At 40.9% G+C, this 57671-nt stretch carries 47 protein-coding genes (2 of these 47 cut by a window edge); 30 read left to right on the top strand and 17 right to left on the bottom strand.

Annotated elements, in window-relative coordinates; all coding sequences use genetic code 11:
- Positions 1 to 439, top strand: the 3' portion of a protein-coding gene (locus ACNKW3_RS11935) for a Spy/CpxP family protein refolding chaperone (RefSeq protein WP_427399523.1). The gene continues 311 nt to the left of window position 1, outside the view; the window shows 439 of its 750 coding nt (coding positions 312–750); its start codon lies beyond the left edge, outside the window; it ends in the stop codon at positions 437 to 439.
- 84 nt (positions 440 to 523) lie between these two features.
- On the opposite strand, the gene ACNKW3_RS11940 is transcribed toward ACNKW3_RS11935, so the two are convergent.
- Entirely contained in the window at positions 524 to 1045 is a 522-nt protein-coding gene (locus tag ACNKW3_RS11940; RefSeq protein ID WP_427399524.1) for a DUF6436 domain-containing protein, read from the bottom strand.
- Positions 1046 to 1070: 25 nt separating this feature from the next.
- Positions 1071 to 2561, bottom strand: coding sequence for a methyl-accepting chemotaxis protein (locus ACNKW3_RS11945; protein ID WP_427399525.1), 1491 nt, complete (start codon positions 2559 to 2561; stop codon positions 1071 to 1073).
- Positions 2562 to 2918: 357 nt separating this feature from the next.
- Here ACNKW3_RS11945 and argC point away from each other — a divergent pair, with 357 nt between their 5' ends.
- From argC to argA, 6 genes are read left to right on the top strand one after another with little or no spacing between them, the layout of a single operon-like run.
- Positions 2919 to 3929 (top strand): N-acetyl-gamma-glutamyl-phosphate reductase, encoded by a 1011-nt coding sequence (argC, locus tag ACNKW3_RS11950; RefSeq protein ID WP_427399526.1) that lies wholly within the window; start codon positions 2919 to 2921, stop codon positions 3927 to 3929.
- Positions 3929 to 4723, top strand: a complete 795-nt coding sequence (argB, locus tag ACNKW3_RS11955; RefSeq protein WP_427399527.1) for an acetylglutamate kinase — start codon at positions 3929 to 3931, stop codon at positions 4721 to 4723. Before argC ends, argB begins: the two co-directional genes overlap by 1 nt.
- A 19-nt stretch (positions 4724 to 4742) precedes the next feature.
- Positions 4743 to 5672 (top strand): ornithine carbamoyltransferase, encoded by a 930-nt coding sequence (locus ACNKW3_RS11960; protein ID WP_427399528.1) that lies wholly within the window; start codon positions 4743 to 4745, stop codon positions 5670 to 5672.
- Between the two features lie 12 nt (positions 5673 to 5684).
- On the top strand, positions 5685 to 6899 hold the full coding sequence (locus ACNKW3_RS11965; RefSeq protein ID WP_427399529.1) for an argininosuccinate synthase: 1215 nt from the start codon (positions 5685 to 5687) through the stop codon (positions 6897 to 6899).
- 14 nt (positions 6900 to 6913) lie between these two features.
- Positions 6914 to 8305, top strand: a complete 1392-nt coding sequence (gene argH / locus ACNKW3_RS11970) for an argininosuccinate lyase (RefSeq protein WP_427399530.1) — start codon at positions 6914 to 6916, stop codon at positions 8303 to 8305.
- 11 nt (positions 8306 to 8316) lie between these two features.
- Positions 8317 to 9630, top strand: a complete 1314-nt coding sequence (argA, locus tag ACNKW3_RS11975) for an amino-acid N-acetyltransferase (RefSeq protein WP_427399531.1) — start codon at positions 8317 to 8319, stop codon at positions 9628 to 9630.
- A gap of 24 nt (positions 9631 to 9654) precedes the next feature.
- Here argA and ACNKW3_RS11980 read toward each other — a convergent pair whose 3' ends face one another.
- Both ACNKW3_RS11980 and ACNKW3_RS11985 read right to left on the bottom strand, forming a co-directional pair.
- Positions 9655 to 11349 (bottom strand): NAD-dependent malic enzyme, encoded by a 1695-nt coding sequence (locus tag ACNKW3_RS11980; RefSeq protein ID WP_427399532.1) that lies wholly within the window; start codon positions 11347 to 11349, stop codon positions 9655 to 9657.
- 62 nt (positions 11350 to 11411) lie between these two features.
- The gene (locus ACNKW3_RS11985) at positions 11412 to 14198 is read right to left on the bottom strand and encodes a penicillin-binding protein 1A (RefSeq protein WP_427399639.1); all 2787 of its coding nucleotides are present in this window, start codon (positions 14196 to 14198) and stop codon (positions 11412 to 11414) included.
- A gap of 168 nt (positions 14199 to 14366) precedes the next feature.
- On the opposite strand from ACNKW3_RS11985, the gene pilM reads away from it, so the two are divergent.
- From pilM to ACNKW3_RS12025, 8 genes are all read left to right on the top strand, one after another.
- Complete coding sequence (pilM, locus tag ACNKW3_RS11990) at positions 14367 to 15431, top strand: type IV pilus assembly protein PilM (protein WP_427399533.1); 1065 nt, start codon at positions 14367 to 14369, stop codon at positions 15429 to 15431.
- Complete coding sequence (locus tag ACNKW3_RS11995; RefSeq protein ID WP_427399534.1) at positions 15419 to 16003, top strand: PilN domain-containing protein; 585 nt, start codon at positions 15419 to 15421, stop codon at positions 16001 to 16003. The genes pilM and ACNKW3_RS11995 overlap by 13 nt, the downstream gene beginning before the upstream one ends.
- 1 nt (position 16004) lies before the next feature.
- The gene (locus tag ACNKW3_RS12000) at positions 16005 to 16613 is read left to right on the top strand and encodes a type 4a pilus biogenesis protein PilO (RefSeq protein WP_427399535.1); all 609 of its coding nucleotides are present in this window, start codon (positions 16005 to 16007) and stop codon (positions 16611 to 16613) included.
- The gene (locus tag ACNKW3_RS12005; RefSeq protein WP_427399536.1) at positions 16606 to 17145 is read left to right on the top strand and encodes a pilus assembly protein PilP; all 540 of its coding nucleotides are present in this window, start codon (positions 16606 to 16608) and stop codon (positions 17143 to 17145) included. The genes ACNKW3_RS12000 and ACNKW3_RS12005 overlap by 8 nt, the downstream gene beginning before the upstream one ends.
- Positions 17138 to 18886 carry a type IV pilus secretin PilQ gene (locus tag ACNKW3_RS12010; protein ID WP_427399537.1) on the top strand — a complete coding sequence of 583 codons (1749 nt, stop codon included), beginning with the start codon at positions 17138 to 17140 and terminating at the stop codon, positions 18884 to 18886. The genes ACNKW3_RS12005 and ACNKW3_RS12010 overlap by 8 nt, the downstream gene beginning before the upstream one ends.
- 251 nt (positions 18887 to 19137) lie before the next feature.
- Positions 19138 to 19653: a shikimate kinase AroK gene (gene aroK, locus ACNKW3_RS12015; protein WP_427399538.1), complete on the top strand. Its 516-nt coding sequence runs from the start codon at positions 19138 to 19140 to the stop codon at positions 19651 to 19653.
- A gap of 24 nt (positions 19654 to 19677) precedes the next feature.
- On the top strand, positions 19678 to 20751 hold the full coding sequence (aroB, locus tag ACNKW3_RS12020; protein ID WP_427399539.1) for a 3-dehydroquinate synthase: 1074 nt from the start codon (positions 19678 to 19680) through the stop codon (positions 20749 to 20751).
- A 30-nt stretch (positions 20752 to 20781) separates the two neighbouring features.
- A complete protein-coding gene (locus tag ACNKW3_RS12025; RefSeq protein ID WP_427399540.1) occupies positions 20782 to 22311 on the top strand; it encodes an SPOR domain-containing protein in 1530 nt (509 codons plus the stop codon).
- A 21-nt stretch (positions 22312 to 22332) separates the two neighbouring features.
- Here ACNKW3_RS12025 and ACNKW3_RS12030 read toward each other — a convergent pair whose 3' ends face one another.
- Positions 22333 to 23160, bottom strand: coding sequence for a DNA adenine methylase (locus ACNKW3_RS12030; RefSeq protein WP_427399541.1), 828 nt, complete (start codon positions 23158 to 23160; stop codon positions 22333 to 22335).
- A gap of 325 nt (positions 23161 to 23485) precedes the next feature.
- On the opposite strand from ACNKW3_RS12030, the gene ACNKW3_RS12035 reads away from it, so the two are divergent.
- Entirely contained in the window at positions 23486 to 25888 is a 2403-nt protein-coding gene (locus tag ACNKW3_RS12035; RefSeq protein WP_427399542.1) for a putative bifunctional diguanylate cyclase/phosphodiesterase, read from the top strand.
- Between the two features lie 47 nt (positions 25889 to 25935).
- On the opposite strand, the gene ACNKW3_RS12040 is transcribed toward ACNKW3_RS12035, so the two are convergent.
- The 3 genes from ACNKW3_RS12040 to ACNKW3_RS12050 all read right to left on the bottom strand — a co-directional run bounded on the left by ACNKW3_RS12040 (position 25936) and on the right by ACNKW3_RS12050 (position 27153).
- A complete protein-coding gene (locus tag ACNKW3_RS12040; RefSeq protein WP_427399543.1) occupies positions 25936 to 26121 on the bottom strand; it encodes a DUF2970 domain-containing protein in 186 nt (61 codons plus the stop codon).
- A gap of 5 nt (positions 26122 to 26126) precedes the next feature.
- Complete coding sequence (locus tag ACNKW3_RS12045) at positions 26127 to 26426, bottom strand: hypothetical protein (RefSeq protein ID WP_427399544.1); 300 nt, start codon at positions 26424 to 26426, stop codon at positions 26127 to 26129.
- A 97-nt stretch (positions 26427 to 26523) separates the two neighbouring features.
- Positions 26524 to 27153, bottom strand: a complete 630-nt coding sequence (locus tag ACNKW3_RS12050; protein WP_427399545.1) for a TorF family putative porin — start codon at positions 27151 to 27153, stop codon at positions 26524 to 26526.
- A gap of 329 nt (positions 27154 to 27482) precedes the next feature.
- Between ACNKW3_RS12050 and rpe the strand changes: the two genes are divergently transcribed.
- The 8 genes from rpe to ACNKW3_RS12090 all read left to right on the top strand — a co-directional run bounded on the left by rpe (position 27483) and on the right by ACNKW3_RS12090 (position 35886).
- Positions 27483 to 28139 (top strand): ribulose-phosphate 3-epimerase, encoded by a 657-nt coding sequence (rpe, locus tag ACNKW3_RS12055; protein WP_427399546.1) that lies wholly within the window; start codon positions 27483 to 27485, stop codon positions 28137 to 28139.
- Between the two features lie 11 nt (positions 28140 to 28150).
- A complete protein-coding gene (trpS, locus tag ACNKW3_RS12060) occupies positions 28151 to 29164 on the top strand; it encodes a tryptophan--tRNA ligase (protein WP_427399547.1) in 1014 nt (337 codons plus the stop codon).
- A gap of 2 nt (positions 29165 to 29166) precedes the next feature.
- Positions 29167 to 29745 (top strand): anthranilate synthase component II, encoded by a 579-nt coding sequence (locus tag ACNKW3_RS12065; RefSeq protein ID WP_427399548.1) that lies wholly within the window; start codon positions 29167 to 29169, stop codon positions 29743 to 29745.
- A gap of 9 nt (positions 29746 to 29754) precedes the next feature.
- A complete protein-coding gene (locus ACNKW3_RS12070) occupies positions 29755 to 30954 on the top strand; it encodes an HDOD domain-containing protein (protein WP_427399549.1) in 1200 nt (399 codons plus the stop codon).
- Between the two features lie 375 nt (positions 30955 to 31329).
- Positions 31330 to 32541 carry an aspartate aminotransferase family protein gene (locus ACNKW3_RS12075; protein ID WP_427399550.1) on the top strand — a complete coding sequence of 404 codons (1212 nt, stop codon included), beginning with the start codon at positions 31330 to 31332 and terminating at the stop codon, positions 32539 to 32541.
- Between the two features lie 2 nt (positions 32542 to 32543).
- Complete coding sequence (astA, locus tag ACNKW3_RS12080; RefSeq protein ID WP_427399551.1) at positions 32544 to 33587, top strand: arginine N-succinyltransferase; 1044 nt, start codon at positions 32544 to 32546, stop codon at positions 33585 to 33587.
- 11 nt (positions 33588 to 33598) lie between these two features.
- Entirely contained in the window at positions 33599 to 35068 is a 1470-nt protein-coding gene (astD, locus tag ACNKW3_RS12085; protein ID WP_427399552.1) for a succinylglutamate-semialdehyde dehydrogenase, read from the top strand.
- 11 nt (positions 35069 to 35079) lie between these two features.
- On the top strand, positions 35080 to 35886 hold the full coding sequence (locus ACNKW3_RS12090) for a DUF1338 domain-containing protein (RefSeq protein ID WP_427399553.1): 807 nt from the start codon (positions 35080 to 35082) through the stop codon (positions 35884 to 35886).
- A 35-nt stretch (positions 35887 to 35921) separates the two neighbouring features.
- Here the strand turns inward: ACNKW3_RS12090 and parC are convergent, their stop codons facing one another.
- Positions 35922 to 38216: a DNA topoisomerase IV subunit A gene (parC, locus tag ACNKW3_RS12095; RefSeq protein ID WP_427399554.1), complete on the bottom strand. Its 2295-nt coding sequence runs from the start codon at positions 38214 to 38216 to the stop codon at positions 35922 to 35924.
- Positions 38217 to 38341: 125 nt separating this feature from the next.
- Between parC and ACNKW3_RS12100 the strand changes: the two genes are divergently transcribed.
- Positions 38342 to 41497 (top strand): ATP-binding protein, encoded by a 3156-nt coding sequence (locus ACNKW3_RS12100; protein ID WP_427399555.1) that lies wholly within the window; start codon positions 38342 to 38344, stop codon positions 41495 to 41497.
- Positions 41498 to 41501: 4 nt separating this feature from the next.
- Here ACNKW3_RS12100 and ACNKW3_RS12105 read toward each other — a convergent pair whose 3' ends face one another.
- The 3 genes from ACNKW3_RS12105 to ACNKW3_RS12115 all read right to left on the bottom strand — a co-directional run bounded on the left by ACNKW3_RS12105 (position 41502) and on the right by ACNKW3_RS12115 (position 46625).
- On the bottom strand, positions 41502 to 42194 hold the full coding sequence (locus ACNKW3_RS12105) for a DUF2982 domain-containing protein (protein WP_427399556.1): 693 nt from the start codon (positions 42192 to 42194) through the stop codon (positions 41502 to 41504).
- 121 nt (positions 42195 to 42315) lie between these two features.
- On the bottom strand, positions 42316 to 45474 hold the full coding sequence (locus ACNKW3_RS12110; protein WP_427399557.1) for an efflux RND transporter permease subunit: 3159 nt from the start codon (positions 45472 to 45474) through the stop codon (positions 42316 to 42318).
- Positions 45474 to 46625 (bottom strand): efflux RND transporter periplasmic adaptor subunit, encoded by a 1152-nt coding sequence (locus ACNKW3_RS12115; protein WP_427399558.1) that lies wholly within the window; start codon positions 46623 to 46625, stop codon positions 45474 to 45476. The genes ACNKW3_RS12110 and ACNKW3_RS12115 overlap by 1 nt, the downstream gene beginning before the upstream one ends.
- Positions 46626 to 46729: 104 nt before the next feature.
- Between ACNKW3_RS12115 and ACNKW3_RS12120 the strand changes: the two genes are divergently transcribed.
- The 3 genes from ACNKW3_RS12120 (at position 46730) to hemL (ending at position 49760) form a co-directional block, all read left to right on the top strand.
- A complete protein-coding gene (locus tag ACNKW3_RS12120; RefSeq protein WP_427399559.1) occupies positions 46730 to 47365 on the top strand; it encodes a TetR/AcrR family transcriptional regulator in 636 nt (211 codons plus the stop codon).
- 89 nt (positions 47366 to 47454) lie between these two features.
- Positions 47455 to 48468 (top strand): aspartate carbamoyltransferase, encoded by a 1014-nt coding sequence (locus tag ACNKW3_RS12125; protein ID WP_427399560.1) that lies wholly within the window; start codon positions 47455 to 47457, stop codon positions 48466 to 48468.
- A gap of 5 nt (positions 48469 to 48473) precedes the next feature.
- Complete coding sequence (hemL, locus tag ACNKW3_RS12130; RefSeq protein ID WP_427399561.1) at positions 48474 to 49760, top strand: glutamate-1-semialdehyde 2,1-aminomutase; 1287 nt, start codon at positions 48474 to 48476, stop codon at positions 49758 to 49760.
- Between the two features lie 7 nt (positions 49761 to 49767).
- On the opposite strand, the gene ACNKW3_RS12135 is transcribed toward hemL, so the two are convergent.
- The 5 genes from ACNKW3_RS12135 to mrcB form a co-directional block, all read right to left on the bottom strand.
- Entirely contained in the window at positions 49768 to 50694 is a 927-nt protein-coding gene (locus ACNKW3_RS12135) for a Dyp-type peroxidase (RefSeq protein ID WP_427399562.1), read from the bottom strand.
- A gap of 17 nt (positions 50695 to 50711) precedes the next feature.
- Positions 50712 to 52319 (bottom strand): gamma-glutamyltransferase, encoded by a 1608-nt coding sequence (gene ggt / locus ACNKW3_RS12140; protein WP_427399563.1) that lies wholly within the window; start codon positions 52317 to 52319, stop codon positions 50712 to 50714.
- 329 nt (positions 52320 to 52648) lie between these two features.
- A complete protein-coding gene (locus ACNKW3_RS12145; protein ID WP_427399564.1) occupies positions 52649 to 53899 on the bottom strand; it encodes an ammonium transporter in 1251 nt (416 codons plus the stop codon).
- 39 nt (positions 53900 to 53938) lie between these two features.
- Positions 53939 to 54277, bottom strand: coding sequence for a P-II family nitrogen regulator (gene glnK, locus ACNKW3_RS12150; RefSeq protein WP_101182143.1), 339 nt, complete (start codon positions 54275 to 54277; stop codon positions 53939 to 53941).
- A 225-nt stretch (positions 54278 to 54502) separates the two neighbouring features.
- Positions 54503 to 56818, bottom strand: coding sequence for a penicillin-binding protein 1B (gene mrcB, locus ACNKW3_RS12155; RefSeq protein WP_427399565.1), 2316 nt, complete (start codon positions 56816 to 56818; stop codon positions 54503 to 54505).
- A 145-nt stretch (positions 56819 to 56963) separates the two neighbouring features.
- On the opposite strand from mrcB, the gene ACNKW3_RS12160 reads away from it, so the two are divergent.
- Together ACNKW3_RS12160 and ACNKW3_RS12165 are read left to right on the top strand one after the other, a co-directional pair.
- On the top strand, positions 56964 to 57200 hold the full coding sequence (locus tag ACNKW3_RS12160; RefSeq protein ID WP_427399566.1) for a DUF6489 family protein: 237 nt from the start codon (positions 56964 to 56966) through the stop codon (positions 57198 to 57200).
- A 30-nt stretch (positions 57201 to 57230) separates the two neighbouring features.
- Positions 57231 to 57671 carry the 5' end (the start) of a PHA/PHB synthase family protein gene (locus ACNKW3_RS12165; protein ID WP_427399567.1) on the top strand. It continues 1341 nt past the right edge of the window, so only the first 441 of its 1782 coding nucleotides appear in the window; the start codon lies at positions 57231 to 57233; its stop codon lies beyond the right edge, outside the window.

Genomic DNA, 57671 nt, shown 5'->3' on the forward strand with positions numbered 1-57671 from the left:
AAAAGCAAAACACCTTGCTTATCAGGTGTTAACCGAAGATCAACGTGCTGAACTCAAACAGATGTACCAATCAGGTCCGAAAAACAAAGATCGCGGTGAATATTTCAAACAGTTCGGAAAGAACATGAACCTAAGCGAAGAGCAACAATCCCAGATAAAACAACTTTGGGACACTCAACATTCTCAGCTGGCAGCGTTAAAGCCTCAAATGATGTTACACAAACAAGCTGAGAGAGAATTGATAGCTGCTGAGGAGTTTGATGAACAGGCGTACTTGGCTTTACATCAGGAGAATATTGATACCCAAGTGCAAATGCAGCTTATTCGCCAAAAAACGCGCTTTGATATGATGCAGATTCTTACCCCTGAGCAAAAAAAATCAATGAAGCAAGAGTTTAAACAGAAGTTCAAGGAACGCTTTTCACACCGTAAAAGTTAGGGGGATTGTTGTGTGGTAATTATTATGTGGTAACTGTTGCATGTCCCAAAAGAAAATTGACTGTCCTATTTGTGGCAGTCATTTTTAAATTTCGCAATAACAGCCTGAGGCTTCGTTGACCAAAATTGACTGCGAATTCTTCAGCCCTAAGGTAGCTTTAATTGCATCATCAACCAAACCTGATGCTGAAAAGCAACCAGCACCTTGAGAATAGGGCCCAACATATTTTATTTGACGATCTTCATCCATATAAATAACTGCCGGCGTAGATGGAATGAAAGACGCTAGCTCTGGCAGTTCTTCTATAGTGACTGAATGACTGGTTAACCCTTCTTTCTCAGAAAACTTATTCAAGGATTTTATATGTGATTCGGCAAGTACTTCACAAAAGCAACTTTTACCTGATCCTACATGAATTAATAGTCCATTATCTGCATGAGGAAGATGTTCAAAAAGCTTTGACAATTTTTCTTCATAATCCAAATCCATCATTGCCTGTGACATTTTCAGATGAGGATCAAATTCATGGATGCCTTGCTTACCAACGAATAGTACGAATGCTGAACCAAGTAGAAACCACACAATGACCATTACTACTTTAAGCATTTGGCACCCAATTACCTTGCAAAGTTTAACTAATCTTGAATTTAGACAGTCGCTGGCTAAGCTCTTCAGACAGCTGTTTTAGTTGCAAGACGTCTTCCTTCAAAGCTTCTACTTGTACTTTTTCATCTGAAAATAATGCATGTAAATTTTCTGCCGTTTGGCTAATCGACTCTGAAGTTGACGCCTGTTCATAAGCAGATGAAGCCACTTGAGTCACATTGGAATTTACCTGTGATATACCTTCCAATACATCAACCATGTTTGAAGTCGCATGCTCGGAAGATTCAGCTGCTACATTGACCATTTCTACGCAGTTGTTCATATTATCCACTGAATTATTCGCTGAAGTGGTTAGCAATTCTGTTATTTTTTCAATTTCCTCGGCACTTTCTTTTGACTTAATAGCCAAGTTTCTTACCTCATCAGCAACCACTGCAAATCCGCGACCATGTTCACCGGCGCGAGCCGATTCAATTGCCGCATTTAAGGCTAACAAATTGGTTTGCTCGGCTACACTTTTAATGCTTTGCATAACTTCGGCGATGTTTTGACATTTATTGCTAAGATCACCGATAGCGTCTGAAGTAAATTGTAAGGTCGATTTTAATTCTGAGATATTACTTCGGCTTGCGTCAATTACAGTGCGTGTATCAGACGTTTTTAGCTTGGCAGATTCTGCGAATTCATTGGCATTTTGAGACAAGTCAGCAACCGCTTGGATACTTGTTGTCATGTTACGCATGGCTTCTGAAATTGCACTGACTTGATTGTTTTGAGCATCCACAGTGTCATCTAACATCTGTGAAGAATTAGCTACTTTAGAGGAAAATGTTAACAGCTCTTCACCAACAAAGTTTACTCTTTCAACAAGCTCTCTTACCGAATCTATCATCATCAGAAAGTCTGAGTCATGATCTTCATCAGATTTGCTTCTTTCCGTTAAATGTATTTCACCATTTTTGCCGACAATTTGACTGACATTGTGCTGGATTTGTTGGCTAACTTTACCATCTTCAAATGACTTCTTCGCCATAAAACAAAGTACCACACATTCAAGAATTGCAAACAAGGCATGGATGACTAAAATCAAAAATGCTGGTGAACTATCTTCAAAGACAATCAAACCACCACCAGCATTTTGAACGATAAAGCCTGCGATATGATGGACCGCAATAACTGCGGTACTGGTAACAATTACTTTCCAATCTCTAAAGAAAGACGTAAACGCCAGTAGCACGAATACTTGGAAATGCATTTCCGTCATACCCATGGTTTGTTGAATATGCAGAGCGGCCATCAACTGAGTGGCAGCAGAAGTCATATGCCGAGAAAAAGATTCATCAGGGTAGCTAAGACCTATAATGATGGCAGGTATTATAACCAATAAGCCCGCGCCTAGTCCTAACCATAGCGTATCTGTAAAGTACCCAATTGATATAGAGAGAATCAATTGAAAGCAGAGTACAAACCTGAATAACTTTTGAATCCCTGCATTATTTTTATCTAGTCCCGCCATTCGCTTAAAACCTTTTGCAAAAAAATAACCTAATAATTGAAAGGTTATCGGCATGCTAGACAAAAGTTTTAAAACAACATCTATATTACCTACAGGAATAGCTTAAATAATTTTATTTATGCATATTTATTTATTTTTCTTGAATATTTATTAGCTTTCAACTAAAATTTTTTCAAGGTTATAGCAAAGTTGCTAAATCAGAGAATTTTCTCCCTGGAAACGCTATGAGACTTGTTCTTAAATAATCCGTCTAATATAGCGATCGGCGTATGGTATACTGTCAAAGTAGGCGCACTATTTTGGCTCAATACCATACGCCTTTTTTAGTTTTGTTTCTAAGAGTGTAAAGAAAGCATTATGAAAGTAAGTGTATTAGGGGCCAGTGGATATACTGGCGCTCAGTTGGTTAATTACCTTGATAAACACCCTAAATTTGATCTAGAAACTTGTTATGTATCTGAAAACAGTCAAGATTCTGGCAAAAAAATTCAAGATTTATACCCAAGCTTGAGTTTGAAAAAATCCTATACCTTAACCCCTGCAGGTGATAGTAGTATTGCCCAAATCGCAACCCAAAATGATGCAGTGTTTTTAGCACTTCCTCACGAAGTGAGTCACCTTTGGGCAAATGAATTTATAGCTGGCGGATGCAAAGTTTTTGATTTATCCGGAGCCTACAGAATTTCAAACCTAGACATTTTTGAAAAAGCATATGGATTTGGGCATCAATATCCACAATTAATTACAAAAGCAGCATATGGGTTAGCGGAGTTTAACTGCGAAGCAATAGCTACAGCTGATCTCATCGCAGTCCCCGGTTGTTATCCAACTGCATCTTTATGCGCAATTAAACCTATCGCCGATGCGGGTTTACTTCGTCAAGGGAATATGCCGGTAATCAATGCGACCAGTGGTGTAAGTGGCGCAGGAAGAAAGGCTTCGTTAACCTCCAGTTTTTGTGAAGTAAGTTTAAATGCATATGGCGTGTTGAGTCATAGGCATACCCCTGAAATTTCTGAACATGCTGGCCATGAGGTTATATTTACCCCGCATCTAGGTAATTTTAAGCGCGGTATATTAGCCACAATCACGATGTTTTTATCGTCAGATGCAACTCAACAAAAGATTGATGATGCATTCAATCAAGCTTACGCCATGGAGGGTCTAGTCAAACTCGTCTCTGGGTGGCCGAAAGTGGGTGATGTGCAATACACTCCGTTTTGTCACTTGCACTATAAATTTGACGCAGAAACTGGCTGCCTAATAGTATGTAGCGCTATTGATAATCTACTCAAAGGTGCTGCGACTCAAGCTATCCAATGTGCTAATATTAGATTCGGCTTAAGCAATACCGAAGGATTGGTGTAATGACCAATAACTCGAACACCTATGTAATTAAAATAGGGGGTAAATTTTTTGACTTTTTTACCACCAACACATCTGTCTGTGACGGCTTTTTTGATTTTATTCAACTGCTGTTAAATGAAGGAAAAAAGGTAGTGGTAGTGCATGGTGGCGGCGACCAAGTACAGCAACTTCTATCCGCTTTGGGTAAAAAAAGTGAAAAGCACAATGGCCTGCGTATTACGCCAGCCGAAGATATAGGCCTAGTTACAGGTATTTTAGCCGGTGATTTAAACAAACTTTTAGCCGCCAAATTGCAGGCAGCTTCAATTGATGCGCTAGGTTTAAGTCTGGCTGATGCAGAAATTGCGATATGCGAACCTATTGACAACAAGCTAGGGCGTGTCGGACAACCCGCAAAAGGCGATAGTCGACTCCTATCTTTGCTTATAAATCAAAATTTTGTTCCCGTAATAGCCTCTATTGGGCGATATTCTTCAGGGGACTTATGTAATGTCAATGCAGACCACGCCGCGATTCATATTGCCAACATGCTTGGCGCTCAATTGATATTTTTATCAGACGTTCGCGGAGTTTTAGATGCAGATGGTAACCTGATCTCATCATTGGACGAAAACGAAATCAATCGTCTAAGTGAACAACAAGTGATTACAGATGGCATGTTGGTTAAAGTCAATGCCGCATTATCTGCCGCTAATACACTGAATAACAAGGTCACTATTGCCAGTTGGCATGATCTTGGTTCAGATACTAAAAATCAATCTATTGGTACCAGCATTTTACCTACCAAACACTAAAAAAATCTTAGGAACTCCTATGCATTCAGATCTTCTACATTTTCGTGACTGGACTTCAGAGCAAGCTAGTAAATTATTAGCCTTTGCCTTGGATTTGAAAAATAATCCAGATAAATACGGCAAGCCATTAAGCGGAAAATCCATAGTAGCGATTTTTGAAAAACCCAGTTTACGTACTCGCGTCACCTTTGATATCGGCATCAATAAGCTGGGTGGGCATATGGTATATGTGGATAGCCAAGGCGAGCCCTTGAAAAAACGTGAAGCGCCAATTGATGTAGGTGCCAATATTGCTCAGTGGGCAGACGGCATAGTCTCTCGAGTATTTGAGCATCAAACACTAGAAGAAATGGCCGCCGGGGCTGATATTCCCGTGGTTAATGCCCTATGTGATCGTTACCATCCCTGCCAAGCATTGGCTGACTACATTACAATTACAGAAGCGGATGGTGATTTAAGAGGCAAAACCCTGACCTATGTTGGCGACGGCAACAATGTTACCCACAGTCTTTTGATTTTAGGCATATTGTTAGGTGTGAATCAGAAAGTCATCACGCCCAAAGGGCATGAAATTGACAGTGAAATAGCAGACTTTGTTAAAAATAAAGCGTCCGAAATGTCGGTAACGGTAGAATTTAGTAACAACTTGGAAGACGCTGCAAATTCCGACTATATTTACACCGATACTTGGCTTTCAATGGGCGATAACACCCCTTTGTCACAAATTAAGGATAAGTTTATGGCATATCAAGTAAACGATGATTTAATGCAAAGTTCTGGTGCCCGATTTGTGCTACATTGCCAACCAGCCCACAGAGACCTAGAAATTAGCGGTCAACTCATGGATAGCGAAAAATCATTATTGATGCAAGAAGCTGGAAATAGATTGCATGCACAAAATGCAATCCTAACTTATTTATTAACGAATTTATCATTAGATAGCTTTTAAGGAATTTTACATATGTCATCTATCAACAAAGTCGTACTCGCATACTCAGGTGGATTGGATACTTCAGCCATAGTGCCTTGGTTAAAAGAGAACTATGACTGCGAAGTAGTCGCTTTTGCCGCGGATATAGGCCAAGGTGAAGAAGAGCTTGTTGGATTGGAAGAAAAAGCCAAGGCTAGCGGTGCAAGTGAATGTCATATTGTCGACTTAAAAGAAAAGTTCGTTTCTGAATTTATTTATCCAACAGTGACCACTGGTGCTGTTTACGAAGGTGAATATTTGTTAGGTACTTCTATGGCAAGACCTGTAATTGCCCAAGCACAAGTGGAAGTTGCCCGCAAAGTGAATGCTGACGCGTTAAGTCATGGTTGTACCGGTAAAGGGAACGACCAAGTACGTTTCGAAGGCGCCTTTGCTGCGCTTGCGCCAGATTTAAAAGTAATAGCACCTTGGCGTGAATGGGATATGGTTTCTCGAGAAGACTTATTGGACTATTTGGCCAAACGCGACATTAAGACCTCTGCTTCTGCAACAAAGATTTACAGCCGCGATGCAAACGCATGGCACATATCCCATGAAGGTGGCGAATTAGAAGAACCTTGGAATGCACCTTCTAAACAAGTATGGACCATGACGGTTGACCCAGAAGATGCGCCTAATACACCAGAAAATGTGACGCTCAGTTTTGAACAAGGTAAGTTGGTTAAAGTTAATGGGCAAATGTTATCGCCTTATCAAGCTTTGGTTGCATTGAACAAAATAGGCAGTGCTCACGGTATAGGACGAATTGATATTGTTGAAAATAGATTAGTCGGCATGAAATCTCGTGGCTGCTATGAAACGCCTGGAGGCACCATATTACTAAAAGCTTACAAGGCCTTAGAGTGTTTGGTATTAGATAAATCAGCTTTAAAATTCAGAGAACAAATCGGCTTAGAATTCGCCCATGTAATGTATGACGGACGCTGGTTTACTGCACTTAATGATAGCTTATTGGCAGCGGCTGCTAGTTTTGCTGAATTAGTGACGGGTGATGTTGTCATCAAACTCTATAAAGGTAATGCTAACGTTACTCAAAGACGCTCTCCTAATAGCTTGTATTCAGAAGACTTTGCGACTTTCGGCGCGGATGACGTATATGACCAATCTCATGCCGAAGGCTTTATTCGATTGTTTAGTTTATCAAGTCGAATCAAGGCACTAAAAGCTCAAGGCAAAGCAAACTAAGACAGGAGTAAATTATGGCACTGTGGGGTGGTAGGTTTTCCGGTGACACCAGTGAGATGTTCAAGCGAGTAAATGACTCGCTTCCTTTTGATTGCGTAATGGCCAGTGAAGATATTTTTGGTTCTATCGTCTGGTCTAGAGCGCTAGCTGAAGCAGGCGTGTTAACAGCAGACGAACAATCACAAATCGAGACTGCGTTGTCAGAATTAAAAGCCCAAGCAGACGATGAAGCTATCGACTTTTCGACTTCTACGGAAGAAGATATCCATAGTTTTGTAGAAGCTTGGTTAACTGACAAACTTGGTGACTTAGGCAGAAAACTACATACAGGTAGAAGTCGAAATGATCAGGTAGCTACTGATTTTAGACTTTGGGTGAAAAAGCAACTTATCGGCCTGAAATCCGATGTGGTTGCGATGTTGGACGCCCTACTACATTCAGCTAACCGCCACAACGACGTGATAATTCCTGGATATACGCATTTGCAACGGGCACAACCTGTGTATTTCGCTCACTGGTGTCTAGCTTATGTTGAAATGTTAAAACGCGATATGAGTCGAATTGACGATTTGCTTGAGAGAATTAATCAATCGCCTTTAGGTTGTGGCGCGCTAGCGGGCACAACTTTTCCTGTTGATCGTCAGAAAATTGCTGAACAACTAGGCTTTAAGAGCCCTTGTTTAAACAGCTTGGATGCAGTTTCCGACCGTGATTTTGTACTCGAACTATTATTCGTAGCAAGCACAGGCATGATGCATTTATCTCGATTAGCCGAAGATCTTATTTTCTATAATTCAGGAGAAGCTGGCTTTTTGGTTTTAGGTGATGACGTGACTTCGGGTTCATCTTTGATGCCACAAAAGAAAAACCCTGACGCCTTGGAGCTAATGCGCGGCAAATGCGGTAGAGTTTTTGGCCATCTGCAAGGCTTATTAGTCACCATGAAAGGTTTGCCATTGGCGTATAACAAAGACATGCAAGAAGACAAAGAAGGTGCCATTGATGCAGTCAGTCAGTATCACATATGTTTGCGCATTGGCGTTGAAGTGCTGCGATCGTTAGCGCTAAATAAGGACCGATGTCGCCTTGCAGCGCAGCAAGGTTATGCTAACGCAACTGAACTTGCTGACTATCTGGTGGAAAAAAATATTCCATTTAGAAAAGCCCATGAATATGCAGGACAAGCAGTAGTTGTAGCCTTAGAAAAACAGCTTCCATTAGAAGAACTTGATATTGCTACCTTGCAAAGTATTCACCCTGAAATTGAAGAAGATATTTACGCTTGGTTGCAGCTTGAGGCTGTGCTTGATAAGCGCAATATTTTAGGCGGTACTGCACATAAAAGAGTAACCGAAGCACTTTATCTCGAACTTGAGCATCTCGATAAGCTCAAGGCGGCAAATTAAGGCATACAAAGATGACCCTTAATCACCAAGACAGCATTCGTTTATTCCGAAATTCGGCACCCTATATTAATGCGCACAGAGGAAAAACCTTTGTGATCATGTTTGGTGGCGAAGCGGTACTGGATGACAATTTTCCAAAGTTAGTACAAGACATTGCCTTGCTTCACAGCTTAGGTATTCGCATTATCATCACTCATGGTGCACGGCCTCAAATTGATGAAAGACTTAGACTTAGAGGTTCTCAAGCGAGATTTGTGGACGGTATCAGGGTAACTGATAAACAAACCTTGGAATGTGTTAAAGATGCAGCGGGGTCATTACGTAGTCAGATAGAAGCCTTGTTAACTATGGGACTGCCAAATTCCCCTATGCATGGAGCGCGGATCCGTGTTTGCTCAGGTAACTTGGTAATTGCACGCCCTATAGGCGTGCAAAACGGCATAGATTTCGAGCATACTGGTTTGGTTCGTCGCATTGATGTAGAAGGCATTCAAGATCAATTAGAAGACGGTTCTATCGTATTGTTATCTCCTATGGGGTATTCGGCTACTGGTGAAGTATTTAATCTTTCACACGAAGATGTGGCCACACAAGCAGCAATTGCTTTAAAAGCTGACAAAATCATTACTTTATCTGAATATGATGGCTTTTATACTGAAGAGAAAATGATCCGTACTATCGAGTTAAGTCTGTTACAGGATCTTATTGACGCGAAAAAAGTCACTGCCGAAGCGACATGTTTAAATGCCGTAGTGGATGGTGTTGCGGCGGGCATAGAGCGCACTCACTGTGTTTCGTACAAAACTGATGGTTCCCTGCTAAAAGAACTCTTTACTCGCGATGGTGTGGGTACTTTGGTGATGCAAAATCATTATGAAAAACTGCGCAATGCGACTATAGATGATGTTGGCGGTATTCTTAAACTCATTCGACCTTTGGAAGAGTCTGGCGTTCTAGTAAAACGTTCTAGGGAACGTTTAGAGAATGAGATCAATCAGTTTGCAGTGATTGAACGAGATGGCATGATTATCGGTTGCGCAGCCTTATATAATCTTGAAGAAGGTAGTGGCGAAATTGCTTGCATGGCCACTCATTGGGAATATCGTGGGAAGAATCGCGGTGAAAGGTTACTAGAAGCTCTTAAAAAGAAAGCTGCGTTGAATAAAATTAACAAACTCTTCGTACTGACGACGGTAACCGCGCACTGGTTTTTAGAACAAGGTTTTGAAGAAGTTCCGGTTGATTACTTACCGGAATCAAAAAAGCAGTTGTACAACTACACCCGAAACTCAAAAGTATTCATGCTTAAATTACAGCAGGATTAGCCTAAGGCTAATCCTGTTTTTCTGTTATAAACTAATACGCTTATAGGCTCGATATTCTGGGATCCAGAATTTCTTTTCAATTCTGCGCTTTAAAACCTCTTCCGAAACTTTTAGCGCCAAGCCTTGTTCCATCGCTACTTTTGCGACTGCTAAGGCAATTGACTTACTCAACTCGTTAATTTGCTTAAGCGGTGGTAACAAATGAGCGGACTCACCATTTGCCAATGGAGAAGCATCAGCAAGGGCATTACTCGCCGCCATCAGCATTTCGTCAGAAATGCGCTTAGCTTTGGCAACTATTACACCTAAACCTATGCCAGGGAAAATGTAGCTGTTGTTACACTGAGCAATTGGAAACACTTGATCATTGTATTGCACTGGCATAAAGGGGCTACCTGTGGCTATTACAACATTTCCATCTGTCCATTCAATGACTTGCTCAGGACGCGCTTCCACTTGTCTTGAAGGGTTGCTCAATGGAAAAATAATCGGAGTAGGACAATATTGCTGCATACTACGAACAACTTGCTCGGTGAATAAGCCTGATTGCCCCGAAACACCAATCAAAATGTCCGGTTCTGCATTGTGTATAACGTCAAGCAAAGAAGGAAACTCTCCGCTGTAGGTCCATTTTTTTAACTCGCTAGTCGAATGTTGAAGCGCTTGCTGAAACTCGCGTAAATCAGCCATACCTTCACTCACTAGCCCAAACCTATCTACCATGAATACTTGAGATCTTGCTTGTTGATCAGAAAGTCCTTCTTTTATCATTTGCTGAATCAACATCTCAGCAATACCGCATCCAGCTGAACCAGCGCCCACAAAAGCTACCTTCATAGATGAAAGCTTGCTGCCTCTTGTTTTACAGGCGGCTAAAAGCGTGCCTAAGGTAACCGCTGCCGTGCCTTGAATATCATCGTTAAAGCAGCAGACTTTATCGCGATATCGATTAAGTAACGGCATAGCATTGGGCTGAGCAAAATCTTCAAATTGAATGATGACACCTGGCCACCTTTTTTTCGCTTCGCGAATGAATATATCCAAGAATTCATCATATTGTTCTTGGTTAATTCTTTCGTGACGTGCGCCCATGTACATAGGATCTTCTAACAATTTTTTATTGTTAGTACCTACGTCCAACATCACTGGCAAAGTGTAGGCTGGGCTGATGCCGCCACAAGCGGTATACAATGAAAGTTTTCCAATCGGAATGCCCATGCCACCTATTCCCTGGTCACCCAATCCTAAAATTCTCTCGCCATCAGTCACAACTATGACTTTGACCTTTTTCTTTACTGCGTTGCGCAATATATCTTGCATCATGTGGCGTTCTTCATAACTGATGAACAAACCGCGGGATGAGCGGTAAATATCAGAAAAACGTTCGCAAGCTTCACCTACCGTAGGGGTGTATATAATAGGCATCATTTCGTCGATATGTTGTTGCAACAATCTGAAGAATAAGGTTTCGTTGTTATCTTGAATCGCCCGTAAATAAATGTGCTTATTTAAGGGTTCAGAGAAACTGCTGTATTGTTTGTAGGCTCGTTCCACCTGCTCGTCTATAGATTCATAGCGAGGAGGTAATAAACCTAAAAGGTTGAACTGTTTTCTTTCGCGCTCGGTAAAAGCACTCCCTTTATTTAACAAAGGGGTTTCTAATAACGCAGGGCCTGCGTAAGGAATATATAAAAAGTCATTATTGTCGTTTGCTGACATTCTTCGCTCAATTTCTGTCTATAAGTTGTATGTAAATAAGTCTTATTGCCACTGGACTAAGATTAGAAAATATCGTCTATGGATAATTCATCTAATTCCTCGTCCGGTTCTTGTTGTTCTTCATTATCCACTGGCAATGATAGTTCAGATTCGGTCACATATGTGGTCGGTTCAGTCCCTTTTAAGAAATATTCAAACATTGATGAGGCATCTGTTCTTGTAGTAAGTTTTCCAGTTCGGCGATCAATACGCACACGAATGATACCTTCTGGTTGGGTATATCCTTGCTCTGGCACATCTGCAAGCACAGTTTGCATAAAATAGATCCATGCTGGTTGAGCTGCTTTAGCACCATCTTCTGCGCCAATTAACGCATTTCCAATCCAATTGAATTTCTCAGGATTTTTATTAATCAAATTTTGGTTACGGGTTGCTCGGCCCAATTGACGATTATTATCGTCAAACCCAACCCAAGCAGTGGCCACTAAATCAGGCGCGAATCCAGTAAACCAAGTATCTCTAGCATCATTAGTGGTACCTGTTTTACCGCCTATATCGGTGCGCTGATTGAGTAAGTTGCGTGCTCGCCAGCCCGTCCCTAACCAATACGTTTTATTTGCCCAATTACCATTTGCGCGCACCGCAGTTCGTAACATTTGTCTGACTAAGAAAGCAGTTTGTTGCGACAATACGCGAGGTGCAGACTGACGTACTTTTTCTGGTTCAGACTCCACAACTGGTTCAAGGGCGCTCAACTCTGCTGCAAGTAAGGCTTCCAAATCTTGATTTTCATCACTTACCGCTTCGATCTCTTGAACTTGCTCCTCTTCATTACAAGGATCACATGCATACAAAGGCTCAACTTGCCATACCGTTTCGTCTTCCTCGTTATCAATTCTATCAATGAAATAAGGCTGAACAGCAAAACCGCCGTTGGCAATAATCGCCATTGCCGTTGCGACTTCTAAAGGTGTATGTGAGCCTGAACCTAAAGACATGGTCTCATCCCGTGGGATTTCATCTCGTAAAAATCCAAAACGAGTAATGTAATTTCGTGTTTCATCTAAACCAACGCCTCTTAATAGACGCACTGAGACTACGTTTTTTGACTTCCCTAATGCTACTCGCATACGAATCGGGCCGTCATAGATTGCGGGGCTATTTTGTGGTCGCCAAGCGACACCTGTACTCGCATCCCATTGATTTATCGGGGCATCGTTTATAATACTGGCAAGGGTATAACCATTATCGAGTGCCGCAGAATAAATAAAAGGTTTAATATTAGACCCTACTTGACGTTTCGCTTGAGTGGCACGGTTAAACTGGGTTTGATAAAAACTATAGCCCCCTACTACTGCCTGTACAGCTCCATCAAAAGGATCTAAAGCGACAAAAGCCCCACTCACATCAGGTAATTGACTAAGCTTCCAACTATTGTCTTCAAGCTGGCGAACATAAATCAGCATGCCGACCGATAAAATATCTGACGCTACTTCAGGTTCTGGCCCTTGATTATAATCATTGATATAAGGTCGAGCCCAATCTAATCCATCCCAATCAATGGTTAACTCAGCTTGCTCCAAGGTTCGTACAACCACATCTTTATCATTTACTTGAACCACAATGGCTGGCTCTAAACCGTCTAATTTTCCTGTCTCTAATAAAATGTCCTGCATGGTTTGCTCGTCGGGAGCAGCTACTGGCCCAAAAGCGTCGATTAATTTTTGCATCACATCATCAGGAATGTCGATTTCATTATCGGTATTCACTGCAACCTGCTCGACTGTCTCAGAGCTGTCTGCTAATTCTTGCGTGTCCGGTTCTGCTACTACTTCCGGTTGTAGTTCTGGTAGAACAATTTGAAATTCAGCTAGATCTTCTTTAGGAATAGCCTCTAGTGGCGTCCAAATCGCGCGAATTGGACCTCGATAGCCATGACGCTCATCATAATCATGTAAGTTTTTAATCACCGCTGTTTGGGCGGCTTCTTGGTGCTCTGAAGTGGCCGCAGCATAAACCTTAAAACCGCTATTTTCTGCGATATCCTTACCGTAAATTTCGACCATTTCGTTATAGATAATATCCGCCAAATAAGGCGCATTAACTTCAATTTCTGCACCATGACGCGAAGCTGTTACTGGCGCGGCAGCTGCTTCATCAAATTGTTGTCGCGTGATATAGCCTTCGTCTAACATACGTAAAAGTACAATTCGACGTCGCTTTTTAGATGCTTCCGGATTACTTATAGGATTAAGCCTAGATGGCGCTTGGTACAAACCCGCTACTGTGGCTAATTGGGCTAGGTTAAGTTCTTTGAGTGTTTTACCATAATAAACTTGAGCCGCAGCACCGACACCAAAAGCGCGGTGACCCAATTCCATTTTATTTAAATACAATTCTAAAATTTCGCGTTTGCTAAGCTCTTGCTCCATATGAATCGCGATGAAGAGTTCTTTTATTTTACGCGTAAACTCTTTTCTTCTATCTAAAAAGAAGTTTCTCGCTACCTGCATCGTTAGAGTACTAGCACCTTGACCTTTTTCTCCGGTAACAACCAAGTTTAGGGCTGCTCTAGCAACACCAATAGGATCAATCCCATAGTGCTCGTAAAAACGGCTGTCTTCTGTCGCGATCACAGCCTGTACCAATGTCTCGGGGACGTCATCTAAAGAAACGGGTATTCTTCTTTTTACGCCGTATTGGGAAATTAATTTACCGTCTTTGGTATAGATTCTCATAGGTGTCTGCAACTGCACATCGCGTAACACTTCTACGCTTGGCAAATCAGGTTTGAGATAAAAATACATACCAATGACACTTGCGACACCGAGTAGACCGCCAACGAACATCACTAACAAAAAGGTTTTTACATACTTCACAGTAAATTAGGTATCCCAAAAATTAAAATTTATTACTCAATATTTATACGTATGTGTCGTTAACCAATACATACCAATTTTGAAAAATAAGTATCATCTTTGCGTATGATACTGTAACTAACCATGGGTCGCCATTGAATGAAGTCGCTTTTACGAAAAAAAGCTAACACAATCGTTGGATTAGACATAGGCACTAAGTTTGTCAAAGCTGTGTGTTTGGATATGTCTACTTCCCAACCTAAGTTGTTAAGCTTTGCTTCTGAACCTATCCAAGGCTTGGCTTTTACCGAACGCGAAATAAAAGATTTAGATGCGGTCAGTAAAGCATTAAAAAAAGTTCAGATGTCACTCAAAGCTAAAACAAAAGAAGCAGTGATTGCGGTCGCAGGCTCTACTGTGATCAGTAAATTGGTTTATATGGACCCAAACCAAACCGATTATGAAATGGAATTGCAGATCGAGCTCGAAGCTGATTCTTTAATTCCTTATCCATTAGAAGAAGTCTATTTAGATTTCGAACAATTAAGAGAAAGCAAAGCGCATCCGGGTAAAGTAGAAGTTTTATTAAGTGCAGCACATAGAGATTTAATTGACAGTCGAATTACTCTTGTTCGCGAAGCACCATTTGATCCTGTGATTGTGGATATTGAAAGTAATGCTTTGGCCGATGCTGTTCTCCAATTTTTTCCTAATGATGAATCTCAAACTGTAGTTTGTGTCAATGTTGGCGCATCCTTACTTCAAGTTTGTGTGTTGGAAAAAAACGAAGTCATCTATGTTAAAGAGCATAACTTTGGGCTGAATAGTTATATACAAGACCTAGCTCTAATTCACGCCATTGATACCCAAGAAGTTGAGCGTCAAATTGCCGCAGGTACAGCTCCTGAAGAATGGTTTAAAGACAGCTTATCTACCTTTATTGGCGGAATGCAGCAACAGATTCAACGTGCATTACAGATGTTCGTTGCCACTACTCACAGAAAAATGCCTGCGCACATCTTGTTAGCAGGCGGTGCCGCTAATTTGCCAAACATCGCTTCTGAGTTGAGTAACGACATGAATATGAAAGTCGATATTTTTAATCCATTCAATGGAATGGCGATTGACCCTAAAGTCGACACAGCCGCATTGGATTTAATTGCACCTCAGCTTTCAATCGCGACAGGGCTTGCAACAAGGAGGTTAAGCCAATGGCAAAAATAAACCTTCTTCCATGGCGTGAATCACTCCGTCAAACCCAAAAGAAACAGTACATTGCTTCACTTGGCGCAATTGCGGTTGGTATTTTTATTCTGTTTTGGATCGTTGGCGAAGTCATCGAACAACAAATTCGTAATCAGCAGTCGCGCAACCTTTACTTGACCCAACAAGTAGAAGTGCTAGACCGTCAAATAGCTGAAATCACTGATATCCGAGCTAAGAAGAAAGAGATTTCAATGCGCATGGCATTAATCGAGCAGCTTCAAGTGAGTCGTAACCTTACCCCTATGCTGCTAGAAGAATTAGCCAAAGCTGTACCTGATGGTATTTCTTTTAATTCTATGTCGCGTAGAGGTTATGCCATCAAGATTATAGGCGTTAGTGAGTCTAATAATAGATTATCAGCATTCATGCGCGCGTTAGATGATTCCGATTTATTTGTACAACCCGAATTATCGTCAATTGTAGCTGACCAATCAGCTGCAAATGCGGTCAGCGACTTCGAATTGTCGTTAAAAATAAGTCCAGTGTTTACGCCAGCGGCGCTACCTGAACAAAGTAATGCGGGGCAATAAGATGGCTTTTGATTTTAAAAAACTTAAAGAAATTAACGAGCTTGATTTTGAACAAGTTGCCATTTGGCCGTTTGAAATAAAAGTAGTTGTTGCTTTCGTGTGCGGACTTATTGTTGCTGCAGTTAGCTACTACGCAATTATAAGTAGCAAACTACCAGTTCTCGATGCTACACAAACCAAGGAACTGGAGCTTCGTCAAACCTTTGAATCCAAGTACAGGGTAGCTGTCAATTTACAAGCTCATAAAGAGCAACTGTCTCAGATTCAAGAAGACTTTTCTTCCATGCTGAAGTCATTACCGACAAGCAATGAAACCCCTGGGTTGCTAGATGACATCACCTTTGTAGGCACGGATGCAGGCCTATCATTTAAATTACTGAATTGGCAACAAGAAATACCCAAAGAATTTTATACCGAGTTACCGATTCAAATCGAAGTATCTGGTGGATACCACCAATTTGGCCAGTTTTCATCAAGTGTTGCTAACTTACCAAGAATTGTAACCTTGCATGATTTTGAAATCTCTACGCAAAAACAAGAGCTAGTCATGACGCTTCAAGCCAAAACATACCGAGCTCAAGGCTCTAATGAGGAGGTGGTAAATGAATAAGAAAATTTATTTGTTGCCTTTAGTCATAACTTTGACAGCTTGTAGCGCAGATATTGACGATTTAGTGGTGTATACACAGCAGGTGAGAACCAATACACAAGTCAATATTGAACCTTATCCAAAATTTGAACCTCTGGCCTCTGTCCAGTATTCCGCAGGCGATAGACGTAGCCCGTTCCGGCGCTCGGAAAACCGCCAGCCCACGGCACAAGTGGTTCAAACGCCGAACTGTCAGCAACCTAATCTGCAAAGACGCAAACAACCATTGGAATCTTATGGTCTTGATGCTTTGCAAATGTCCGGGGTGTTTACAACAAACGGCAAGCGTTTTGCACTGATAAAAGCTAACGATGGCAGTTTGCACAGAGTTAGTGTAGGAGACTATGTCGGATTATTCCACGGACGAGTAGTGCAAATAACTAAGAGTGAAGTAGTAATTAAAGAAATGTTGCCTGATGGTACTGGATGCTGGAAGTCAAAAACCGCCAACCTCAGCATGTCAACGGTAACAGGGGAAGATAACAATGTCTGAGCAGTATATATTCAATAAAAAATTAAACCGACGTAAGCCAGTTTGGTACCTCGTTGTCGCTGTTTTTGTTGGTGTTGTTACGTTTGGTGCCCTAGCACAAGATGAGCAAGAAGTATTGGTAAATCCAGCGCTTGAAGAAGCCTATCACTCATTACTGAACGACATTCAATTTGATCGCAATGGCGAAAGTGCCACTGTAACTGTTATGTTTTCAGGAGATGTTCCCCAGGCATCATTAATTGAAGCTAAGGGCAAGGTATCTATTTCGTTTGAAAATGCAGCATTGAGTGAAGCTCAGTACGTTGAAATTGACGTGACTCAGTTTGGCACTATGGTTTCAGCCATTGAGACCTTTCAAGAAGATACAACTGCCAGTATGGAATTACGCTATCAAGGCCAAGTAAAAATAGCGAAAAACCAAATTGATCAAGGGTATACTTTTACTCTATCTCCTTTGACCAAAGAAGAGATTGAAGAAAGCAAAGGTGAAACATACTCTGGCAAGCCTATCTCTCTAGATTTCCAAGATGTACCCGTGCGTCAGGTTTTACAAATTATTGCCCAAGTGAACGGTTTTAATTTGGTTACTACAGATACAGTCACAGGTAATGTCACTATTAGTTTAAGCGCTGTTCCATGGGATCAGGCGTTAGATATGATTTTGAAAATCAGAGGATTGGATAAACGTTTAGAAGGTAATATTTTGTTGATTGCCCCAGCAGAAGAACTAAGTGCTCGGGAAACCCAACAATTACAATCTAAACAACAAGTTCAAAACCTAGCTGAACTTAAATCAGCTAATATTTCAGTCAACTATGCGAAAGCCCATGAATTAGCTGCCATATTAAAATCAACTGATGGCGGTATATTGTCTCAGCGTGGCGCTGTAAGTGTTGATGAAAGAACAAATACCTTGTTGATACGAGATACTCAAGCGTCAATAGATGAAGCACGCAAAGTGGTTGAATCTTTGGATATACCAGTTAAGCAAGTACTTATTGAGTCGCGTATGGTTACCGTGCGTGAAAATGCCGATGAGCAACTTGGGGTTCGTTGGGGCTTTACAAGTCGTGGTGATGAAAACAGCGTTTCTGGCTCTCTTGCTGGTGCTGATGTAGCGGGTACAGGTTTAGTCCCTGAAATCACTGATAGATTAAACGTTAATCTTCCGGTAACTAACCCCGCAGGCCGTATAGGATTTCAAATCGCCAGTTTAGTCGATGGTAATATTTTAGACCTAGAACTTAGTGCTTTAGAATCTGAAAATAAAGGTGAAATCATTGCAAGCCCGCGTATTACAGTAGCTAATCAACAAGAAGCATATATTGAACAAGGAACCGAGATCCCCTTTGTTCAAGCTACTTCCAGCGGTGCTACTTCAGTAGAATTTAAAAAAGCTGTACTTAGTCTACGAGTGACACCTCATATTACCCCTGATAACAGAATTATTCTGAATCTCGTAGTAACACAGGATACTCGCGGTGATACGGTTCAAACCTCGACCGGTCCAGCGGTAGCCATAGATACCCAAGAGATCAGTACCCAAGTACTGGTAGAAAATGGCGAAACCATAGTGTTAGGCGGCATTTTCCAACAATTGACGACAGAAGATGTATCAAAAGTTCCATTATTTGGTGACTTGCCACTTGTCGGTAATATGTTCAAAACTCGCCAAGAGTTAGAACAAAAAAGAGAATTGTTAATTTTTGTAACGCCTAAGATAGTTACCGAAGGCATATAAAACAAGCACTTACCTAGCGAAAAAAAGGCCGGCAGCAATTTCCGGCCTTCAATTTGCTTTCAACACTTGCAAACAGACTGAAATAACTGAGATAATCCGTGCACTCGAAATATCCCGAGGAGTAAAAGTGCATGTAACGACCACCAACTTGTGGTCAAGGTAGGGAAAATTACCCTTGCACACAAGTGGTAGTGTTAGTTAGCACACCAACGTCAATAACTATCAATAAATAAGATGTGAACTAGGCAACTATGGCTGAAAAACGTAACGTATTCCTTGTAGGCCCTATGGGTGCAGGCAAAAGCACAATAGGCAGACACCTAGCAGATGAACTCCACTTAGAATTTTTCGATTCAGACCAAGAAATTGAAAAGCGCACAGGCGCGGATATCTCCTGGATATTCGACCTAGAAGGCGAAGATGGCTTTCGTAAAAGAGAAGAAACTGTCATTGAAGAACTCACTGATAAGCAAGGCATTGTGCTTGCAACCGGCGGCGGTTCAGTAATTTCTAGTAAAATTCGTAATCGTCTATCAGCAAGAGGTATTGTTGTTTATTTACGCACAACTATTGATAAACAAGTAGCAAGAACTCAAAGAGATAAAAGACGTCCTTTGCTACAAAATGACGATCCTGAACAGGTTTTAAAAGATTTGGCGGAAAAACGTAATCCTCTATATGAAGAAATTGCAGATTACGTGGTAGAAACAGACGACCAAAGCGCAAGAGCTGTTGCCAACCAAATCATTAATAAAATAGGTCTTTAAGGCCATTATTTAAGGAACTCATCAATGCCAACCATTTCTGTTGACCTTGATGACCGCAGTTATCCAATTGCTATTAAAGCCGGTATTCTCTCTGATACCGGCTTTTCGTTTTCTGAAATCCGCGGTCAACATGTCGTTATCTTAAGCAATACCAAAGTAGCGCCTTTATATTCAGATAAAATAACTCAGCAACTTACAAGTTTGGGCAAAAAGGTCGATCACATCATTATTGAAGATGGTGAGCAATTTAAGACCCTAGCATCTTTCGAATATGTATTAACTAAGTTATTGGAAATGCCAGCCGCCAGGGATACCACTATGTTGGCGTTAGGCGGTGGCGTCATTGGCGATCTTTGCGGGTTTGTCGCAGCTTGTTATGTCCGAGGAATTGACTTTGTGCAAGTACCCACCACCCTGCTTTCGCAAGTGGACTCATCTGTAGGAGGAAAAACAGCAGTTAATCATCCCTTGGGTAAAAATATGATAGGGGCTTTTTACCAACCTAAAGCTGTTTATATTGATACAGATACACTATCCACATTAGCACCTAGAGAATTTGCCGCTGGCATGGCGGAAGTCATAAAATACGGCATCATTTATGACAGTGCGTTCTTCCAATGGCTGGATACTCATAAAGAACAGATAAAAGCGGGCAATCCAGAGCACCTTGAAACCATGATCAGTAAATGTTGTCAGATTAAAGCGGACATTGTGAATCAAGATGAAAAAGAACATGGCATTCGCGCATTATTGAATTTAGGGCACACCTTTGGTCATGCAATGGAAGCCGAGCAAGGCTATGGAAATTGGTTACACGGTGAGGCAGTAGCTGCTGGCATGGTGCTTGCAGCAAGGCTATCGAATATGCGTGGTGACGTTTCTTTGACGCAAGTGCAAGCTATAGTTGATCTTATTGCTTTCTTCGATTTGCCTGTCGAAGGGCCAGAGCAAATGTCTTCAGATTGCTACATTAAGCACATGAAAAGAGACAAAAAGGTGTTAAAAGGTACCATGCGTTTCATTTTACCAATAGGCATAGGTTCAGCAAAAGTTGTTGATGATGTGAGTATGCAGGAGTTACAAAAACTACTCGACTAGCATCAACACAGTGGAGTGTAATAGCAGGTCGTGTCAGATTTACAAACGAGACTAGCACATTTAGTTAACTATTCATCGCAGATGATTTTTATCGGCTGCGATGCTATTGCTGATCAACAAAAATACCTTACGCAGTTTCTTACGCAACAGGGTGAAAATGCTGAGGTTTCTTTTTTAACTGCGGAACCTGACCTATTGGCACCAGATTACCGCAGAACCATATGTCGACAATTGATTAATCAACAAGTGGGAAGTTTCGTGCGCCCACTTTATGAAGAGATCTCATGCCAAGATGAGCATCAAAATACCTTTATTATTTGTATATCCAAAGCAGATCTGCTCCCAAATGAGTTTTTAAGCGAATTGTGGCAATGGGTAGCTCGAACAAGAGCTAGTAATGGTCAAATACACCTTAATATCTTACTCTTTGGCAGTAATGACTGGTCTGAAAAAGCGCAACGCTGGCTCCCAGAAAAAAACAATGAAAGTCCAGTACTGCTGTCTAGTCAAGCCGTTGATGCGGTAGGTTTCGACGTTAACGCGCTTGAGTCTCTAATGGCACAAAAGCGAGCTTTTTTTGCCAATAAAGGTCTGTTCGGCGAGACTAACAACGCGACTTCGTTTATCCAGCGCAAATGGTTTATAGGGGCTGTATTGAGTGTCTTCTTAGCCGTATTCGCCGGTTTAGTGAGTTGGCAGTATCCTGAGCAAGTACAAGCTTTACTTGCTACCGGTAGTTTGCCAGATTCACAAGACTACCAGCAACAACCCATTCCAGTAGCAAAATCTGAACCTGAGGTGTTAATCGAAGTAGATGAGACACAAGATATCGCTACAGAAAACACATCAGTAACTGATGAAATCTTAGCTGGAAAATGGCAACAAGAACCAGCGTCTTCTCAATCCTTAACAGCCCCCCAAGAGCAAGTACCAAATGAACAAACGCTTATCTCAGATTTAACACAAGCACTTCCAGCGCAAACTGCAACCGCAGATACAATAGATGACGATACTGGGCCTAGAGAAAAGGATTTTAAAGTGCCAGACATCATAAGTGTGGAACAACTCGATCAAAGCTTGGGCGAGAGTTTGCTGGTAGAAGATACGCAAAGTGCAGAACAAGGCGCTTTTGTTGCTGAAACAGTTACCAATCCGACGTCAACACCAGTCCCCCTAGAAAGTAATAGTTCGAAAGTTTCTACTGCCCGCGCTTTAACGAATGAATTAGACACCTTAGATACAGGTTTAATAGATGAATATCGTTTCGATGAGTCACTTTTGTTGCAGTTACCCAACGATCAAGTTGTGTTGCAACTCTCGGGTATAAAAAATCCTGAAGTGTTGAACACTTTTATTACCAGCAACAACTTACAAACAAGAACTTGGATTTACCAAACACAGCGCTACGGTGGCCCCTGGTATGTGGTATTGTACAACGACACTTTTGATTCCATTGATTTGGCCTTAGCTCAGGTAAGTAGCTTGCCAGAAAGCGTTCAAAATTCAGGTCCCTTTGCTAAAAGTGTTGGGCAAATTCGCAACGAAATTATTCGTCAATAAGACGTTCACTTAAGATATTAGCTACAACTTTTCAAAGTGTTTGTTTAAGTAAATAATCACTTTTCTAGGCATATTTTTTACCGCAAAAACTTCCATCGCCGCCTTTCTGTCACCATTGCATGCGATCATCCTAGGGGCTGCAATTTGATACAACTTAAATCCGTAGCTGCGATAAGCTTTGATAATTCGCTTAGTTGCCTGATTTGAAATAACAACTGGATTTTTGACTTCAGCTACCCAATCTAATAGTCGAATCTGGTCATCCCACTTAAAATCAACTTGGCTATATTGGGTAAATTCCACATCATATGGGGGGTCCATATAGATAAAATCATTATCTTCGAGGGTTATTTTGGCAAAATCACCGCAGCGAAATTGCCATTGAGAAAGACGCTGCTGGTAATGATCAAAATTGGTTTGATAATTGATGGTTTTATAACGACCAAAAGGCACGTTGTAGAAGCCCGAGCGATTAAACCGACATAGACCATTAAACCCTGTCCGCATTAAATAATAAAACAATGAAGCCGCTTCTGCTGTATTGTATTCACCCTTAGCGATCAATTGGTTAAACTTTTCTCTGGCCGAATAAAATTCATCTTCGTTATTAGAATAAACTAAATCAAATGCTAGACCAGATTGAATCTGCTGATAAAAATTAATCAAATGCAAATTTGCATCATTTAATACAGCACTAGAAGGGTTTAAGCCCAAAGCTACCGACATTCCGCCTACAAAGGGTTCGACTAGGCGAGAATGAGGAAAATGTTGGTAAATTACTTGTAACTTTGGCACAAGCCAACGTTTCCCACCGGCCCACTTTAAAGGTGGAGAAAGCTTTAAATGCATTTTGCGAAATATCTTTTATTATTATGGTCTGTTAGACAAGCGGCTAATGATATAGCCATGGTAATTGTTCACCCATTTTTTATCAACACTGGACTAAAAAGAAAACGAAAATGGCCGATACTAAGAGGAGCAACAGGGAAATAGCTCTGTGAACCTATTCGTTTAAAAAACAATGATTTTATTGAGATAAGTGGCATAAACAGGTATTTTGGGATACCAAAGCTTCATCTTTCTGCTTACAAATTTCATTGATACTTATAGAATACGCAAGTTTTTAGACTTTTATGCCTCATTTGGTTGCTGTATATATAATTTAAGGATATTCATGAATATGATTCGGGGATTGCTTTCCAAGATGTTACTTATGGTCATTATTGTGGCCGTAATATCTTTAGCAGCTTCCTTTACCTTTGTGAGTATTCAGCAAAAGCGGGCATTAGACGAAAATATCCAACTCATAAAAGAGTCTCATAGACGCTCAGCGAAAACGCTATTCGAAAATTTCCTTTCCAACCAAATATTACCATTTACTGAAGAGTTAGTTAGATTAGGCGGCGTTGCAGGCTCAGACCCAGACAACGTGCACAGCTTTTTGCGCGAAAACTGGCCAAGAATCAAGGTCACATTTTCCTTTGAATCTATGTCTTTTTCTAAAGACGATAAACATTATAATTTCGGTCGATTTCCGACTCAGGAAATGCGAGAACAGCAGTTTAATGTTGAAACGACTATGAGTCCTCGCACTAACATAATTTGTCATGCCAAGTGTGAACTTGCCACCACGGTTCCAGTGCTTTCAAATAAACAAAACTGGTCTTTGTCAGTACTTACAGAAATGGGACCATCAATAGACCTATTAAGCAATATCATCAACAGCGATGTAATTGTGTTATTGCCAGGGCAAAAAGCAAACCCTGTGGATTACACCCTAACCCGTTACACCGCCATTTCTGAATTTATGACCGGCCAAGAGCGTCTGACTCCTATCTTTCAGCTGTTGTTAACGCCTGAACAAATTGAGCAGTTAGAAACAGAAGGCTTACAGATGAGCGCTGGTGATAAAGACTATTATATTTGGTTTGAATCTCTAGAAGGTGTTGGAGACAACCTAGATCTTATATTCGTTCGCGACATGTCAGTCATGCTCTCTCAGCAGAGAGAACAAAAACAACAAGTCATCATCACCTTCGTTGCTATGACCCTAGGCGTTCTATTGTTTTTGATGCTATTTTCAATCATCCCTATTTCCAAAATAAATCAGTTGAAACGTGCAATTAAATTAATTGGTGCTAAAGAATATAATATCGCTCGTTATCGGCTAGGCAAAGCAAGACGTACCATATTCCCCGACGAACTTGATGATCTAGAAGATGAATTTAGAACTGCCATTGATGTTCTAGAATCTTATGAACAAGAATTATCTAATTCGCAAAAACGACTTGTTCGCCAAGCAACCATCGACAGCATTACAGGCCTTTTCACGCGAAACGTGTTAATCGAAGATCTCGCAAATATGAATCGCGAACAACATGTATCAAATGTCGCCATCTTTTTCTTAGATTTAGACGGATTTAAACCGGTGAATGATAACTTGGGGCATGAAGCCGGAGATATCATGTTGAAAAAGATTGGATACAGACTCAAAGGCGTGATCAACAAATTTATTCGCGTTTATCGTATCGGTGGAGACGAATTTGTTATCTGCTTTACTAATTATTCAGATAATGACGCACTAGTAAAAATGGCAGATCAAGTGGTGGAACTATTTGCCGCGCCTTTCCATGTATACGATACCAGCATTACCATTAGTGCTAGCATAGGTATCGCTAAGCAAAAAGCGGTAGAAATTGAACCCGATATTCTGTTGCGATACGCAGATATCGCAATGTATCAAGCAAAAGAAGAAGGCAAAAATCGTTACAAATTCTTTGATGAATCTATGCGTGAAAACACGCAACAACGCTTTATCATTAAAAACGATTTCAGTAGTTCTCTGGCCGATGGACAGCTTTTTGTTGTATTCCAACCTATAGTCACCAGTCAATCTAGAGTAGTGACAAAATTAGAAGCTTTATGCCGTTGGAAACACCCTACTTTAGGGTTTATACCACCTTTAGTATTCATTGATGTACTTGAAGAAAGTGAAAATATGAATACTTTGTTCGAATGGATCGTTGATAATGTCATTGGTGAAATTCGTTATCTAGATGGCATCGGACTAGACGATATTATTGTGTCAATAAATCTAAGTACCTCGCAATTGGTGAACGATACGGCGTTATTGATTTTAGATAGTAAATTGTCTTCATTTGATATTGAGCCTCACAGAATTGAAATAGAAATCACCGAAACGTCTTTAATATCAAATTTCAATCAAGCCAAAAAATGGATTGATAAAGCCAAAGAAATTGGCTTTCGCATTGCCATTGATGACTTTGGTGCGGGATATTCTTCACTTTCTTACTTAACCGCCTTCCCATTTGATACCGTCAAATTGGATAGGTCGTTATTAAATAATATCGATAAAGATGTAAGACAACAAAGGATTGTCGGCTCCCTTACTCAAATGCTGCATGGTTTATCTGTTCCTATAGTCGCTGAAGGTGCAGAAACAGAAGAACACTTTGAACAATTGAAACTATTGGGGTGTGATTATATTCAAGGCTATTTAGTTTGTCGCCCGGTCGAACATGAAGCTCTAGTGGATTTTTTACAGCATCAACACTGATCAGTATTAAATACTGTCTGCTCAGCTTGGCATTTGGCAGACGTCTTTTACAGCATTATATTAACGAATACTAAAACCACTCCAATAAAAACTGCAAACACAAGAATCCCCATAATAATAAAAGGCAGGATAGAATCATTTTGGGTGAAATCTTGGTTATATTTTGCTTGAGATTGCACGCCGAAAAACGCGGCTAATACGCTCTGCAATACACTCAAAATTCGTTTAAGCACCGAGCTTACTTTTCTCTGTTGAGGAGTTCTAACAAATCGAGATAATGAAACTCGGTATTACCGGATTGGTTAGCTAGCCAAGTTAGCCAAGTTATGTTTTGATTATTGCGGTTACATGCAACGCTGGCGTTCGACTGAATCGAGGGTTGCGTACTAAACACATCGCCATTTGAGTGAGTTGATAAAATCGATTTGCAAGGAGCACTATACTGGATCATCAGGGCATTAACTGCCACTACTGATACAACAGCGGTGAACAACAAGCTGGCAAAGAACTTTTTTAAGCTGTAAGCGTGTTTCTTCATCAGAGTCTCCCTTTTAACTTGATAAAGTGTACTCTTTTTATACAAAAACGCCAACATTAAATGTTGGCGTTGTACAAATAAAGTTTAAATGACTTTATTAAAGTTCGAAACTCTTCGCGATTGAGAAATAAACTGTCTCATCATCATCTAAGTCGCTGTCGCTAAGAATAAACGCAACACCGATATCGAAACCTTCAAAAGTAGTACCATAGCCAACTTCTACATAGTCACCGCTGTAGTCGCCACCAAATTTACCAGCAGTTGCTGACAAGCCTTCGTATTCGAAAGTAAGACCAGTGAATGTATAGCTGTCATCTGGAAATGCTTCGCCGTCTCTTTCACCAATGGTGTACTCTAGGCTAAAGTAAGAGATACCAGCGTAAAGGTTAATTTCGTCATATTGAGTATCGAAATCACCCGTGTATTGATAAGTAGTAACGCCAGCACCTAAGCTTAGTCCATTATCAAATTCAAAACCGTAACCAGCATATAAATCAACTTCTAGGCCTTCTTCAACGTCAGCAACCCAAGTACCAGCATAGAAACCGCCAGCTTCTACATCTACACCACCGTTAGCAGTAGCAGTAGAATTTTGAACGATACCGCGGAAGTGATATTCACTTAATAAACCAACATTAGCAGACCATTCTTGTGCTTGAGCAGCTGAAGAGATAGCCAATCCAGCAAATACACTGGCTGCTAAGGTCGCTTTTTTAAAAAATTTCATGTGTGTTCTCCAATGTGAAAAAATTTTTTTTACGTTTTGATTTAAAATCTGCCGCTTAAAATTATTTTTGTTATAAGCCTTGATTCTTTTTAGCAAGCTTAATGCCACCCTATTAAAAATATTAAATTTTGTTTACATTACTGTTTTTTAACATTTTTTTATTATTTGCGAGTTTGAGTTCGTGACTTAGCGGGCCGTAATATACAAAATAAAAAATCTAAATGCACCAAAAATATGCATCCTCACCAAATTAAAGCAAAAATAAAGATTTTCAAATTGATGATAGTTTTCGGTACACTCTCGGGGTACGAATTACTTAAGGAAAAAGCATGCTTATTGCGCCATCAATATTATCTGCAGATTTCACAAAATTAGGTCAAGAAGTAGCAGATGTTATTCAAGCTGGTGCCGACATAGTGCATTTCGATGTAATGGACAACCATTATGTCCCTAATCTCACTTTTGGACCCAAAATCTGCAGTGATTTGGTAAAGTTTGGTCTCGATAAGCCAATTGACGTCCATTTGATGGTGACGCCAGTCGATGACCTAATAGTTGCATTCGCTGATGCCGGAGCAAGTATGATCAGTTTTCATCCCGAGGCTAGTTTACACCTAGATCGCAGCATTAATCTTATCAAAAGTAAAGGTTGCAAAGCGGGTTTAGTCTTAAATCCCGGTACCTCACTAACAGTGCTAGAAGAAGTATTGCCAATGCTAGATTATGTGCTTCTAATGTCAGTCAATCCTGGTTATGGCGGCCAAAGCTTTATTCCGTCAACTATTGACAAAATAAAACGTCTGAAAAGTATGCTTGAAGCCCGTAATCTTGATATTCCTATTGAAGTTGATGGGGGAATTAATGCAGATACCATCTCAGACTGTTACAACGCGGGGGCTTCAATATTTGTAGCAGGATCTGCCATATTCAATAGTGACAATTATCAAACAACAATCAATCAATTAAGACAAGTAGCAAGTAAATAAGGAAGTATTGAGTGTCAACTTCACAAAAACCTAAAGTATTAAGTGGATGTCAACCCAGCGGACAACTTACCATTGGTAATTATATGGGGGCCCTAAAACAGTGGATAGCCATGCAAGATACTCATGATTGTGTCTACATGATAGTCGACTTACATGCCATTACTGTCCGCCAAGATCCAGAAAAACTACGCCAAGCTTGCTTAGACGGTTTAGCGCTTTACATTGCATGCGGTATAGACCCCATGAAAAGTACAATTTTTATGCAATCCCATGTTCCCGAACATGCTCAGCTTGCATGGGCGCTTAATTGCTTCACTCAAATGGGTGAACTTAACCGTATGACTCAGTTTAAAGATAAATCTCAAACCCATAGCAATAACATTAATGTTGGTTTATATACTTATCCAGTGCTTCAAGCTGCAGACATATTGTTGTATCAAGCAAATGAAGTTCCCATCGGTGAAGATCAGAAGCAGCATTTAGAGTTAACTCGCGATATTGCCACACGTTTTAATAACATTTACAGCGACATATTTACTCTGCCAGAACCTTTTATTCCCAAAGAAGGTGCTCGAGTAATGAGTTTGCAAGAACCAAGCAAAAAAATGTCTAAATCTGACGCCAACACCAATAATTTTGTCGGATTATTAGAAGACCCAAAAAAAGTCGCAAAGAAAATAAAACGTGCCGTCACCGATAGTGACGAACAAGCGCGTATCTATTTTGATGTAGCTGAAAAGCCTGGGGTTTCTAACTTACTTTCCTTGTTATCCTGTGCCACTGGTAAATCCATAGACTCTTTAGTACCAGAATATGAAGATAAGATGTATGGCCACCTTAAAACCGATGTTGCTGACGCCGTTGTAGCGTTAATACAGCCCATTCAAGATGAATTTCAACGTGTACGAAGTGACCAGACTTATCTGGACAAGGTGATGCGTGAAGGTAGCGCTAAAGCAAAAACACTGGCTGCCGATACTCTCAATAGAGTGTACTGTGCGTTGGGGTTCTTAGGTAGACCTTAATAGTGGTTGTAATTATTGATAACTACGACTCGTTTACCTTTAATCTTGCACTATATTTTGAGGAATTGGACCAGTCAGTAGTTGTTTATAAAAATGACCAAATTGATTTAAATGCCCTTTATGAGCTTAAATTTGATCATCTTGTAATCTCTCCTGGCCCCTGCTCTCCTGATGAATCAGGAATTTCGATACCGGCAATTTCGGCCTTTAAAGGCCGAAAGCCAATCCTTGGTGTCTGTTTAGGACATCAAGCAATTGCGCAACAAGCAGGAGCATCAATTATCAGGGCTAAACATATCCGGCATGGTAAAACGTCTCGCGTAAGTACACTTAATGACAGCGTGCTGTTTAACAATTGTGCCAGAAGTTTATCTGTTACTCGCTATCATTCTTTGATTATCGACCCAGATACGCTTCCGGATAGTTTTACAGTAAGTGCTTGGTGTAACGATTTTGAAGACACTGAAATTATGGCCATAGAAGATAGAAAAAATCGCGTTTATGGTATTCAGTTCCATCCAGAATCATTGCTTACAGAATATGGACATCAAATGTTGTTGAATTTTGTTCAAAATGGATAGTCACCAAAGATGAAAGAAAGCGTTACTCAACTGACCAATATCATCAATGATAGGTTTGAATATTACCTTGTTTCTATGGACGAGGCTATTATTGCGTCGGGGCGTAAAACTCGGAAAATGCAGGAACTTGAAGATTCTGAACAGTTCGAAGCCAGACGCGAACTATTGTTCATCGAAGAAGTGGCGAATCGTAAGCGTGAAGAAGAAGCGACGGAAGAACATTCCTACCAAGACAAGGTAGAAAAGTTGTTTCATGACCAGCTAATTCTAGATATGGAAAAGCTTCTAAAAGATCCCGCTGAAATAATGAAATCAACGCTGAAATTCGATCCTATCGTGGGTAAACTTTTAGATATTTTGTACACTGAGTCTTGCTCTATTTCACGTTTAGTAGCTTGCATTGAACAATTACCTTGGCTGGATAAAAGTATTATTAATTTTATTCGCCAACCAAAATATCGCCGCTTAGATTCTCACGGGCATCCACTGATAATTAAAACACTTAGAGCCGCATTGAGTTTCATTGGTATTGAAAGCCTACGCAAATTGATTCCCGTTTTAATTGCAAAACACTTCGTGCCTGTCAAAAATGATTATATTCCTGATATTCATAAACATCTGTGGTTGTACACCATAGGTACAGGTAATGTAGCGCGCATTTTAGCCCCTAGCATGGGCATTAAAGAGCATATCGGCTTTAACCTAGGTTTGTTCTCTACCATAGGCAGAGCCGCAATTGCGCAAATGTACATTAAAATGTTCGACCTTAAATTGCGCGATCACGTCATTGCTGCGCGTAAAAAAGAAGATCGTAATTTAGCCAAAGCCTTAATTAACATTGCACCATCATCCAAGTATCTGGTTCTTTTTTGGAAGAAGTTTGCGCTCAAAGCCACGGTTGAGATGATGGCTTCATTAAACATGCGCTGGTTAATGATCACGCCTGGTTACGACGATTATACTCGTATTCGCCAAACTACATATAAATATATCGAACAAAACAAATTACATCCCTTAACGAGTTTATTGTTTAAATCCCACGGGTTTATGCAGTTTAAGCTATTGCAATCTAGCCAGTTAATTACGAAAGAAGTATCCCAGCTTTATTTAAGAAATTACGGCATTACAGCACAAGATGTTTCGTTATTGTCTAACACCAATTTAACTGGGTTAGAGCTTAGAATCGCAGAAAAAATAGAAGGAGAATAAAAATTTTTTACTGCATGATTATTCATATTAAAGATGTTTAAAAGTTAATATTTTTACGACTTCGTCCATTAATCTCGCAATGGGGCTTATTTATTCAGTAATTTCCCCAATTCTCTTTATCCTTCAAATAAATATTCAATTTACCTGCAATTTACTGCATAGACCTTTAAAAACAAAGCGTTGAGTTAAATTTCCATGGCGACTCAGCGATTTTTTTCTGGCATACTATGCGCCATTAACGGCCATGATTTTTACAAATTTCGATTTTAAAAACTCACGCCACTATCCAAATTGAATTTATTTTTTAACTTATTTTACATAGAAGTGTGTTAAACATAGGTATTGAAAATTACAAACAGCAAAGAGGTGCAACATATGCAAGTAACCAGAGAAACCTTTAACGAAGTAATGGTACCAAACTATAATCCTGCGGCTATGGTACCGGTCAAAGGCAGTGGTTCTCGCGTATGGGATCAAGATGGTCGCGAATATATTGATTTTGCAGGCGGCATCGCTGTAAACGTATTGGGCCATTGCCATCCAGAATTGGTGCAAGTATTACAAGAGCAAGGTAGCAAACTTTGGCACTTGAGCAATGTATTTACTAACGAACCTGCACTTCGATTAGCCAAAAAGTTGGTCAAAGCCACTTTCGCCGACAAAGTTTATTTCGCCAACTCGGGAGCTGAAGCCAACGAAGCAGCACTGAAGTTAGCTCGTCGTTTTGCGCTGGACCATTTTGGTGAAGAAAAAGATCAAATCATCTCATTTAAGCAAGGTTTTCACGGGCGTACCTTTTTCACTGTCACTGTAGGCGGACAACCAGCTTATTCCGATGGTTTTGGTCCTAAGCCTGGCGGCATAGTGCATTCTGAATACAATAACCTAGAGATGTTGGCAGGTTATATGTCAGATAAAACCTGTGCAGTCATGATGGAGCCTATGCAAGGTGAAGGCGGCATCATAGTACCTGATGCGTCATTTGTCGCCGGCGTACGTGAACTTTGTGATAAACACAATGCCCTTTTAATATTTGATGAAGTACAGTCTGGTGTTGGTCGAACAGGTCAACTTTATGACTATATGAACCTCAATGTTGTGCCAGATATCCTAACCTCAGCTAAATCCTTGGGTGGCGGATTCCCCATTGGCGCTATGCTTACTACAGATAAAATAGCGGAATCGTTAAAGGTGGGAACACATGGAAGTACATACGGTGGTAACCCCTTAGCTTGTGCGATCGCAGAAAAAGTGTTGGATATCGTTAATCAACCAGCAATTTTTGAAGGTGTGCTGAAAAAAGAAGCCCTGTTCAGAGAAAAATTGCAGGAAATTAATGACAAACATCAGGTATTTGCTGAAATTAGAGGCAAAGGCATGCTGTTGGGTTGTGCATTAAATGAAAAATATCAAGGTAGAGCTCGTGACTTCTTAATGGCGGCTGCCGAAGAAAATCTTATGTGCTTAGTTGCGGGTGCCAGTGTTGTGCGTTTCGCACCTTCATTAATAATTCCTGACCAAGACATCATTGAAGGTTTGGAAAGGTTTGACCGCGCAATTGCTAATTTGATAGCTAAAGAAGACTAATCATGTTGCTTATCAGACCCATCACGGAAGATGATTACCCCTCATTGCTTGCCATTGCGCAAGAATCTGGTGTTGGATTTACTTCGTTACCAGTAAATGAAGCTTTGTTGCGCAAAAAAATTGAAGTGGCGCAGCTTGCATTTGCAAGCAATCCATTGGCTCCGGGTAATCAATCCTATTTATTCGTGATGGAAGATACTGAGACTGGGGAAGTTGTTGGCACCTCTGGTATTGAAGCCACAGTGGGCCTTAATGATGCGTTTTATCATTACCACAGAGGCAAAGTAGTACACGCATCAAGGGAGCTAGGTGTACATAATACGGTTGAAATTCTCACCTTTTGTAATGACTATACAGGTGTAAGTGAAATCTGTACCTTATTTTTGCGCGAACAAGCTAGAAAAGGTATGGCCGGACGTTTGCTATCTCGTTTTCGCTTTTTGTTTATGGCCCAGCACCGTAAACGCTTTGCAGATATTGTTATTGCAGAAATGCGCGGTGTGTCAGATGAACACGGAAAGTCCCCATTTTGGGAGTGGTTGGAACACAACTTTTTCTCCATGGACTTCCCTACAGCAGATTATCTAACCGGCATTGGTAATAAGGTGTTTATCGCCGAATTGATGCCTAAGTATCCCATCTATGTAAATTTACTGTCTAAAGATGCTCAAGCTTGTATTGGTAAAGTCCATGAAAAAACCAGACCCGCGCTTAGCATGTTAGAAAAAGAAGGTTTTAAACACCGAGGCTATGTGGATATTTTTGATGCAGGCCCCACGGTTGAAGCCCATGTAGAAAATATAGAAACAGTAAAATCAAGCCAAAAAGCTAGTATTCAAGTAGTAGATAGCCTACCTGAACACAGTCCAAATTATATCGTAATTAATAATTACGTTTCCGACTTTAGAGCATGTATGACCAAAATGCATAAAAACGATAATGGTGACATGCTTATGACGGCGTCAACGGCTAAGGCGTTATTGATCTCAGACGGAGATTCTATTCGCTATACCCCTTGCCCGACGAGACCTCGTCAAATCAAATAATAGGAGTACCTATGCGACAGAACATACACTTTATCAATGGAAAGTGGATTGCCGGTAATGGCGATACTTTTCAATCCATAGACCCAGCAAAAAATAAAAGCATCTGGGAAGGTGAAACAGCAACCTCAGACCAAGTAGGTCAAGCAGTAAATGCTGCCAGACAAGCATTTCCGGAATGGTCGTTAATGAGCTTAGAAGCTCGCTTAGTTTTCGTTCAAGCCTATAAGGAAGCCTTAGAAAGCAATAAACAAGCATTAGCCCAGATTATTGCAGAAGAAACCGGTAAACCTTTATGGGAAACCGCCACTGAAGCAGCCGCAATGATTGGCAAAATCGCTATTTCTGAGCGCGCTTATCATGAACGCACTGGCACAACAGAAAACCCTATGCCTGCGGGAAAAGCAATTTTGCGTCATCGCCCTCACGGCGTTGTTGCCGTATTTGGCCCCTATAACTTTCCGGGTCATTTGCCAAATGGGCATATTGTCCCTGCGTTGATAGCGGGTAATACAGTGGTATTTAAACCCAGTGATCTAACCCCTAAAGTGGCCGAGTTTATGGTCAAATTATGGGAACAAGCTGGATTACCGGCAGGCGTACTCAATCTAGTGCAAGGACAAGTCGAAACAGGCAAAAGTCTTGCTGCTCATCCTCAAATCGACGGGCTATTTTTTACTGGAAGTTCTACTACGGGTAAAGTGCTTCACCAACAGTTTGCTGGCGAACCTGGCAAAATTCTAGCTTTGGAAATGGGCGGTAATAACCCCTTAATCGTCACCCAAGTAGAAGATACCAAGGCCGCAGTACACGATATAATTCAATCTGCTTTTGTAACCTCTGGCCAACGCTGTACTTGTGCTAGACGTTTATATATTCCCCAAGGTAATGCAGGCGACCAACTAATTGACAAATTGGTTGAGGCGACAAAAGCCATTGTTGTTGGTCATTATGATGCGGAAGAGCAGCCATTTATGGGTGCTATGATTTCAGCAAAAGCGGCAGCAATGATGGTAAATGCCCAAGAAGCAATTTTAGCAAAGGGTGGTAAATCCTTGGTTAAAATGGAACACCTTGATACAAATACAGGTTTTGTAACTCCAGGTATTGTTGATATTACTGATGCTAGCGATATTCCTGATGAAGAGCATTTTGGTCCACTATTAAAAATTTGCCGTTACCTTGATTTTGATCAGGCCATTGAAATGGCAAATAACACAAAATTCGGTTTATCAGCAGGACTGCTATCTGACAGCCGTGAGGACTATGACTACTTCTTGCCTAGAATCAGAGCAGGCATAGTAAATTGGAATCGTCCAATTACCGGCGCTTCAAGTGCTGCCCCATTTGGTGGTATCGGCGAAAGTGGTAATCACAGAGCCAGTGCATTTTACGCTGCAGATTACTGCGCTTATCCTGTAGCTTCTGTTGAGTTAGAAGCGGTAACACTACCAGAATCTTTGAGCCCAGGATTATCTATTTAAGGAGTTTTATCATGCACACCAATGTTGATGCCTTGTTTTCTGGCTTGTGGCAAGACTATGTAAAAATCACCCCTTCCGCGGACAAAATCCATGATCTTCTGGGTGATAAGAGCGGTCAGTCAGACATCGTCAATGACCACATTGCATTACGAACCTTTAACTTACCAAAAGTAGGTATTGATAAATTAGCCCAACACCTACTAAATTTAGGCTATGAAGCTAAAGGCGATTATGACTTTGAGGCAAAAAAGCTATCTGCTAAGCACTTTGAGCATAGTGACTTAACAAAACCAAAGGTTTTTATTAGTGAACTCAGAGTCGAAGAAATGCCTGAAAAGGTACAAAACATCATCCATAAAATGATTGATCAAATGCCAGAAGACGCAGTAAATCAAACGGACTTTTTGTATTCTGGTACCCATTGGCAGGTTTCCAGCCAAGACTATAAAACCCTGTTGGAACATTCAGAATATGCAGCTTGGATGTCAGCTTGGGGTTATAGAGCTAACCATTTTACTGTTAGCGTAAATCACCTGAAAAATGTGAAATCACTAGAAGAAGTGAATCAGATTCTTAAAAATGCTGGTTATAAATTGAATACTTCAGGTGGCGAGATAAAAGGTGGAAAAGATGTGTGCTTAGCGCAATCGTCTACCATGGCTGATCACGCAGTAGCTAAATTCAGCGATACAGAACTCACTATTCCAAGCTGTTTTTATGAATTTGCGGAAAGATTCAATCTTCCTTCAGGCGAACTCTATCAGGGGTTTGTAGCAGCATCAGCTGATAAAATTTTTGAAAGTACTAACGCTAAATAACTAAGCTTTGGGTCAGGTCCTACTGGACCTGACTGCTATTCCTCTGTTTGTTCGGGATCAGATATTTCAGGCGCTTTAGGAAGCACAATTTCAATGTCATCTACACGCTGTAAGCCTCTAGGTAATTTGTTACCTCTACGTCCTCTTTCACCTTGATAATGAGATAAATCTGCCGGGCTTAGGGTCATTCCTCGTTTACCTGCAATTATTTTGACACTGGCATTTTCCGGTACTACGCGTAGATACACCAGATACTCTTCTCTGGTTTTTGCTTTAGCCGAAGAAATGTTCATCAACTTATTCCCTTTACCTTTACCTAAGGCTGGCAAATCACGAAGTGGGAATAAGAGCATGCGACCTTGGTTTGAAATTGTTAGGCACCAGTCTGTTTCAACATCGACCACAGGAATTGGCAACATCACCTTGGCAGCAGTCGGCAAACTAACATAAGCCTTACCTGCTTTGTTTTTGGTCAGCATATCATCAAATTTACCCACAAAACCGTAACCCGCATCTGAGCCCATTAGATATTGCTGATTGTTTTGTGCCATAACCACATATTGGGCTTGTTCGCCAGTCACGAAATTAAAGCGACCAGTGAGCGGCTCTCCTTGGCTTCTTGCGGAAGGCAAACTGTGAGCATCACAGGAGAATGTTCGACCAGACGAATCGATAAAGACGGCAGGTTGATTACTTCGACCTTTGGCGGAATGCAAAAAGCTATCGCCAGATTTATAACTTAAACTGGTTGCATCAATATCATGGCCTTTAGCGCATCTTGCCCAACCTTTCTCAGACAAGACAACAGTAACCGGTTCAGAGGGAACCAACTCTTTTTCCGATAAGGCTCTAGCTTCTTCACGCTGGACGATTGGGCTTCTTCGGTCGTCACCGTATTTTTCTGCGTCCGCTAATATTTCTTTTTTGATTAGGGTTTTTAAACGTCGATCTGAACCTAACAATAACTCTAACGCATCTCTTTCTTTAGACAGCTCGTCTTGTTCAGTTTTAATTTTAATTTCTTCTAGTTTAGCTAAGTGACGTAATTTTAGTTCTAGAATTGCTTCTGCTTGTTTATCACTTAAGTTAAATCGACTAATTAATTCTTTTTTCGGCTCATCTTCGTGGCGAATTATCGCGATTACTTCGTCGATGTTTAAGAAGGCAATCATTAAACCTTCTAAAATATGTAAGCGTGCCAAGATCTTATCTAATCGATATTGCAAGCGACGAGTCACAGTGTCTTTGCGATACACCAACCACTCATTTAAAATGGTGCGAAGATCTTTAACTTGTGGCCTTCCATCCAGACCAATCATGTTTATGTTGACGCGATAGCTTTTTTCTAAATCTGTTGTGGCAAACAAATGCTGCATAACTTGGTCAACGTCTACTCGATTAGAACGCGGAGTTACTATCAATCGAGTCGGATTTTCGTGATCTGATTCATCTCGTAAATCACTGACAAATGGCAGCTTCTTCGCCTGCATTTGGGCTGCAATTTGTTCCAGTATTTTAGCCCCTGAAGCTTGATGGGGTAATGCGGTTATTACTACCTCACCCGCTTCTTCGTGGTATTTGGCACGGACTTTAATACTACCTCGCCCAGTTTCATAAAGTTTCTTTATGTCTTCTTTTGGGGTGATGATTTCAGCATCGGTCGGATAATCAGGTCCTTGGACAATCTCTAACAACTCATGCAACTCAGCTTTACTGTTATCTAACAACAAGGCACAAGCATTTGCCAATTCTCTTACATTGTGCGGTGGTATATCTGTGGCCATACCGACCGCAATACCAGTGACACCATTCACTAGAATATGAGGCAAGCGCGCAGGTAATACCTTGGGTTCATTTAAGGTGCCATCAAAGTTGGGAATCCAGTCTGCCGTGCCCTGACCTAATTCAGTAAGTAACACTTCAGAAAATTTAGATAATCTTGCTTCGGTATATCGCATAGCGGCAAATGATTTTGGATCATCTGCAGCTCCCCAGTTTCCTTGACCATCGATCAGTGGATAACGGTAAGAAAAGGGCTGTGCCATTAACACCATAGCTTCATAACAAGCAGAATCACCATGTGGATGAAACTTACCTAATACGTCCCCTACAGTACGCGCAGACTTTTTGTATTTTGCATTATTTGACAAACCCAAATCAGACATCGCATAAATTATGCGTCTTTGTACTGGCTTAAGACCATCGCCAATATGCGGCAAAGCCCTGTCCATAATGACGTACATGGAGTAATTTAAGTAAGCGTCTTCGGTAAATTTTCCTAAAGAGAGTTGCTCTACGCCATCGCTATTTATTGTTATTTCGTTATTCATACGCTAGTGCTGCAAAAATTATCGGGTTGCTTTATATACTTCAAACAATGAAGTCATTATATTATGTCATAGTATCTTAAATTTCATAAAAGCTTAACGTTACTTTGCAGTTTTCACGCATAAAAGTGGTTTTATTTATCTGGGGCTTGTTGTTTGCATTTTTTGCCACTGCACAAGAAACCACGACAGACATAATTATTGATGGCAATGATCCTGATTTATTTGCTAATGAGTATTTTGCTGTCTATCAGCAACGTGCTGAATTAATGGATATTAATCGTTTTCTTGCAAATAAAAATTATCTGCCCTTTTCCCGATCAAAAAGCACAAATTTTGGTTTTGCAAATAATGGATTATGGTTTCATGCAAGCTTAACCAATCAAACTGAGCTTGAAGATTTTGTTATCAATATAAGATACGCGCTGCTTAACGAAGCTAAATTATATATATATGACCAAGGTAAATTAATCTATTCGGGCTCAGATGGAATTTTAGAAAAAAACTCATATTATCCAATGCCTACCTTTAAGGTAAAACTGCCAAAAGACAGACCATTAGAACTTTATTTATTTGCCTCATCTTCGACCTTATCAATTATTGCGCCTATCCACATTACTGAAATCGACGTGCATAACAAACTTAATCAGTACGACTTTTTATTATGGGGAGGATTTTATGGCGCAGCGCTGTTATTAGCAGGTTACGCTGTTTTTTATTCTTTTCAAAGACCTGATTTTATCAATGGGGTGTTTTTTCTACACATCTTGATAATTATCTGTTGGTTGTTTAAGTGGAGCGGTCATGCTCATGCTCTCTCGTTAACCACTGGCATGCTTCATAATCTGATAAGGCCCGAAGAATTGCTCATATTAATGTGCATTACCGGTAGCTTTTTCAATCTCACTATATTGCCGAAAGAATCCTACAGCCCAGCCGCTCATATTACACTGGTCACTTATATCTTCGTTGCTATCACTTTATTAGTAACTCTGATTTATGGTGTGGAAGATAAAAAGATTCGTTACATGGTCTTGTATGGCCTTGGCTTTACTTGTGTATTCGTCAATTTTTGGGCCAGTGCCTCTAGCAATTTCAGAGGATACGGGCCGGCGCAGGTCATAGTCGTTGGCTGGGTAATCTGTGGTTTAGGTGCAACTATGACCGCTATATATCTGAGTGGACTTATTCAAACTGCAACCTTTAATTCTCAAGTATTCATTACAGCACAAATCATTCAAGCAGGCGGATTCCTGTACGCTATTGTGAGTAAAAATCACTATAATTTAGAAACAGAGGTGCGCCTAGCCAATGCTGATGCACAAAACAACTTTAACATTATTGAAGAACAAAATGTCCACCTCGATCTTGCACGCAAAGAGGCAGAAAAAGCCAGTGATGTTAAATCACAATTCTTGGCCAATATGTCCCATGAAATTAGAACCCCGTTAAACGCGATTGTTGGTTTTAGTCGCGAGTTGATAAAGAAAAACAATGTGGTAGAAAAAGATGAGCATGTACGCATAATTAACTCTGCAGCTTCTGATTTATTAAATCTAGTAAACGATATTTTAGACTTTTCAAAAATGGAAGCAGGTCTATTGACCTTAAGTGAAAGACCTTTTTCGCCGAGGGAGCTGTTTGAAGACATTGCTGGGACCATGTCGAAGACGGCGCATTTAAAACAATTAGAATTTTTATATGAAGTAAACGCTCTTCCTCCTTTTCTCATTGGTGACAGTTTTAAAGTAAAACAACTGGTAACAAACTTGTTGGGAAATGCGTTGAAATTCACCAATTACGGCTACATTTCGTTAAAAGTCGAAAGTATTTTTTCTACCAGTGTTGAAGCGACCTTACGCATCCAAGTGACTGATTCTGGCATTGGTATTAACCCAGAAGAAATCGAAAACATTTTTAAGGCTTTCCATCAGTTGGATGATGAACTCAATCGTTCCTATCAAGGAACAGGTCTTGGTTTGGTAATTTGTCAAGAACTCGCTTATTTGATGCATGGCAGCATTAAAGTCGCCAGCCAGCCATCGGTAGGTTCAACTTTTACAGTGGAAATACCATTTCAAGTAGATACATCTAAAACCATTCAGCCTGAAATACCTTTTTTTGCCGGCAAGAAAGCCTTGGTATTTGACCCCTGGGGCATGTCTAGACGATTGATCGTTAAACAATTACAACAATCAGGATTTAACGTTAGCTCGTTTGAAACACTTGAACTAATGAAATCAAAGGTAACGAGAGATACTTATATTTTTATTACCTTACCGCATAAATATCTCGCCTACAGAAGTCAATGGTTGAGTAGTTTGAGAGACCTAGATCCAACGCTCATTATTTTGCTATATTCTGGCCCTGCGCCGTCAAATCAGTTACTTGGACAGATCCAAGTGACGCCCCATATGGTGCGTCTTCCACTAACGGCAAGAAAGCTAGAAGTATTGGAATCACCGTTTAAAATCCCGCAAACACACCCCGAGCAATCAGAATTGACTGACTTGCCTGCCATTCGAATGCTAGCAGTAGATGACATGGAGTTGAATTTACGTCTGCTTGAAACTTGGCTGAAAAACTCCCCCATAAATTTAGATCTCGCTTACGATGCTAGAACAGCAATCAAAAAATGTGAGCAAACCGAATACGATATCATCTTAATGGATATCCAAATGCCTGATATGGACGGTATTCAAGCTGCAAAAATGGTGAGAAAAACTACCTACAACTTAGGAACGCCTATCATCGCCGTTACAGCCCATGCACTAAAAGAAGAAAGAGATAAATTTTTGAATAATGGGTTAGATGACTTTTTACCAAAACCCATTAAACAAAATGAGCTGATAAGAATCATCGAACTTTGGTGCCATCAAGCGCCCATTGAGGTAAGCAATATAGTGGAAGAAACTGAAGAACCAGAGTTGAATGATAAAAGTATTGATTGGGCGCTTGCTATTTCTAGGTCAATGAATTCAGAAGAAGAAGCGTTTAAATTTATGGATAAACTAGTCGCCAATTTAGAGCAACAAATCCCTGTATTTGAAGAATTAAAAGCAAAACGACAAGTTGAAGATATTCTTTATCATGTACACAAATTACATGGCCCTTGCTGCTATACTGGCGTGCCTAAATTACAGCGCTTATTAAACCAAGTAGAAACCAGCATTAAACAAAATCAACAGCAAGATTACACCGAAAGTCTTTCCACTATCATTTTCGAAATGCAACACGTCATTAGTGAATGGTCTAAACGTAAATCCCGCCAGCAAAAAATATAAGGTATTATTGCTTAATCAATAAACTTTGATGGCACTCACGCAATAAATTAACAAAGGCTTGCGGGCTTCTATCCAGCTCGTTTACTGAGATAAAAATATCATACCCTAAACCTTCTTTTAGTCTTCTCATCCGATTCGCAAACATAGCCGCTATACCGTTTAACGAACTACCATCTTTGAGTTTGTATTTCTGGTCTTCGATTAGGTCGTCACCGTAACACTTACCTGATTGGCAATTTTCCTTTTCGATTTGCAAGACCAAGGGACGTTGCTCCATCAACAAATAGGTAATAAGGCGAGGCGAAATATTACGCAGAAATACTTCAGGATCTTTCAGTCTTATGCCCACCATTTCTAGTTCTCTGTGCTCTAACCCTTTACGTACTTTAGGTACGTCAATTCTTTGCACATTATCCCACTGAATTTGCCACTCGCCACGACGATGAAAAAACCGAATGCTTTGTTTAGAGATAGCCATACTATGTTTAGGTTCTTTTAATTTAAAGTAACCCATGGTGAAAGCAATTATGCTAGCTGACACCAATAATATACCAACTAGAAAAAAGAACTCTGGTAGTAAGGTCATTATCAATATACCGACTAACAGCATACATCCACCAATTAACAAGGTGGTTATCCCATTATTGGAAGACGTTCCTCTAATATTGATAGTGTCGATTTGCTCAATTGAAGACATAAAAATACACAGCAAACATGATAATTGCCCATAGAATTACATACCGCATTTGGCGGCAAAAGGCACACTCTGTATGCCACCAAGCGCGCAATTTTTGGCTAAAAGTTTCAGATTTAGGCATTTAAGCAGATTTGGGTTGATTGCTCTTGTTGTAGTAAGTATGCACTAATTTTCGACGTTTTTCCCGCAACCGACAAAGCAAAGTAATAATGGTTGGAGTAAAGACTAATGAAAGTATTACCGAAAATCCAACGCCACCGGCTAAAACCACTGCCAACGGAGGCCAAAAGCTACCATCACTAAACAACAATAACGGAATTAAACCGCCTACAGTGGTCACTGTAGTTGAGAGTATATGCCGACTACATCCCATAGTTTCGGTAATGATAGCTTCTATATCACCTGTCATCGCAGTTTTGTTACTGGCAATGGCAGCAATAATGACAATAGAGCCATTAATAGCAACCCCAATAAGTCCTGCACTGCCTAATAAAGGATTAAATCCTAGCGGTAAGCCTGATAACCATAGACTTAAAAAACCCAGGCCAACAGATAAAATCGCTACTATGCCAATCACGACAGCAAATCTTACACTCGAGAAACTCAAAATAAGAGATGTAACCATTAGCACCAGCAATACAGGCGCATAGGTTGCTAATTTTCCCAAAGCCTGCTGCTGTTCATCTGCGTCTCCAGCCATTTTAATGCTATACCCATTGGGTAAGTCAATTGCGCCTTCGAGCAATTTATTGCGTAAACTGTTACTTACTGACACTGCTGGCACGTCTGGCAGTAAAAATCCTTGAATCTTAATGACTCTTTCGCCATCAACTCGTGTAATCCCACTGATACTAGATGCAAGATCTAGTGCGCCCAATGCCCCAACACCAGTAATAATCCCCTGATTTCCATTCGACGATAACAGCGGCAAAGCATCGACTTCTTCCAGGCTTTTGCGCTGTGAATCTGCAATACGCACCCGCACAGGGAGTTCCTCAGTGCCTTCTAATACACTACCGCCGGTCGCGCCAACCAGTGCCTGTTGCAACTGAGATGCAATTTGATTCAATGCTAATTGGCTAAGATAGCTTTCATTTTCTGACACCTGATAAATAATTTCTGCTTCATCTAGTGACATGCTCTTAATTGACTGAGTTATCCCTGGAGTTTGCGACATTAACAGAGTTACTTGTTGCCCCAAAGAAGCTAAGACTTCGATATCTGGCCCAAAAATATCCACTTCGATAGGCGCAGGAATAGGCGGTCCTTGTCCAAATTTACGCACCACAATTTGCAGTCCAGGAAACGCATCTTGCAAACGAAATTGTAATTTACTAATAAGATCTTTTGCTGCGGTGACTGAATCTGTGGTTATTACCGCGTTGGCAAAATCAGGGCTGTTGTCTCGAGTCATCACTTGGTTATAGTAAACAGAAGGTGTAGAACCTCCCACTAACCAAGTGACTTGAGTAATATTTTCTTCTTCTGCTAATAAGCTATCAATTTTTTTTACTTGCTCGTATGTGAAGTTTAGCGAAGCTCCTTTAGGCGCAAAGGCGTAGATTTCAAATTGATCTCGGTCTGCACTGGGGAAAAAGACATTATCTAACTTAGTCGATAAATAAAATCCGCTCGCACAAATTAATACTATTGTCGGTAGCACTATTAGCGGCTTTGCGATTAATTTGGTCAGTAATTGTTTAAAGGCTAAGGATACATCTGGCATCTGAATGCCTCTTTGATACCACTTATGGTCCTCAGTAGCATCTCTGGGGAGGTAACGAGCAGCCAACGCCGCTATCAGAGTCAAGGAAATGCTCAATGAACCAATCAATGCCATGACGACACTGATGGCAACAGGTCCAATAAAATCACCTATATTACCGTTCAATAGAAAAATCGGCATAAAGCCTAAGACTGTTGTTAACGTCGAAGCAAGCAAAGGTGAAAACAGATGTCGAATACTCTTTATCAAAACCTCTAGTCTTGTAAGTGATTTTTGCAACAAATTGATGCGGATTTCATCGGTTATCACAATGGCATTATCGATTAATAAACCAATGGCAATAATGATCCCAAAAATCGACATCTGATGAATTTGTTGGTTGAAAAAACTCAACGAAAATACCGTAAATGCAGCACATAAAGGTAGCGCTAAACCCACTATCCAAGCTGCTCTAGCACCCATAAAAAGAAGTACAACTAGCATTACCACTACTGAGCCCATAAGTAAGTTAGTACTTAGTTCAGTTAATCTTTCTTGGGTATATTGATTTTGTTCAAACACAACTTTCGCATGCACACTACCAGCAAAGGTTTGGTTGAAATTATCCGCTTTTAATTGCAGTGAATCAGTCCAAGTATCGATTCGGACGTTTTTTTGCATGCGAATGGCAATAAAAATCGTCTGCTTGGCATTGAGTAATGCTATTTCACTGTTAGGGGATTTTGCTTCTCGTCGTACTTGAGCAATATCACCTACTCGAAGATAATCGCTGCTTGATGTGAATAGCGGAATATCCTCAATAATGGCGACCGAACTTAAAGGTTGGGATACCTGAACACGAATATCTCGTTCAGTGTTTCGCAATATACCGGCTGGAAGCTTTGCATCTGCGCTGGCAATTCGTTGTGCTACCTGTTCAATAGTTAAACCAGCGGCTGCCAATTGCTGAATATCAAGGTCGACGGTAATTTCCTCTTCCGGCGCGCCATAAATTCGAACCAATTCTGTGCCAGCAACGTTTCGCATTTGATCTGCAAATTCAGCAGCCATACGTCCTAAATAGGTTAAATCCAATGTTTGTTGTTCAGGCGTTGTGATGGCATAAATAGCGGTAAATGCAGTAGCCCCTCGCTTATCTTCAAGTATCGGAGGGTTTACACCTGCGGGAAACATTTTGGCCGCATCATCCATTGCATCGCGTATTTTGGCAAATATTTGCTGATTATTCGAAGCATCTACCCAATCTTGTAACTCGACTAGAATGGAAGAGAAGCCAGCTTTGGATGTAGATTTGATTTCTTTGATTTCGTATAACTGCCGCAATTCATCTTCTAGCACATCAGTGACTAACGCCTCAACGCGTTCTGCAGAAGCACCAGGATAACTGGTTAATACCATCACATTGCGAAGATCGATTCTGGGATCCTCTAGTCTTGGCAGATTTTGCAGTGCTGACATGCCTGCAACCAATAAAATGATAATGCTTAACGCAAGTAAATGCCCTTTCCGAAAAAAAGCACTGTACCAGGGAAAATGATTATTTGACGTTTCCACTAGTACGCATCCATGCTAATCGTTGATTCCCAATCATTTACTCGTTGGGTATTACTTACCAGTTGGCCCGGCGAGAGCCTGTGTGTTCCCTCAATTACGACCTTGTCGCCTTGCTTAATCGCCCCACTGACAAACACTTTATTATCAGCAACTTGCTCAACTATGACTAATTTGGAAACTAGCAGATTGTTCTCATCTACGACTAAGACCGACCACATACCTCGTACACCACTAGAAAGTGCGCTTAGTGGCAACCAAACACCTGATTTTGCGTACGGAATGTCAACACTTAATACCACTAGATCCCCAGTCACTACTTGCTTTTTACTGTCAGGGTAAATTGAAAAAATTGCATCCATGGTTCGAGTCGCGCTATTTCTATTTAAACTAATAGACTTTAATTCTGCATGTACCTTGTTCCCGTCAATTGAAATAGCAAAATCCTCTACAGTATTGAGTAGAAAAGCGGTCTTTTCCGGTAGTCCGAATTTAGCTTCCAGTGCATGGTTATCAATTAATTGAAAAATAACCTGTCCCGCATTGACTACCGCCCCTGCGTCAACGTTCTGGGTTATAATTTGTCCTGAAAAAGGCGCGAATATTGTGGATTTTTCGATCTCAACTTCAAGGGTCAGTAATCTTGCTTCTATCTCATTCACTATGGCATTATCTGCTTCTAACTTAGCCTGAGCTTCATCTAAACGCTGCCTAGGCTCTAGTTTTGCTTCCACTAGGTCAGTCACACGTTTACGATTAATTAGGGATAGTTTTGCTTCGGCCTTTGCTCTTTGCAGACTCGCTTTTAATTCTTCGCGCTGGGAAACCAATCTTTTGATATCCATGCTAGCCAGTGCTTGTCCATTTTCAACCAAAGCGCCTTCTTCGGCCAAAATAGTGGCTATAGTGCCACTTCTATCAAAGCCAAGATTGGCCTGTTGACGAGCTTGTAATTGACCAAATACTTTGCGTTGACGAATGTATTGCTCAACCTGTTGTGCTTCTATAAACCGAACCTTAGCATCCTGCACCACCATGATCTTCGCGTTATCAGCTGCCCCACTTTGATTTTTCCCAGACAACCACAACAAAAGCGCTAAACTGATAAAGCATATGGTCAGTATCACTAAAAGTTTGCTACGATTAGCCTGCATTTAATTTCCTAAGTTGGCGATAAGATGTTTTTGTGCAATACTAGAATATAAATACTAGACTGTCTAGTTTGATAATATGAAAGTTTCTTTAAGGTGGTAGCAAAGTGCACTCTCAAGCAAAAAAAATTTCCGCAGGGCGCCCTAAGAGTGACGAAAAAAGACGTAAAATATTAACCAGTGCGGCAACCTTGTTTCTTTCCCAAGGTTTTGAAAGAACCTCAATGGACGCCGTTGCCAAACACAGTGGCGTGTCAAAACAAACGGTGTATTCGCACTTCACAAATAAAGATGTCTTATTTAATGCTGTGATCGAAAAGAAATGTCGCATGCACAAAATTGATGACAGCAATATTTGCAGTTTGTCACAACCGCTAGCGACCTTGTTGGAAAATATTGGGTTGTGTGTAGTTCGCCTATTGGTGGATCCAGAAGTAATAAGTATGTACGCCACTGTAATTGCAGAGTCTAAGAGTAACCCTCATGTGGCTGAATTATTTTATGAAATAGGACCTAAATACAGCGTTATGCTGGTATCTTCATTGTTGCAAGAACATCCCGAAAGCAAGCTGGATGAGCATCAGTCGCTCGAACTTTCGATGGATTTTTTTAATATGCTAAAAGGTGAATATCATGCGCGCGCCATATTCAACATGGATTTTGAAATGACAGAGCAAAATCAGCAAATCTTGGCAAAACGTACAGCTGAAAAACTTATGCTCTTAATTCAAGCGGCCAAGTAGAAAAAATTTACAACAATAATTTTTCATCCCTCACACCTTATTATGAATGTTTGCTACAATCTTGAGTAAACTAATTATAAAAATACATTATGCAAAGCTTTGTCGGACAACATATTTTAAGCGTCAATCAATTTGATCGTGAAGCCGTAGAAACAGTGTTTGGAGTGGCAGATAAAATGCGCCCCTACGCGAATCGTGAAAAACGAACTACTGTGCTAGAAGGTGCGATTTTAGGCAATTTATTTTTTGAATCCAGTACTCGAACTAGGGTGAGTTTCGGCACCGCTTTTAACTTATTAGGCGGTGAGGTACGAGAAACCACTGGGATTAGTAGCTCAGCACTAGCCAAAGGTGAGTCTTTGTATGACACAGCTAGAGTGCTTAGCGGCTATAGTGATGTAATTGCTATGCGACATCCTCAACCAGGTTCGGTGAGTGAATTTGCTGAAGGAAGCCGTATACCTGTACTCAACGGTGGCGATGGCGCAAATGAACATCCCACGCAGGCATTGCTAGACCTTTACACTATTGCCAAAGAAAGAGCTTCTTATGGCGCTGGTATTGATAATTTGCACATCGCTATGATTGGTGACTTGAAACATGGTCGAACAGTACATAGTTTAGCGAAAATGCTCACGCTGTTTAAGAATATCCAATTTACCTTAATTTCTCCGGTTGAATTACGTATGCCAGATGAAATTTGCAGCATTATCACTGATGCTGGGCACCAGTTGACTATCAGTCAACAATTAGAAGGTATGGTAGAAGCAGATATCTGCTACCAAACTCGAATTCAGGAAGAAAGATTTGCTTCTCAAGAAGATGCAAATCGCTACCGAGGTAAATTCCGACTTAACCAACAAATCTATACTCAACACTTTAAATCCCAAACTGTCATTATGCATCCATTGCCAAGAGATTCTCGAGCAGAGGCAAATGAATTAGATAATGACCTCAATATGAACCCTAATCTTGCTATATTCAGACAAACCGATAATGGTGTCTTAGTTCGAATGGCTCTTTTCGCCCTTGTATTGGGTGTTGCAGATAAAGTTGCCGATTTTGATAGACCTGTTCATTGGTATTCAAATAAGAGAAGTTAAGCTTTATGAATCAATCAGAAACCCTATTCGCACGCGCTCAAAAAACCATTCCAGGGGGTGTCAACTCACCGGTGCGAGCATTTAAGGCTGTAGGTGGTACACCTAAATTTATCAAAAAAGCAGATGGTCCTTATATTTGGGACGTCGATGGAAAACGTTATATAGACTACATCCAATCTTGGGGGCCAATGATTTTAGGCCATAACAATGACAAAATTCGACAAGCGGTAATTGATGCTGCAGAAAATGGTCTAAGCTATGGCGCACCTACAGAGGCCGAAGTAATAATGGCCGAACTTGTGAGTTCTCTAGTCCCCAGCATGGAAATGGTGCGTATGGTGAATTCGGGCACTGAAGCCACCATGAGTGCTATTCGTTTAGCCAGAGGTTATACCGGCAAAAATAAGATCCTTAAGTTTGAAGGTTGTTATCACGGACATGCAGATGCTTTATTGGTAAAAGCTGGCTCAGGTGCACTTACCTTTGGCGTGCCATCCTCCCCAGGTGTACCAGCTGACTACGCCAAACATACCCTGACCGTAGAATTTAATAATCTTGCATCAGTAAAACAAGCGTTTGAGCAAAATCCAAATGATATTGCTTGCATCATAGTTGAACCAGTCGCCGGCAATATGAACTGTATTCCTCCAGTAGAAGGCTTTTTAGAAGGCTTAAGATCACTTTGTGACGAATATAACGCAGTGTTGATTTTTGATGAAGTTATGACGGGTTTCAGAGTATCTAGAGGCGGAGCCCAAGAGCACTATGGCGTTGTTCCTGACTTAACCTGTCTAGGTAAAGTGATAGGGGGTGGAATGCCCGTTGGTGCTTTTGGTGGGAAACGAGAAATTTTAACCCACATTGCGCCTACTGGCCCTGTATATCAAGCTGGAACACTGTCTGGTAATCCGATTGCAATGGCAGCAGGTTTAGCCGCTTTATCGCAAATCAAAGAGGGTGATTTTTACCCAGAACTCTTTGCTAATACCCAACGACTTGCTGAGGGATTCGCTGAGAAGGCACACAAACACGGAATTCCTATGACTATTAATTTTGCCGGCTCTATGTTTGGTATCTTCTTTACCGATGTAGAAAAGGTCGTGAATTATCAACAAGCCATTAACTGTAATACCAAGCAGTTCAATCAATTTTATCATGGTATGTTAGAAGAAGGCGTTTACCTAGCGCCAGCGTCTTTTGAAGCGGGATTTGTGTCCAAGTTACATGATGAACAGATAATCAATGAGACCCTAGCAGCCGCCGATAGAGTTTTCGCTCGTATCGACAAATAATCATCTATTATACAGGCAGCAAGCCCGCTTGCTGCTTGATAAATGTAATAGAAGGTGCAAAAAAAGCAGCGCCTGTCTCTGCACTAGAATAATCTAACAATCGGTCGTAATGTCCTTGCTGGTCACCGTAAATTCTACTGTGTAAGTAGCGTTTAAACGCTTCAGGGTGTCTGGCACAACTAACAAAATATAAGCCCTGCACACTCATATTGCCATACGGCATGCTTTGATTCAGTAAAATAGGGTACTCACCATCAGGGCCGGTAATTTTAGTCCTAAAGGCATGGGAAGAAAGCCCTGAATCCACCACTGGTAAATTATGTTCTCGGGTTTTACCCATGATCTTTTCTTGGCGAGATTCCGACAACGCGTTCCAGCGCGCCATGTCATGGCGATAACGCTGAATATGCAAATAGCTGCCTCCTTGGAAGCCGTGATTTTCATCACCAACTATTGCAATATCAAGTTTTTTCATTCCTCTGGGATTTTCATCTGTTATTACAAACCCAGTGAGATCACGTCCATCGAGATATCGAAATGCCCTCACCTGCTCTACCATTTCAGTATGCAACTTAAAGAGATCGACAATTTTAATCCCTATTTCGTGACAAATGTCTAATCGATCGGCACGTATTTGTACAAATATATCCGCAATCATCACTGGCGCACATCTATCTTCTGACTGCATATCAGGAAAAGGTGATAACCCAGCTGGTGTGGCGTCTGGATACAACTCTTGCCAAAAACTTGCGCCAATGCCTACCAGCCCAGAAACCATAGCTTCATAATGTTCGTCTTCGTAATAATCGAAAATATCCAAACATACAGCTAGTTTGCTGCGAATTGCTGACAAATCATCATCAACTACATTAAATAATAAATATTGAGCATGTAAGTTAGGTTCGGCGCAAACGCCTTTTTGTGGTTGACTCATTGTTATTATAATTCTCGCTAATACCCTGCGGCTTGCCCGTCTTTGCGGGACTCTGATGCACCATAGTATACCGTTTGTTTGCTATCAAACAAAATAGCTTGATAACCACCATAGGCGCCCACGACATCTTGAATTTTGTGGCCTTTTTCCATTAATTCACGTCGAGTTTTATACGAAAATCCTGATTCAAGGCTTATATATCCACCATCATTCATAATATCGCCTTCAGGGGAGCTAGAACCTGAATGTAAAATACGAGGAGCATCACCTGCTTCTTGTAAGTTCATGCCAAAATCAATTAAGTTAACAATGATCTGTGCATGCATTTGCGGTTGAGTGCCGCCGCCCATGACACCAAAACTTAGCATGGGTACATTATTACGTGTCACAAACGCTGGAATGATGGTATGAAACGGTCGTTTACCCGGCTCAAATTGATTGAAGTGCCCTTCTTGCAAAGCAAACATTTCGCCTCTATTTTGCAGCACAAAACCTAAATCTGTCGGTATCATTCCTGAGCCCATACCGCGATAATTACTCTGTATTAATGACACCATATTGCCGTCTTTATCTGCGGTCGTAAGATATATGGTGTCCCCTTCATATCTGCCGGCATCATAACGTTTAGCAGCTTTTTCTGGGTGGATCAGTTGTTGACGTTGTTTAGCATATTGTTTGGAGATTAACCAATCAACTGGAATCTTATTAAATGCAGGGTCACTGTAAAACTTGGCTCTGTCTTCAAAAGCTAGTTTTTTTGCTTCTACGAATGTGTGGACAAATTCCGCACTGTCTCTTTCCATGCTTTCAATGTCATAAAGCTCAAGTACATTGAGGATCTGCAATGCAGCTATGCCTTGTCCGTTAGGGGGTAACTCCCAAATGTCGTAACCACGATAGTTGGTTGATACTGGATCTACCCATTCAGAGAAATGCGCTACCATGTCTTGATAAGATAAGAAGCCCCCTTGAGATTCCATAAACGCCCCTATGGTTCGAGCAATATCGCCTTTATAAAAAGCATCACGCCCACCGGTTGCAATTTTCTCATAGGTAGCTGCAAGGTTAGGATTACGAAATATCTGGCCTTTCTGAGGCGTTTTACCATTAAAAGTGAAAGTGCTTTCGAATCCAGGATAGTGCCCTATGCGCTTTTGGTTCATCTCAAAATAATAGGCAATGAGTTCTGATACCGGAAAACCGTTTCTTGCATAGCCAATGGCAGGCGCTAGTATTTTCTCCATCTCAACAGAACCGAAGCGTTCATGGAGCATAAACCATCCATCCACTGCCCCCGGTACGGATACAGGTAGAGGCCCAAATTTAGGAATTTTTGTTATTCCTTGCTCTTGAAAATAGTCTAATGAAAGAGATTGAGGACTACGGCCAGAGGCGTTTAAACCATACAGACGCTTAGTTTTGGCGTCCCAAACAATGGCAAATAAATCTCCCCCAATACCACTGCCCGTTGGTTCCACTAACCCTAACATGGCGTTAGCAGCAATTGCTGCATCTATGGCATTTCCACCGGCCTTTAAAATATCTAAACCCACTTGGGTCGCCAGCGGTTGACTCGTCGCCACCATCCCTTGTTGAGCAATCACCTCTGAACGTGTGGCAAACATCTCCCCGGTAATTCTGTCAAAAGCAGATGCCGTAAAAGAGCAAAGCAACAACCCAACCCCAAAAAAATGGAGCCGTAGTTCATTATTTAAAAAATGGAGCCGTAGTGCATTATTCTTCATGATTCTTCTTCATCTTATTCTTCTGCTTTTCATAGTATGCGTTTTGTAAAATAAGAGCGCAAACTTATCCTGCAATAAAACAAAAACCCTGCCGAGGCAGGGTTTTAAAATATCCAACAAAGTTGGTTAGCAGTCTTTATTATTCTTCTTTCTTGTTCTTATTCTGTTTGACTGCTTCTTTTTTGGTTTTCCCAGTGTGTCTGTATTTTTTATGACTTAGTAGTGAAGTCTGGGTATGCTTCTAGACCACATTCGCTCTGATCAACACCTTCATACTCTTCTTCTTCAGTCACTCTCACACCAATGATAGCTTTGATAATTACCCAAGCAATCAAGCTGGTTACGAATACCCATACAAAGATAGTTAATGCACCAATGATTTGACCAGAGAAGCTAGAACCATCGTTTGATAAAGGTACTACTAATAGACCTAATAGACCTACTACGCCGTGAACAGAGATAGCACCTACTGGATCGTCAATCTTAAGCTTATCAAGACCGATAATGCTAAATACTACTAATAAACCACCAGCAGCACCGATGATTGTAGCCATAAGCGCAGTTGGCGCAGAAGGTTCAGCAGTAATAGCAACCAATCCTGCTAACGCACCGTTAAGGGCCATAGTAAGGTCAGCTTTGCCGAACATAACGCGAGCAAGAAGCAATGCAGCAACTGAACCACCAGCAGCAGCTAGGTTAGTATTCATAAATACGATAGCAACTGAGTTAGCACTTTCAACAGAAGCAGTTGCTAAAACAGAACCACCGTTAAAGCCAAACCATCCCATCCATAAGATGAAAGTACCTAGGGTGGCTAAAGGTAGGTTTGCACCTGGGATAGCGTTAATTTTACCATCAGCAGTGTATTTGCCTTTACGAGGACCAAGTACTAATACACCAGCAAGCGCTGCCGCAGCACCGGCCATGTGAACGATACCTGAACCTGCGAAATCAGAAAATCCTAGATCACCAAGTGTATACATACCAAACACACTTGAACTACCCCAAGTCCAAGACCCTTCCATTGGATAGATAAAGCCAGTCATTACCACTGCGAACAGTAAAAAGGACCAAAGCTTCATACGCTCTGCAACAGCACCAGATACAATAGACATAGCTGTGGCTACGAAAACCACTTGGAAGAAAAAGTCTGCAGAAGGAGCGTAAGTATCTCCAAATTCTTCGACGCCGTCACCGACTATTCCATTAAGGAACGCAGTCGCTCCGTGTAACGGATCGTCTCCTGTTCCATACATGATCATATAACCGCAAATCATATACATAAGACAAGCAATTGAATAAAGAGCAATATTTTTAGTTAGAATTTCTGTCGTATTTTTTGCTCTTACAAGTCCAGCTTCTAGCATTGCAAAGCCAGCAGCCATCCACATTACAAATGCACCACATATTAAGAAGTAAAATGTGTCCAGTGCATAAGCGAGTTCAAATGTTGGTTCCATAGTTGTTCTCCGTTAATCGTTACCGTACTGGCTGAGCACTTAAAGTGCGTCAGCGTCTGCTTCACCGGTACGGATACGCACCGCTTGCTCAAGGTCATAGACGAAAACTTTTCCGTCACCAATTTTGCCAGTTTTTGCTGCACCAACAATGGCTTCAACCAAACGCTCTACTTGATCATCGTTTACAGCGATTTCAAGTTTTACTTTAGGTAGAAAATCGACCTGATATTCAGCTCCACGATAAAGTTCAGTATGGCCTTTTTGACGACCAAAACCCTTCACTTCTGTAACGGTCAAACCGTCAATACCAATCTCGGAAATGGCCTCGCGAACATCATCAAGCTTGAAAGGCTTAATGATGGCTGTGACTAGTTTCATATGTTGCTCCTGAGTAGTTGTTGTTATTCCCAACCGTTTGGGTTATTGGTTCAGGCTAATTCAAGAGCAATGCCAAATTTAATATTGTATTAAATTCAATAGGTTAAAGATAAAAAGGAAACAAAAAGTTACATTTTACGCTCCAATTCTGTGCATAGAGCGAAATTCGCATTAATTTGGTGCAAAAAAGTTAAAAGGATTCAAACCTGCACTAAAAAGTTGAAATTAACCACCGAACAAGCGTTCCCACCAAGACTTCTTCTGAGCCTCTTTTTTGGGTTTGGGCGTTTCAACTACTTGGTTGTTGCATTTTGCCGTTTTTGGGAGTGCTTCACTGACAGCAGGAACACTGATCACATTTCCACACCCGGGTGTAGTCAACTCTCCGTTATCCGCATTAAAATGCGCGATCATTAGAGTGGGAGGAAATCTCCGCGATAGGTTTTTAGGCGTTTGTTGTTTTTGGAATTCAATAAATACTTGCAGAGCACCACTTGCCCCCGACATATAAACCGGTTTATTGTCGTCATTGCCTAACCAAACACTGGCGACTAAATTACGGTCAAAGCCAGAAAACCAGCTGTCCCTATAATCATCTGTTGTTCCTGTTTTTCCGGCCATAGCAACATTGGGGAAGGTAGCGCCCAAGGATTTAGCAGTGCCTTCTTTGGTCACTTTGTGTAGCGCATAATTTAACAGATAGGTAGCATCTTCATTCGCCCGTTGCTGAAAACTCTCTGTTCGTTTCCAAATCAGCACATCATCATGGGTAGATATTGCACTTAAGGCATGCAAAGGACGCAATTCGCCATTATTTGCGATAGTTTGATATACCTGATTTACTGTCAACGGCGTTAATTCAACGGCGCCAAGTGCTAACGACGGATGCGGCTCAATGTCTTTTATTGCGCCTAACCGATTTAAGGTTGCCAGAACTTCATCTAACCCCACTTGAGTCGCCAAGTTAACCGTAGGCACGTTATAGGAATTTGTCAGAGCGGTTAGCAAAGGTACTTGCCCCCTAAATTCCTTATCAGCATTCATGGGCCGCCATTTTTTGCCGCCTTTGTCATTAAACTCTACAGGTTTATCTTCAAGCGGTGTCGCCAGATTATACAAATAGGGATTTTCCAGCGCTGTTAAATAAACCACAGGCTTGATCAAGCTACCAACCGGACGCAAGGCATGTAATGCGCGATTAAAACCAGCGAAACCAGTTTTTTTACCCCCAACAATGGCTCTGATTTCACCTGTTTGAATGTCGCTTACAACCATTGCAGATTCAAGTTCAGGCAGTTTACCGTTTTGCTTTCTCTTCAAGGTATCAATAACGGCTTTTTCTGCGCGACGCTGGGCATTGATGTCTAGCGTTGTATATACCTTAACGCCCGATTGCCTTAGTTCAGGTGCCGCAACAATGTCGTCCAACTCAGCTCGCACCTTGTCCATGAATGCTGGATGTTTACCAGAGGCCAAGCTTGGATTATCTGAGGTTTTTAGTGGTTTTTGAATGGCCACTTCGTACTCTGACTTATTCAGATACTGCTCTTCAAACAATATCCTTAGTACCAAATTTCGTCTTTCTAAGGTTCTGTCTTTAAATCGAACAGGATTGTAATATGAGGGCCCTTTGACCATGGCAACTAGGGTGGCAATTTCCTCAAATTCTAATTCTTTTAATGGTTTATTGAAGTAAAAGTGACTGGCTAAACCGAACCCATGAACCGCGACCGCACCGTTTTGGCCTAAAAATACTTCATTTATATAGGCATTTAAAATCTCTTCTTTGCTGTAGCGAAAATCAATCACTAAGGCCATAGCGGCTTCGCGTATTTTCCGAATATAACTTCGCTCACGGGTAAGATATAAGTTTTTAACCAACTGCTGAGTTAATGTGCTCCCACCCTGCACTGTTCGTCCCGCCGCCACGTTGGCAATTAAAGCGCGAATAATAGACAGTGGCGCAACGCCATGATGTTGATAGAAGTCTTTATCTTCTACCTCAATTAAAGCTATTTTCAACAAGGCTGGAATATCGTCGTTAGACACCAGCATTCGATCTTCGGTTAAACCACCAACTAATCGCGATACTAACCATGGCTCTAACATGATGCGCTTAGCTGTTTGACTTGTTTGAGGCAGAATTATTTGGGAAATCTGACTGCCGTCCCAACGAATATCAATAAGGCGCTCTTTGGCAACCAAATCGGCGTAATTAAATGCCCGACGATAAATCTTGAGACTATCTTTACCAAGGCTATATTCACCAACCTCGGAGGCCTTGGCTACCTGTCGGTATCCTAAAAGACGCAATTCATCCTGAATCTCTGCAACCGTAATTTCTTGCTTAATCGAAAGAACCAAGGGGCGCGCAAAAATTTGCGCAGGTACTTCCCATTTGTTACCAGCAAAGCGTTCCTTTATTTGGGCATCAATGTAAACCAGGTAGCTGCCTACAACGATTATGCCAAGGAAAAATAGTTTGAAGAAATGTCGTTTGATCCATCTAAAAGGAGCTAATAGCGCACGCAAAATTTTCAATGTTTTAAGTTATTCCCAACAGTTAATACAATGGTCACATGTTATGGTTACTATTCTTGCTGATACCTTAGTCGAAAAGACTGGACAAAACTTAGGCATGTTTTTAGGCTAAACGTTCAACTCTTTTTTACAGTCAAAGGTTTTTATGAAAGTCACTATTGAAGTTGATTTATCACCCGCCGAAGCCAGAGAAGTTTTTGGTTTGCCCGATTTTAGCCAGATTCATAATCAAATAACAGAAGATATGATTAAAAAGTGCCAACAAGATCCCACCAAAGCGTTTGAAACCTTTATTAAACCCGCGATGGAATCAGGCATGTCAGGATTTGCAGCCTACCAAAAAATGTTAGCGGATTTTATGACCAAAACATCCACCAAGTGATCAACATCACCCAATATAAGGCCAAAAATTATGGGTTCAGATGAAAAAGATGTATTAAAAGTTATTGATAAATATGCGACCGTTTTTAATGCTATGGTCCAGGATATTTTCGCCAGAGCAGGCAAAGAATCAGGACAAACTGCGCCTAATCCATTTAACTTTGAACGCTTACAAAATCTTCTTGCGGACGAAACTAAAGTCGATATGTCCAAATTGGTCAATCAACAATTTGACTATATTCAAAAACAAAGCGAACTCTGGCAGCAGGCATCTAAAGCTCTCATGGGAGAAAAGCCTGAAACAGCGACAAACGGGACCAATCAGAATAAAGACAAACGTTTTAAACATGCTGACTGGGAAAATAATCCTGTCTTTCACTATATTAAAGAGTCCTATCTACTAAACGCCGAAATGCTCACTAACATGGTAGATGCAGTTGAATTTACCGATAAGAAAAAGCATCAACAAGCG

Source organism: Glaciecola sp. 1036, assembly GCF_050306235.1.
Lineage (GTDB): Bacteria > Pseudomonadota > Gammaproteobacteria > Enterobacterales > Alteromonadaceae > Glaciecola.

Excerpts from the sequence above, each read along its gene's own strand:
- ACNKW3_RS11940 (WP_427399524.1), bottom strand. The coding sequence starts at position 1,045 with ATGCTTAAAGTAGTAATGGTCATTGTGTGGTTTCTACTTGGTTCAGCA.
- ACNKW3_RS11945 (WP_427399525.1), bottom strand. The coding sequence starts at position 2,561 with ATGGCGGGACTAGATAAAAATAATGCAGGGATTCAAAAGTTATTCAGG.
- argC (WP_427399526.1), top strand. The coding sequence starts at position 2,919 with ATGAAAGTAAGTGTATTAGGGGCCAGTGGATATACTGGCGCTCAGTTG.
- argB (WP_427399527.1), top strand. The coding sequence starts at position 3,929 with ATGACCAATAACTCGAACACCTATGTAATTAAAATAGGGGGTAAATTT.
- ACNKW3_RS11960 (WP_427399528.1), top strand. The coding sequence starts at position 4,743 with ATGCATTCAGATCTTCTACATTTTCGTGACTGGACTTCAGAGCAAGCT.
- ACNKW3_RS11965 (WP_427399529.1), top strand. The coding sequence starts at position 5,685 with ATGTCATCTATCAACAAAGTCGTACTCGCATACTCAGGTGGATTGGAT.
- argH (WP_427399530.1), top strand. The coding sequence starts at position 6,914 with ATGGCACTGTGGGGTGGTAGGTTTTCCGGTGACACCAGTGAGATGTTC.
- argA (WP_427399531.1), top strand. The coding sequence starts at position 8,317 with ATGACCCTTAATCACCAAGACAGCATTCGTTTATTCCGAAATTCGGCA.
- ACNKW3_RS11980 (WP_427399532.1), bottom strand. The coding sequence starts at position 11,349 with ATGTCAGCAAACGACAATAATGACTTTTTATATATTCCTTACGCAGGC.
- ACNKW3_RS11985 (WP_427399639.1), bottom strand. The coding sequence starts at position 14,198 with ATGTTCGTTGGCGGTCTACTCGGTGTCGCAAGTGTCATTGGTATGTAT.
- pilM (WP_427399533.1), top strand. The coding sequence starts at position 14,367 with ATGAAGTCGCTTTTACGAAAAAAAGCTAACACAATCGTTGGATTAGAC.
- ACNKW3_RS11995 (WP_427399534.1), top strand. The coding sequence starts at position 15,419 with ATGGCAAAAATAAACCTTCTTCCATGGCGTGAATCACTCCGTCAAACC.
- ACNKW3_RS12000 (WP_427399535.1), top strand. The coding sequence starts at position 16,005 with ATGGCTTTTGATTTTAAAAAACTTAAAGAAATTAACGAGCTTGATTTT.
- ACNKW3_RS12005 (WP_427399536.1), top strand. The coding sequence starts at position 16,606 with ATGAATAAGAAAATTTATTTGTTGCCTTTAGTCATAACTTTGACAGCT.
- ACNKW3_RS12010 (WP_427399537.1), top strand. The coding sequence starts at position 17,138 with ATGTCTGAGCAGTATATATTCAATAAAAAATTAAACCGACGTAAGCCA.
- aroK (WP_427399538.1), top strand. The coding sequence starts at position 19,138 with ATGGCTGAAAAACGTAACGTATTCCTTGTAGGCCCTATGGGTGCAGGC.
- aroB (WP_427399539.1), top strand. The coding sequence starts at position 19,678 with ATGCCAACCATTTCTGTTGACCTTGATGACCGCAGTTATCCAATTGCT.
- ACNKW3_RS12030 (WP_427399541.1), bottom strand. The coding sequence starts at position 23,160 with ATGCATTTAAAGCTTTCTCCACCTTTAAAGTGGGCCGGTGGGAAACGT.
- ACNKW3_RS12035 (WP_427399542.1), top strand. The coding sequence starts at position 23,486 with ATGAATATGATTCGGGGATTGCTTTCCAAGATGTTACTTATGGTCATT.
- ACNKW3_RS12045 (WP_427399544.1), bottom strand. The coding sequence starts at position 26,426 with ATGAAGAAACACGCTTACAGCTTAAAAAAGTTCTTTGCCAGCTTGTTG.
- ACNKW3_RS12050 (WP_427399545.1), bottom strand. The coding sequence starts at position 27,153 with ATGAAATTTTTTAAAAAAGCGACCTTAGCAGCCAGTGTATTTGCTGGA.
- rpe (WP_427399546.1), top strand. The coding sequence starts at position 27,483 with ATGCTTATTGCGCCATCAATATTATCTGCAGATTTCACAAAATTAGGT.
- ACNKW3_RS12070 (WP_427399549.1), top strand. The coding sequence starts at position 29,755 with ATGAAAGAAAGCGTTACTCAACTGACCAATATCATCAATGATAGGTTT.
- ACNKW3_RS12075 (WP_427399550.1), top strand. The coding sequence starts at position 31,330 with ATGCAAGTAACCAGAGAAACCTTTAACGAAGTAATGGTACCAAACTAT.
- astA (WP_427399551.1), top strand. The coding sequence starts at position 32,544 with ATGTTGCTTATCAGACCCATCACGGAAGATGATTACCCCTCATTGCTT.
- astD (WP_427399552.1), top strand. The coding sequence starts at position 33,599 with ATGCGACAGAACATACACTTTATCAATGGAAAGTGGATTGCCGGTAAT.
- ACNKW3_RS12090 (WP_427399553.1), top strand. The coding sequence starts at position 35,080 with ATGCACACCAATGTTGATGCCTTGTTTTCTGGCTTGTGGCAAGACTAT.
- parC (WP_427399554.1), bottom strand. The coding sequence starts at position 38,216 with ATGAATAACGAAATAACAATAAATAGCGATGGCGTAGAGCAACTCTCT.
- ACNKW3_RS12105 (WP_427399556.1), bottom strand. The coding sequence starts at position 42,194 with ATGTCTTCAATTGAGCAAATCGACACTATCAATATTAGAGGAACGTCT.
- ACNKW3_RS12115 (WP_427399558.1), bottom strand. The coding sequence starts at position 46,625 with ATGCAGGCTAATCGTAGCAAACTTTTAGTGATACTGACCATATGCTTT.
- ACNKW3_RS12125 (WP_427399560.1), top strand. The coding sequence starts at position 47,455 with ATGCAAAGCTTTGTCGGACAACATATTTTAAGCGTCAATCAATTTGAT.
- hemL (WP_427399561.1), top strand. The coding sequence starts at position 48,474 with ATGAATCAATCAGAAACCCTATTCGCACGCGCTCAAAAAACCATTCCA.
- ACNKW3_RS12135 (WP_427399562.1), bottom strand. The coding sequence starts at position 50,694 with ATGAGTCAACCACAAAAAGGCGTTTGCGCCGAACCTAACTTACATGCT.
- ggt (WP_427399563.1), bottom strand. The coding sequence starts at position 52,319 with ATGTTTGCCACACGTTCAGAGGTGATTGCTCAACAAGGGATGGTGGCG.
- ACNKW3_RS12145 (WP_427399564.1), bottom strand. The coding sequence starts at position 53,899 with ATGGAACCAACATTTGAACTCGCTTATGCACTGGACACATTTTACTTC.
- glnK (WP_101182143.1), bottom strand. The coding sequence starts at position 54,277 with ATGAAACTAGTCACAGCCATCATTAAGCCTTTCAAGCTTGATGATGTT.
- ACNKW3_RS12160 (WP_427399566.1), top strand. The coding sequence starts at position 56,964 with ATGAAAGTCACTATTGAAGTTGATTTATCACCCGCCGAAGCCAGAGAA.